Here is a 57,671-nt window from a genome sequence, read left to right as displayed (position 1 = left end):
TTTCACTCGATGCGGATGAGATTCCTTCAAATTTTGAAGTTAAGGAGATTACTACTCAAGAATTGAATCCAGATGAGTTTTAAAAAAGTTGTCCAATACCCATCGAAGGGCGGAGCATCTTGCTCCGTCCTCAACTTCAGAGTGTTAAAATACAGATGATATCGAAAAATATACCGAATTAAAGTGTTCGTAATACTCTTTCAGGAGGTATGCTCGTCAACTGACACTTCATCGGGAATCTCCAAACCGCAAATGACAATCTCGCCATCTGCCATGACCGCATGCAAATCTCCCATCGACCAGAGAGCTCCCGGGACATTCACAGGCAGATAAAGCACGGAACCAGCTATAATGCGCTTGCAGTCCATATTGCCCGGAAGCAATCATCATCACATGCTCACCTTCGCTCAACATCGGGAGCGGCAAGCGCTGACCTTTGAGTACAGCACGATGCTGCAAAAATGGCGACTGTTCATATGCATAGCTTCTTGGTAGAGAAGGTAGGGCTTCCGTCAGAAGAAGCTGGAATGCTTCTTTCCCTCGTTGGTGATTTGCGGATTTGTCAGGTTGTAAATCCTTTGATGACTGTTCGCATGGAGTTGCCCAAGTGGGTTGTGGCGCAATACGGTTACAAGGTGCAATAAATATCGTCGAGGTCAAGCCATTTCTCTTCAAAAAAAGCAGTGAGAATAGCACATTGTTGCTCATAAACTAAAAAACTGCCTGTTGGTTTCGAGAATTGAGAAAAAAACTCAAAGAAACAGAATCGGTTATTCCCGTTACTCCGATTCTGTTTTTTATGTTGTAATACTTTTGCCCTGTAAAGTGGTTTAGGTCCATGCGATACTAAACACAACCAAAATTTACAAGTGTTACTCGTCAAGCGATCAATGAAGATTGGAGGGATAGATATGAATGTAAAAGAAATCGCTCATTTTATAGAAGCATTAATTCAACGGACTGAAAAGCGCCTTCGGTTTAGTTCCGAGAAGCCTGGGCTAGATGAACTATATTATTTTTTTCGTATACAACCAGCGAATAAAGATCACAGGTCCATTGATGAAATATATGATGTTCTCCAAAGCAGACTGGAAAGAAGAACTATCCAAGTTGACACTCGTATGTTTCGAGAAAAAATTGAGGAATTACAAAGGTATTACTTGTACCAACACATGAAGTTCGAAAAAGATGTAATTCATATTTGGAATCATATGGGGGACTTTTTAGATTTCGTTCGTCCAAGTAAGGATATTGAAGACAGTAGGGGAAAAGAGGTATCCTCTTGTGAACTTGTTAAGATAATCATTCTGTCGGTTTATTTAACATACGTAAGACGTCGGCGCCATAGCAATATGAATCACTTTGAATATAGCAAAAAGAATTCTCCTGAGATTAAGCGATATGTAGATACTGTGTTGTATGTGGAAAAATATGTATCTAGTGGATGTATCAAAGAGGGTATTTTACTGAACCGAGAAGAGGTAGTAGCTATATTATTCTTACGCTTAGAGGACAGAATCAGAAGGTATGGTCCTTTGAAGTTCATGAACCATATGTTATCTGAGTATAAAAAAACTTTTGATTCATCTACGGAGATGTTTAATTGTTCGGAAAAACTAACACGAAAGTTCCTCTACCATCTTGCACTAAAGATAGTAACCTCTACCGATGTGTCAGAAGGAAAAGGATTCCCAGAAACACTAGAAGCCATTGAAAACATTTCAAGTGTTTTATTGGATCTGTATGACTATCGGATAGATAATCAGTTTAAATTAATGTTTCTTAATGATCCGGTTCCATATTTTCAAAAGGCAGTATTTCACGATGCACTATACAAGGATATGCAGTATCCTCCAGAAAGCACCATAGAAATGTTGGATGTTATATTGGATTCATATCGGGAGAAGGTAAAGGAAATTATAGGGATTGATAAAGAGGCGGTCATTACAATTTCAAAAGAGATATTAACGATCGCGATTACAGCGTTGAAAAAGAATGATCCATTGCCCCGGTTAACCGTAGAAGAGTTGTGCAGGAGACTCCGTAAAAAGGTTTCAAGGGAGGAGGTAATCACTTATTTATCCAGTCTATCCTGTAACAAAAACCTAAACTCAAATTTTTCTCATCCACTGAAGGTTATGGGTATTGATGCAGATTCTGAATGGCTTGTACCAGTCCCTCAAACAGACCTTGAGTATTTTATGCCCCTGCCATCAATAGATTGTTTTGGTCTTTATGATAAGATCAAGGGATTATTGGGTCATCCGAGTAATTGGGGTACTGTATTCGAACAATTTATCCAAGGATGGATGGCAACTCATTTAGGCGAGCGAGTATATTCGGGAAATTATGTGTACAACGGAATACAAGCAGAATCAGATGGTATATGTATCATAGGAAATCATGTCATCATATTGGAGAGTAAAATCAAGCCGCTAACTCGTGTTGCTCGATCAGGTCATATTGGGAAATTATTGCTTGATTTAGGTGGATCGATAATCGAAAGCCAAACGCAAGCATTCAGAACTGAGTCCGCTTTGCGGGCTGGACCAATAAATTTATATGAATCAGACTGCGATTACAAGACAATGATAAATGGAAAAAGGACTCCCCTTGCTAGAATTGAGGCTCCAAAGGATGCTGTTTATACGCGCATTACATGTACACCATTCCATTTTGGCGTCTTTAATGAAAGCATGGTGTGCCATAACATTTTTGAGGCTGTTATCAAGTATTCATTTGGAACAGATGATGAACTGCTTAAAGAAGGGTTTGTAAATTTTGAAAAGAAACGCAAGTCATTATTGGAAATCTTCGGGGCGCTTTTGACGACAGCCTATAATCGGAATTTCGCAATGATTTACGGATCTTCATTCCTGTCATTTGGCTTAATTTATATGTTAACTAGTCCGAAAACATCTAAAAAGAGCTCATTAGAACGTCTTCTGTCATTCGGAAGCATTCAATCCGGTGATTACGATTCATTTTCAACCCTAAAGTTCGCTCTTTAATCCAAAAAAGACATATGGATCAATGAAATTTGAAGAGACAGTGATTTTCTATAAAAAAGCGGTTAACCAAAGGCTTTACTTTAAAGTCAGAGGTGGCCGCTTTTTTGGTTAATTTAATGAATACATAATAAAACGAAGTTCTCAGAAGACAATTCAAAAAGAGATAAGAAAATAACAAATGTTTTAATAAAACAATCATCCAACTAGAAGAAGTAAATTTACACATTCAACTAGGAAAAAAAGGAGGCTTCACTTTATCTTATCCTGACACCAATTATTCCTCTCTCTCGCTAATCATGTGATATATTGGAAGTGTTTACTGATGTCGGGGGAGGGTTTGCGATGGAAGTGGCAAACTGGATTCATGGCATGATCGATATTCAATTGGAGCGGGCAGAGCTTGTCAGTAACGGATATACTTGGCCAACTATTTATCAAATGCTGGATGATAAATATAGAAAGCATCAAAAGAAGCGATTGTTGTTCTGTCAATGCTGCGGTGAACCGGTCGAGATGGTATTAAACAAAGATAAAGTGTGTTTCTTCAGGCACTACAAAGGAGTCACATGTCCAGGAAGTGACAACTATCCCCGCTATCGAAAATCCAGAGAAGTGGAGAATGATTCCTTATTTCGTGTCGGAAAACAAATTATTCGCACCTACTTGGAAGGAATCTACTTACCCCTACATGCAACCATTAGAGATGGATATACCTACCGTGAAAAGCTCAAGTGCATACCCGATCTCGTGGTTCAACTAGCGGACGGAAGAGAGCTGGCCATCGATTTCATTACTGGATTAAAGGGAAGCGATGAATACCATCGTGACCTGCTAGATAGGGTACAGTCATACGCTCAACACGGGTTTATTTCATACTTTTTCATCGATGAGAGCTGGATGAGTTTAAAAGATAAGAATTATATGTCGCTGTATAAATCAGAAATGGATCTTGTAACCAAAACTAAACAGGACGTACAATTGCAAGATTTTATGAATACGTTGTACAGAGAAGAAGAGGGAAGATTTCTAAGAGACTTTATCCGCTTTGATCTTCACCCATTTGAAGTTCAAAGTATCTTGTATGTGGATGTGAATGACAAGATTGGTCATATTGCGAGGCACCTAAATATCCAAAATAGTGGTTGGGCCTATCTCCCGTTTGGAAAGATTTCTATTCCGTTTAGTGACTTTTTCAAAGTGGACGAAGGTAGCCAGCTCTTATCTTTCTCAGAGAAAAATGAAGGTGAATACTATGATGGGTACCATGCTGACTTGATCATGTTCGTGGCTGAGAGCGAGAATGAGCGGATCCGGAAAGAAGCGGAGAGAAGGAAAAAAGACAAGGAGCTGGAACGTCTAGCTGCATTTCATAAGAAGAGATCGCAGGATCGGCACAGGAGGCCGTTTAAGCCATCTTTAGAAATAGTGGATATAAGATCACCTGAGCAAATTAAAAGGGACGATCAGAGGCGAATTCAGCGCGTGGTAGCTGGTTTAAATCCCGACAGTTGGTCAGCAACTCCCAAAACTCCTCAACCAACAGTAGAGAAGGAACCACCTGTCGAGGATAAGAAAAGAAGTAAACTTTTATCACAGTTTGCAAATAAACGTTTTCAAGGTGAAGCCTATATTCAAACAACCTCCGAGATCTGGAAACGGCAGCTGTTTGAACTTGTAGAGAAAGAACCAACTATTAGCGCGGAGCAAGCTCTTGGAAGCCTGTTTAGAGCTGGTCTACTCATTTCGCAATCGAGTGGACTGGTTAAGTATACGATCACGGAAGCAATTGAGTGGATTAAGAAAAATAGAAAACTGTAACAAAAGGAATCTATCGTTGGGATACGGATAGTTTAATGATCTACTCTTCCAATTTCTGATAATAAATGGTACACTAACGTTAAGTTATTAGTTTGTAAGTTTGTTCTATTTATTGAGCAATTTTAGCTCTTTTTATCCGGAATTTTTCGGAGTTCGTAATGATGAGCCTGGTGGCTTGGATTAGACAATCAGTCTATCCCTGTCACTGGGCTTTTTTGCGTTCGGGAGCAAACCTACGGAGTAAAAAAGCAATTCATTTGAGGGAGGAGATATCCATGAACAAGGTCATTTTGATCGGCAACTTGACAAAAGATCCTGATCTTCGCTACACGCCAAACGGGGTAGCTGTTTGTACATTTACAGTTGCCGTTAATAGGCCAAGAAGAAATCAGCAAGGCGAACAGGAAACGGATTTCATTAACATTGTAGCATGGCAAAAGCTTGCGGACAATTGTGCTAGCTATTTGAGGAAAGGAAGACAAGCTGCCATTGAAGGACGCATGCAAACCCGCTCCTATGATAACAAAGAGGGGAAAAGGGTTTATGTCACGGAGGTAGTAGCAGAAAATGTTGAGTTTCTACGTGGCCCTCAGAAAAGGGATGATAAATCAGGGTATGATCAGGATCAGCAGCAGCATTCTAGTCAAGGATCGAATCCCTTTGATCCTTTTGGAGACCAAGGAAAACCAATCAATATTTCAGATGACGATTTGCCATTCTAAAAAGCGAAAACCTAAACATTTGACTCTGACAGAGTAAATCTTTCTCAGCCCAGATAGGGGGCTTACTTAACTTCCCCCTATCGAAAGGGAAGTGAGGGGAGAATTATAATGCCAGGTATGAATCAAATGGAAGTTTCTATGTGTATTAAAACTGAAAAAGGTAGGATTGAAATTAAGAAATCAAACGAAGCAGATTACCCTGGTTTCTGGATCGAAGTTAATGGTGAAGGTTTGGTTCACGTTGAGTATGATTCTTCTAACGAATGTCATGTAATACGTACATATTCTTTTGGAAAAGAAGAACCTGTATATACTCAAAAAGTATTTGCTACAGATCAAGAAATAGAATTGCTTTGGGAAGAGCTTGAGAATATAACCTTCCATGAAAATGAGGGTGAATTATTCTTAGTGTCCGCTTGGCGTATGTTTGAAAGTGGAACATCCAGAGAAGAGATTTGGAAGTGGTTTGATAATCAGCACACAAAAGGTGTTGCTTGGTTACTACATGAGTATAGATGGAGCGATGGTCGAGACGAATAGCACCACCAATAATATAAGCTTATCTACCCTGCGACGGGGTGAAAATTCTCCATTCCCCGTCGTGAGAGGGAATGGTAAGGAGAATGCGTGATGAAAATTGCCGTTTTTGTACCAGTATCTGAAGATGTTGTCTATGAAGCTGAAGTATTTGTAGGTAACAATAGTGAAGCTGAAGCCATGCAAGCTTTCTTCAAACATACTGGAGTTGACTATCGAGAATTCCAATCATCTATGGACCCTGACGAACTTCTAAGAGAAGGCGATACGATCGGATCATACATCAAAATAGTAGAATTTCCTTTACAGGTAGTTATTGAAGTTTATGGTGGCATTGCGGGGGTAACAAGTTCGCCAGACGGTATAGAGGTACAAATTATTGATCACGATGAATCAGTACTTTCGTGGTAAACAGATCACAAGTAGACTGTAAATCCAGTGTAGTAAAGTCAGTAACATAATACCTTTTTACAGCTCAGACAGGGGGCTTATTACGAACATCCCCCTGTCAAAAGGGATGTAGAGAGGAAACCGATAAATGAATCACGTTAAGAAAACCGAGATGCTCCAGGATCACGTTCGAGAAATATTTGTCAAATATGTAGGTCACGATGACTGGGATAGAGAGTTATATCAAGATATTGAGAGCAAATGTATGTATGCCCTTGTAGATGACTGCTGCTTCTATACGATCACCAGTGCGGGCGAACCGATACAACCGCTTCAAAAGGACATCAAGGTTTCTATAATCGATCACTCTGACATACAGAAAAAAACTGTAACACTTACTAAGGAGTGTCATGTTATGAAACGCTTTGCCATAGTACTGGTTGAATATGATGCAAGTCAGCTTGAAGAACAAGATTTGACCCTACAAGGTGAATTGGGATGGTTAAAAGATTCTGGGATCCATGTAATTCGCATATGTGATGATATCAACCAAGCCGCTGATATCAATAAACATGTAGACAAACTTTTTAACCAAATGAAAAGAGCTACTAGCTAGGGCGTATTTTTTGCCCTAGCTTCTTATTTTATTGGGAGGAATGTTCACATGTTGCAATGTCAATTTTGTAGGGAAGAGTATCTTGAGGATGAAGCGGAGATCGATTGCTACAATCAAGGCTTTTTTTGTGATTGTTGTGATGGTTACACCTACATCAATATGGAAGCAAAACAGCATAGATTTACTTTATTACTTGAAGATAATAATGGAGCAAATCCAGCTCCTGCCGCAAATAGTGGATCATTCAATAGAAGAATGAGTCTACTACGCTACCCAGGAGGCAAGAGCAAAATTATTCCATATATCTACTCAAAACTTACTGAAAACGCAACGAAACGTTTAGTAAGTCCTTTTGCGGGAGGGGCCAGCGCAGAATTAGCAATGTTAGAAGCGGGAGTAATCCAGGAGCTCGTTTTGAATGATTTTGATTTTGGGATATATGCTCTATTCTGGACCGTCATAAATGCTCCAGATGAGTTAACTTACAGAATACAAGTAATTCGACCAACGCACAAAGATTACTTCACTGCACAAAGGATTGTGAAGTCTGATTATCAAAATTGCACGATTATCGATGCAGCGTGGTCAACGTTACTCCTTAACCGTTTAGCTTATTCCGGAATTTATAGCGCAAATCCATTAGGTGGACGTACGGGAACCAAGGAGTCTTTGTTGTCTCGGTGGAACCCGGATGACCTGTGCAAACGGGTTAAGCGAATTTATCGGCTTGGTGAACAAATCACTGTATCAAACATTGATGCGTGTCAGTTGATCGAGGAAGAATACTGGAGTCCAGACACCACCCTTTTTCTTGATCCGCCTTACGTAAAGAAAGGAAAGCAGTTGTACCGGTGCTACTACACCAGAGAAGATCACTTCGATCTAAAGTTTCTATTGGAAAGTCTCTATCACGGAGTACCAGGTGCGGATATCATCCTCATCTATGATAATGATCCATTGATTGAGCAGATCTATTCGCTTCCAAGGATCGAAACAGTGAGCCGAATTTACTCAATCTAGCAACCAATATTGAACGGTTTATCTAGTGCTTATGTTCCTGTTCATTTTTTGAGTGGTAAGCACTCTGATTCTCCTTATTGGACAATAATTCAAAGGAGAGAATAATGATGTTGCTTGTATCCATACGTGAATTAGTAAGAGGCAAGGATGTTTATTTGTGGGAAACATGCGAGTTTTGTAATAGTCGATATATTGAGGGCTACTTTGCTGATCCGGGTAAGGAGAGTCATGGTTTTATGGGCGTTGCCCACTGTGGAAAATGTCAAATAGCGGTACAGAATAGTTGTGAGGTAGTTGATGTAGCATTAGGTAAGATGTGGTAAAATACGGTTATACGTATTTTTTTCTCTTTTCATGTTAACGGTGATCTCACCAGATTCTCCGAAATTGTTCGGATTAACACGTTATCGACCCTGTTGGTCGCATTCATGGTTTATTTCATGATGCCTCCAAACGGGTCGATTTTTTGTTTTTCTGGACGCGTTGAGGGAGGGAAGGATTTTGATGTAATCATGTGCAACTATTACAAGACGGAGGTTTTATCATGGGAAAGAATCCAGAAGAGAAACAAGAGATTAACCAAACGGAGTTGCTACATAACTTGTTACTCAACATCGCGGAACGATTTGATCCAGCATTGGATACAATCCGAACGGCTCACAACGAGCAGCATCTACGCTCTTTTTTTCTAGAACTACTCATTTCACCATTTAAAAATGTGGTACAGCTGTTTAAAGTTGCAAAAGTTAAAGGCGTGGCAACCACAGCAGGGGTTTTCTTCAGTGGGTATTTACTATCTACCTTTGAGCCGGTGAAAGAGTTTGTTATGGCGAATCCGCTTTCTGTCGGTTTCAGTGTCTTTCTTTTATGGTACGCAACGAGTGCATTCTTCCACTTTCTCAACATGGCCAAGCTTGATCGGAAGGATATTTTCCACATTGTTGCATTCAGAACCTTACGTAAAGCTGAGTATCAGCTATTTGAACCCTTTGTTAAGCAAAAAACACAAATTGATCTAGCTTCTGTCGTACAGTGGTTTTACAAGGAAATTCGAAATGAGCAAATGAATGCAGAATTAGCTGAGGTACGACAAGATCGCGATATGTTCCTTCAAAGCTACAGTGATACCTATGAGGATCTTCAACGTACGATGGAGGAGTTACATGACTTAACCATTAAGCATCAAGACAGAATGAAATACTTGTACAAGATGATTAGTGGTCAATCGAGGAATGTTACTCGTGTATCTAATAACATCTTTGATATCACGTCTCTTAACTTCATCGCGCCATATACACTATATCGTTTAGTGGAGAACACCCTTGTTTACGTGGGTGAGTCAGGAACGAGTGGCAATTCACCAGTGAGTATTGATGTTTCCAATCCAGAATATCAAGACTATGCTGCTGTTAAAGCCATTCAGTCGCCAAAAAAGTTTGCCCAAACAGATGCTGGCCCATTACAAAACAGAAAAGTAGCATCTTTCTTTGTTAAACTCACTAGCGAGAAAGCGTATGTAGTTAATTTTCATCTTGATGAGCACAATCTCTTCTTTGAAGAAGATGAAACCCGTAGTATAATAAGTCTACGATCGATCCACGAAATTGTTGAGTCACATTGTAGATTGATGGACAAGCTGGATATTCTTATTCTGGAACAACGAAAGGAGGAAAAGGGATGAGTACAAATACTGCCCTTAAGCCAAAAGATGTTACGCTCCCTCACTACACAGAGTTAATAGAGGAAGAAACAAACAAAAGTTTGGATTTCCTTCGTTCCGTTGAGAAGCGTGCTGCTGAAATTCATGCACGAGTTCAAATGACAGCTGCTAAGTATCAAGTTGCTAGTACAGGAAGAAAAGATAAATAAATGAAAAAGAGGCAAGGATACTTATTATTCCTTGTCTCTTTTTTTTATCCGCTTTTTGATTTCTTCAGCTCGCTCTTGTACTTCCTGCATGAATTGTTTTCGCCGTTTTGTCTCAGCATCTATTATCTCTGAGTAATGGGGTAACTGAGGATCCAGTGGTAGATAGATGATTTTTCTCTTATTCTTCATGATCACTCCTCCTTATCATTAGTATTGACAAGAAAAGAGAAATGAAGACCAAGTAATAGAACAACTAAATTGATAAAATGAAATAAGAAGAAGACAAAAAGAAAGAGACGCTGGACCTTTATAATCCGCGTCTCTTTTTTAGCCGTTCGGCTTGCTTTGCTTGGTATTTTTTCTGATACTATTTTTTCTATGAACCTAGTGAAGGTATTGTACTAGTTACTACTGAACTGATTTTGTCCGTTTTGAGGATGGGTTCACTGTTAAGGGGAAATTGACGTTCATTATTTATTTATAAAAGTAACGATAATCAAATGGAACTTCGCGAAGCAAATAGTCTGAGTTCTTGGGGATTAATTCAATGTTGTCTAAGGCAAATTTCGGAACGAGTTTACCTTGTACTAGATGATAAATGACTGTGCGTGTAATAAAACTGTTCTCATACTCACCTACAATGAACATTCTTGGGAAATCTGTACTTCTAAGACTGACCAGTATGTCAGTAGTTGTTGTTACTTTTTCCTTTTGATTAACCTTAATAACCTCGTTAACTTTCATTCCCTTTTCAAGAGAATAACTCGTTTCTACCACGTTGTTTTTAGGGACTAGTTCAGTTATAGACTGTAGGTATGTAACACTAATGCTGCTAAACAGAATTGAAAATACTGGTGCTGTTACTATTATGACAAAGAGCAAGTACTTATTTGAGACGGATATTTTATTTATACGTTTTGAACATTCTAAGAAAATGTCCAAAACGATGAACAATAGTTCCAATATGCCTAAAATCACCCATAATACTGTAAACGACATGGGTACTAGGTAAAAGATAAGTAGAAGCACAATGAATGGGATGGTATAAAAACATATATAGCCAAAAAATCGAGTCTTTTTAAGTGCATTCTCAGTTGGTAAAAAAATAAAGACGAGAAACGTAATCGCAATAGCGACTATGAAAAAAATTACTCCAATACTTATCATTTTATTTAATGAAACATCTATTAGGTCAGTTGGAATTCCATAGAGTCTATATTTAGTCAGTAGAGAAAAATAGGTGGAAATATAGGCTGCTCCACTGAACACAGCAAGAAGAATCGAGGTATCTAAGAAAGTGGGAATCAAAGATTGGGATTCAATTTGTTTTTGATTAGAACTTTGTCGCCGTTTTGATCTCTTACTCATACTGTTTCCTTTCACCGTGAGATACGATTTTAGCTAAGTATAGTGAAGAATTCAAGGCATTACAAATAGTACCAAGCGTTAGGTGATGATGAAACTAATATCTTACATGACTTGAAAATTTACGGATTCAAATGGTGGAGGGAATGAAGAATACGATATTAAAAAGGGAACAGACAAGAAGTATGTAGTAGCCTGGGTTCTTACCAGGCAGTGAGTATTAATCGAAGAAGAGTGTTGAGGATCATCCAACACAATCAAAACTTAGCGATTCGATTTTTGGTGAGCGAAGCTTTCCATCTCTTGTAAAGCATTGGAATTTGATCGTACAACTGATGAGTGGATCTATGAAATACCAATCTTTATTTTCCCGTCGCTTAAGGTGACGTGCTTGCATGTAAAAATCTTTAGTAATCGCTGCGGTTGGTGGAAATTCCAGAACACCAACATACTTTCCGTTAATCGACAGGCCCCAACCAAATTTACTTTTCCTAATGGAGGAGATTTGACAAGTTACATATTGATAGGCCTTTGTTTTTACCCAGACATCGCTTGGCCTAGAATCCAAGTAGTAATGTGATTTGGGACCAGAATTGGTGTTATAAGAACAAATCCCTTCCAATCCTAACTCTTTAGCCCTCGCAAATAGAGCAGCGCCATCCTCATATAGTGGTGCCACTGACATTACATCTGTGGGTGAGACATATTTCTCCAGGGCTTGCCTGCGAATGTTGAAATCTTCATGGATTAAAGACTGGTCATTTATCCAAAGGGTATCCCAACAAACAAAATGAGTAGGCAAAGACTGTGATAATGAGGCAATAGCCCGCTCCTTTTTGGTATGAAATCTCACCATGACATCATCCCATATCGGTTTAGGAGGAGATGTGGTTGGATCTAGAATAATTGCCTCAGAATCAAAAATACCGTTCTTTATAGGAAGATCAATCTTCTTCAGCTCAGGGTAAAAACTTGAAGTTATTTCATTTCCATGGCGGGTGAAAGCACGGCAGGTTCCGTTATCATAATGGAGTAGTACTCTCATTCCATCGTACTTGAGGGCGTGCTTCCAGCCATCCTTAGTGATTACAGTTGGTGAAGGTTGTAATAGCATCGGTTTTATTGGTGTATTCAACATAGAAAAGCCTCCTAAATCCAACTTATCATGAGGAGACTTTATCGGGTATATGGAATGAATGGAAGTTGAAATTCCCTTCTTCATTACATCTAGCATCATAAAAGATAACATCCATTATAAGCGTTCTCAGATTCGCTATGAGCGACTTTTTACATTTTGGGTGATTATAACCCTTAAAGTGCTGAAAACCGCTTCTGGGCCCTTATAAGAGGACCTATGATCGAGGAAAACACCTGAAATAACTCTTCAGGTAATTATTCAATAGCCGTTGCCTATTTTCTATTCTGAATTTTACTTCTGAATGAGCTTATATATATGGACCCGAAAAAACCTACTACGGCAAAAAGCAGAAATTGAATTGTGTATGTATAGATTGGAATAGTTCTAGAGACAAGAAGAGCCATTGCGCAATAACCTGCTGTAATGATGGAGGCACCGATTATGGTGACTATTAAATGTATTCTCCAAAAACGTTTCAATATCTCACGATAACTCAAGTCTTGAACCTCCTTCATTCAAACGGGTTTTAGCAGATTTCATCTTCGTATAAGAACGGTAATTCTTAATAAGTTTATCCTAGACATGTGAAGGGAACAAGTGGGAGTTCTAGCAATGGAGAGAAACAGAATATCTTTTTCAAAACACATAACCTATGTTATATTTATAGTGATACAACGATTGTTAATTTTTCACAAAATCATTTCTAACCGAAAGCATTCGGGATAACATTGAATCGACCCGTTGGTCGCATGTATGGTTTCTTTCATCATGCCTTCCAGGAGTCGATTCTTTTTATTTGCCTTAATAACTCGAAATGCGATGAGGGATCGAACTGGAAGGGGGAGTATCATTGAGTGGCAGATAACTGAAAATGTATTTCAAAAGTACAGGAAAGGATGGGAAACCATAGCTTTTCTGTTTTTTTATTTTCTAAACAAAAAGCGTGATGAAAATACATGTCTATAATTACTAAGAGATTGGAGTTGTTTTGCATGACGAAAGAACTAGATATTATCATTTCAAAAGAGGTTGAGTATGACCATGCTGAGCTGGGTACTGGATTTAGAATAGATGGATCTCCAAACTCTAATTGTTGGCAAGCGTATGAAAAAGTTGCAACCTTCAACATTTCACACGAAGAACAGATTCCTGAGAAACTTCTCGAAACTTTACTTTTCAATGGTATCGATACTGATCTGAATGATACTGCTTTTACGCTTGCCAGTGATTGTAGCCAGCTAAGATACTCACGTACGGAAGATGCATTTGGTAATGAGTGTGGTGTCGATCATCATTATTCCGGGAAACAAATTTATCAAGCAAAATATTACTTTGACTTTCGAATAAAAAACGTAAAAGACATTGAACAGAAAGAACTTGAGTTACTATTTCCGAAAGTAGACGTTTGGTGAAGTGGAGTAAGACGTGAGTACCAGTTTAGGTGTTTACCATGGAAAGAGAGGTTTGGACAATGAGTGAAGATGTGAAATCATTTCTAGATAATTTTCATTACCATTACAGAGACCACATGGAGAATTGTAATACGATGCAGTTAAAGGAGTTTTTGAATGACTTTGGGAGCCCGCTTATTGTACTCGAAAACATCCGGAATCTACAGTGCGAAGATACAGTTGATGAAATATTAATGTGTGTTGGCTATGCTTTTGCTGAATCAATTCAAAATGTCATGCAACAAGTATTAGAGATAGACTATAAGATGGAGGAAATTGGGTATTATTTAGATGGTCACTTGCGTTGTATCATTGACGAGTGTGAGAGGGAGGAACTCGAACTTACATGTGTTGGGGCAATAAAACATCAATTCATGAAAGACAACGGCATGCTCTCTTTTGCAGTAAACATCACTTTACGCAATTTACTACAAACAAATTGGATTGAGGAGCAGCTGCATAGAATTCGTCAGTATGTACATGCCAGGATGCAAGTGTGGACGCTGGTAGGGTGAAAAATTAAGTGGAAATGCAATAGCCGATATCACTATGGATCACAAGTGATATCGGCTATTTTTTCGGTTCAATGCATAATTACGTTTTCCTGAAAACCAATTATCGTTCTTTCATAAAGCCGCTCTTTCAAAACTTTATTACATCCAAAAAACGTTCCAAATTCGTATTTTTAATACTTTTCCTTCTAAATCGAATTCCGTAATTCAATTCCGTTTGATACACATAGTGGATTTTTTTATCAAAGTCTTGGTATGTGTCATGGGGAGTATTACAACTATTTATTTGCCTACGTATATCTTGGATATTCCCTTGGACGAATATCCAAGTCGAACGAGCTTCTGTAAGAGCCATTCGTACAATCGGTAAGTTATCTGTAAGGGTAGGCTTAATGAGGATCACGTGTTTATCTGTAAAAATGTATTCTTGGGATTTATCAAAGTGTTGTGTTTGATCATCGCGAACCGGTCCCAGCACGTATATTAATACTCTAATTCAAGAGGGTTTTCAGATAGAGAAGGTAGTTGAAGATGTTGTCATCGAAGAAGAAATTAAATCGGGAGATCCCGCAGTGTGGTACACGCATAATAAGGCATCATTATTTCCCCCTGCTTTTATTATAAAGTGCACAAAAATATAATGCGCTCCGTTCAACTCCCATGAAAATAAAAACGCAAAAAGGTAATAAGAAAGTGGACCCAGCTTAATGGATTTTAAAAAAAGCTGTGCCTATTCCAACTATTAAATTAGTCTGCATAAAAATCGAGTTTGCTTTAAACATAAAAAATGGGCTTGGCTGGTGCAGCAACCAAAAAGGATTAATCTCCCATACGTGCTACTCAAAAATGAGTGCGACAATCTGTGATGCACCGTGGTCGCCGTAGTCAGACTAACGGGTGGGCTCTAGGCACCATGTTGAAACGACCTTCTTCGCCAACTTATCAATCATTATGGACGCATTGAACCATTTTCATCATCTGTGGTGCAGCAGCGCTGCATGGGTGGCTAACGGGTACGAGAGCTCAGATAGTTGAATATACCACACCACGAGGCTGCCGCAGTGATGATCGGCAGCCTCGCTCCGCTAATGGGCAGGATAGTGGAATATAACTGCGAATGATGTTCCTACCTGAAAAACGCAATCCTAATATTACAAATACGAGACTCAATGCTTTTCGAAGAAAAACCAATCAAAATGATGTCAGATGATATGTTTGGTTTAATATATTGTTTGATTAGTGATTGGACAATTGATATACTGGCGTAATACCCTTTTTAGGGTCACTATTATAGGGGTGTTATAAATGCCATTACAAATGTATGAAGATTTTATTAATCAAGCCAAAGAAAATCTTCGTCAGGATCACCGATTACTTGGACTTCTTGCAGGTGGTTCTATGATTACAGGTTCTATGGATGAGTACAGTGACTTGGATTTAATTGTGGTATACGATGCTGGATACCGGGAAGAGATAATGAATCAACGTGTTCAAATTGCAGAGAAGCTAGGGAACTTGTTATCTGGCTTTACAGGCGAACATGTGGGAGAACCGCGTGTATTGATTTGCCTATATGGACCACTGCCACTACATGTTGATTTAAAGTTTGTTACCGTTCAGGAACTTGAACAAAGGGTTGAGAATCCTATAATCCTTTGGGAGAGAGGAGAGGAAATCAGCGCTTTAATTGAAAGGACCTCACCAATCTTTCCTGACCTCAGTCCCCAATGGATCGAGGATCGGTTTTGGGTATGGGTGCATTATGGTGCTACAAAACTTGGAAGGGGAGAATTGTTCGAGTTAATCGATCACATTACCTATATGCGAAACGCAGTACTTGGACCATTGTTTCTTATCAAGAACGGTGAACTTCCAACAGGAGTAAGAAGACTAGAACAATATGTGAGCGAAGACATTGAAGAACTAAAGGAAACTATTCCAAACCACGGTACAGAGAGCTGTTACCGCGCTTTACAAATGACCATTCGACTCTATCAACAACTTCGTCAGCATTTAGGGAATTTCGAATATAAAACCGAGGCGGAACAAGTTTCAGTTGCTTACCTCGAAACTGTTTACTCCTCTTTAGATAAATAGATACAAATCATATTGTTAAAAAACAACTGTAATCGCTATTGAAAAATAGGGTAAAAATATAGTTATTCAAGTAACGGGTACGATATCTCAATAAACCAGGCCAGTCTAACACTATATTTTTGTGTTTTGACTGGCCATTTTGTATGAAAGGATTGAATAGTCTAATACCTATTTTTCTAAGGTAAAGAGCTTTTCTTATACAGGAATAGCATCAAATCAACAACATCAGTCTAATGTAACGTAGTGCTTTGACTATATTGGTGTACAAAAAACGGCTAAAAAATATATCGACTAATTTCCATTTTTTCAGGCGTTTTTGCAAAGTTCTATAATCAAAGCACTTAGAACTTTACTTTGGATTAACCTATCAATTATTCAGTATCTATTGTTTCTTCTGCTAATTTATCAGCTTCTAATTCAAATAATCCGATATCTGTTTTAATTTTCATTTTTTTCTCATAAGCTTCGTTCCATTCTACACCGCACTTTTTAGCATGTAGTCTTGGGTCGTAAGGAACACCCTGTTTTAAACATGAGTAGATTACTGTTGCTAATTTACCACAAACATGTCCAATCGCTTTTCGTTTATTCATACCCCGTCCTACTAAACGGTCATAATGTGCTTTAAATACAGTAGGACCAGTATTGGGAGCAAGCAAAAGTAAGGACATTAAAAAGAGTATGCGTCGAGTATCACGAATACCTTCATAGGTCATCCTGGTCTTTGAAACGGATGTACCTGAAGTTTTACTTTCAGCAGACACACCAAGATATTTTTTAAATTCGAGATACGTAGAAAAACGTTCTACGTCGCCAATAGCTCCAATTAGAGTGCAAGCCATTACATCACTCATCACAGGAAATGTTTTAAGAATCTGATTGTAAGGATGGGGCGAAATATTTCTTCCTTTGTCACCTTGCAACAACGTTGCAATTTGCTGATCTATTTTTTCAATAGCTTCCTCAATTCTGATGGCCTCCTCGATCAGCCACGTTTGCCTATCTTCAAGGTGAGGAATAGTAATAGCCAATGTTTCTTTTAGAGCATTTGAGAGCGCTTCTGATGCTTTTGTAGCAATATTCTTGCCACCCACCTCAATTATCGCTTGCCTTAATTCCGCTTGCGTTGCTAAAGCCATTTTTTGAGCAGTTGGATACTTTAAAACCAATTTGAACACTGTTTTAGTTCCTAATTTTTTAAATCCACTCTTTAGATCGGGATGTGTAACTGCAAACAGCTGCTGGACTTGATTTTTACGTCTCGTTAATTGCGTTGACAGGAGCCATCTATCACGAGTTAAAGTCCTAAAAAGAACTTGTGTAGGCGTGGCTGGTTTTACAATACGGACACTTTTCATGTCTGGATGCAATGATTTATGCCATCCCATATAAGACATAATCCGAGCATCTATGTCATCGGATTTCTCTGTAATACCAAGCTGTCTTTCACGAAAATCTTTAACGGCTTTGTTTTCTACCTGATAAAGTTCGTAGCCTTCATTTAGAAGTACACGCATCAACAAATAACTATAATGACCACCAGTTGGTTCTAGTAAAATAAAGAAGTCTTTTGGTGAAAGGCCGAATTTTATCTGAATATCTTTGAGTGCATTCAAAAAATTATGTATTCCTTTACTGTCAGCGTTGAACTTCATAGTCTTCGTACGTTTCCAAGCTTTATCTGTCCTGAATTGCTCAATTGAGATGCATGAAGCTACATGAAAATCAGCTCCAATATCTACCCCTACATAAAAAGGGTACCATGCTCTTTGTTGAGTTGATGTCTCATGTTTTGTATCAGTTATGGATAAAAAAGGGTTCCCTAGATCCATCTTAGCACCTCTAATAGTTCGGCTATTGCAGCATGTAGCACCAAATTATCCAAGTTTCTGTGAAGACTCCAGAGGGTCCAATGTAACATGTCAGGATTGTAGCATTTGGTGCAGTACCCACATTAAAAACAGGAGTCTAAACCAGCTCCATACTATATTAAGGGTTTACTGCTCTTTATAGTGCTTATAATAACACTCCTAATCATTTCTTTATAGTGCTTTAGGATATTTTCGCAAGAAAATTAGAAAAAGACAGGCAAATACCTGTCTTTGTTAATATTATATAAAGAAGTGCAGTGCCAACCATATTAGTGGAGTGCCCCAACTCTTTATAAAAAGTCCAAGAGATAGCATCTGTTGGCTTCATGCCGATCTGTGGTGGCTAACCCTAAAGGTCACTGCACAATCTTATTATTCCATAGAATCTATTTCTTGTCCTCTTTTTAATTAGAGTATCTTACTTAACCTTCCGGTTATATACTTGCGGTTCCAATTAGAATGAAGGAGTATCAGCTATCTAAAAATACTTTATAGGAGTCCATCAAAATGGCTTTCACATTAGACTCAGTAGTATAGCTGATACTTATTGTAAATTTATCATTAGCAAAACTGGAGTACAAGTCTGAATAAATCAATTAGAATACTAGACACCAGCCATTGAACTAATGGGCAGTTATCTTCAAATGCCTATGTTAAAATATGGTTATAAGTGGTCAAGCCATCGAACAATATTTGGGGAGGGCCGGTATGGATAAGAATTCTGTTTATAAAACAAACAGTTTCTATTGGGATACAAAAGGAAATGACTTCTTAGGAGCAATTGTGCTTCCTTTCTATGGAGCATTTGTCTCAGAAGAAAAATGCCAGCTTTTTGGCGACGTTTCGGGGAAAAAGATGCTGGAGATCGGCTGTGGAAACGGTCAATCCTTGCAATATCATGGAGAACGCAAAGCATCTGAACTATGGGGTATGGATATATCAGAAAAACAAATCGAAAAGGCAGCGCAACATTTGAAGTCATGCGGTCTTTCAGCAAAATTGATCTGTTCTCCCATGGAAGAAGAATGTGGCGTACCAGTGGATTATTTTGACTTTGTTTATTCGATTTATGCCATAGGCTGGACCAGCGACCTTGAGGGTACTTTTTGCCGGATCGCATCTTACCTTAAAAAAGACGGTGTATTTATTTTCAGTTGGTCTCACCCTATACACAAATGTGTTGTTGCAGAAAATAATAGGCTTGCTTTTAAAAAATGTTATTTCGATGAATCTTGGTACTCGGTATCTCTTGATGATGGCACTCTAACATTATCGGACCGCAAACTATCAACCTATGTGAATGCGTTGGCAAAAGCGGGATTTGTAATTGAGCAAATGATTGAGCAATCTGATGATGAAATCATGCAATTGCGGTACGATAACAGCGATTTTGCAAAAAAAGCAAAGATGCTGCCTGTAACTTTTGTAGTCAAAGCAAGAAAACTATAGGGTATCGTTAGTTGAATAAAAAGAGGTATTCAGGAATGTATTTTTTGCTCCTGAATACCTCCTTTATTTTCCAATTAGATTTCTAAGTACATATGCGATTAACATGTAGTTCTTTAAGATTGTTATAAAGAACTACAGAAATACTTTATTTTCTCTGAACAGAACGTACATCATGAGATTGTTAAATTGTCTTTCGACCTCTTTATGTTCATTTTCTGTTGTGCTTAAACGGCTATTGATTTCCTTAACTCTTTGCTTTGTCTCTTCAACCCAATCAATTGATGTGTTTATCTGTATATAATTACATGTTTTACCAGTGTGATAAATGGTACTAAAGAGCCACTGACACCGAAAGCCGTTTACACCACTTATCATTGTAAATCCGGGTTTGGCTGGACGTACTCCATGCCCATCAAGCTAAGAACCTGCATTTTGGAATCAAGTGATGGACTCTCTTACTTTCATGAATAGTCGATTTGCATACATGCCGATATACACATCGGGAATTTCTAACGTTTCCCCTGGTTGTAGACGTTCCATAATGTCTTCCACTGATTGGGTGCGGTATTCCGATTTCTTCTTTCGTGAAAAGTAATTTCCTTCGCTTGATGGGCATGAGGTCTGCTCACGATATAAAAAAATAAGATATGAACCGAACCTTTTTCCGCTACAGAGGCAATATAGTGTGTAAGTTGCTTATTCAGAGAACAAATAGAACAATCCGATTCACATTATTTACAACAAAAAAGGAGCGAAGTAATTATGAAAAAACGATTAATTGGTGGAATCGTTGCTACTGCGATTTTGATTCCAGCAGCAGCATTTGCGGCTTCTGCCGTGATTGACATGCCTACAAGAACACCGATGACTACTGAACAAGTCAAGGTGGATGAGGTTGGCAAATCAACGCTTGAGAAGCTGTATCTCGCATATCCTGAAACAAAATCGTTTGAGATTATCGATGCAAGCAACGTTCAAGGTGATGTATCCAAAGGGAAAAATGTAATCAACGTGAAGCAAACAAGTATCGTACTACAGGAAAAAGGAGGAACCGGCAAAAAGATTACCCTCCATACAAACGGTAGTACGGATGAGATTGAACACGTGATTCAAGAGAATTGGGAGCCTAAGGAGAAGTCACTCATTACTTTAAGTGATCAGGAAATCAAGGCGAAGGTATCTGATCTTATTAATAAAATGTATGGCAACGTCGAACAATACAAGGTTGCTATCGAGCAAATGGAAAATCCAAATCAAAAAACATGGATGTTGAATTACACCAATGAGATGTTCGATAAACCGGTTTTCCAGGTTTTTGTTCAGGACAATACCATTAGTCTTACTAAGATCGTAGGTATTCCTACAGCTGATACACCTTCTGATACACCTTCAAACATTAAAGTAGAAGGCCTATTCTCTAGAAATGGTAAGCCTGATTATTTTGCTGATAACTTTTTAAACGATGAAAAACTGTTTGCTTTACTAAAAATCAGCCCGACAGAATTAAAACAAGAATTAGCAAAAGGTAAAACTGTTGTGGAGATTGCAGCATCTAAAAATGTCACGAAACAACAAGTGCTTGATGTGATTGCAGAAACACAGGCTAGAGGACAACTTCAAGGTGATGGAGTACCGATCACCGAGCAATCACTGAAAGAAATGATGAAAGCAGCTGAACCAAAAGTATTGCAAATGATTGAACACAGAACAGAAACGGAATGGTAGAAAAACAGAGTCAACTGGGTTACACAAGTAAAAGAGAAGAGGCGGGGGAACCGCCTCTTTTTTTATGGACTAATTTTTCAGACAGGTGGTTCTTAGCTTGATGGGCATGTGGCTTACACCAGCGTAGCTGACACATTACTTTAAATACGTTTGCGTGTGGTGTCAGCTACGCTGGCAATGCCCCTCCTTAGCTGCCTGTAGCTCGCTTGCTTTCCGATTGATGCAAGCTGTTAAAAAACGGCGGCGATCCTTTAATTAAGTGATGGTTGTAGAAACAAAACGATTATAATCATCCTATCAAGGTTACCTTCTACGAAAAACATTGGGACGTTCTTCATAAAAACAGACGCGATTTCTCGCCTCTGTGGCTATTCTTCGTAAGGTGGAATCCAGAATTCCTTCCCCTCATGCTCGATGAGCTTATCCAGCCATTCTGTAAATGTCAGGTCAATGTCAATCGGGTTGTCAGGGTCCATTGATTCAATCCATGTGAGGTAGCCGTTTCCGCTGTCTATTCTGTCTTGATCTACGCATACGCATCCATTTGAGTAATCACTCCAAGCAATAGGATAGTAGCTTCAACTGCATGAGCTGCTTCCTCCAAGGTGACTGCTTCAAAAGAACCTAAAGCATTACGCTTATCATCAACTGAGGCAGCATGTTTCTCAAGCCAATCGTTATTTGGTTAATCAAGCATTAAACTCATCAACTTCACCTCATATTCAAGATAATTGAATAGATGTATATATTAGTTCTTCAATTCAGCGAGATATAGCATTCTACTTTCAGGTATGTCAATTATTGTTAAACAGACAAAGTTCCTTTCTCTGTCTATATTCAGTTTTACCAGTAAATACTAGGATTATAGAACAGTTGGAAGGGGGTAAAAAAATGACTACGGAAAATAAAGTTCCTGATCTATTTATGGGTGATGTAGTTGTTTACGTCTATAGATCAGGTAAAAGAACATATCTAAAGAAGGGGATATTCCTTGGGTGGATCGCTCCAGGTGTAAACGCGTATCAGAGTTTTGTTAAGCTTCAGAACTTAGATATAAATAATAGGACGATTCGAAAATGGGAGGGGATAGAAGAAAGTCCATCTCTTAGAGCGCTCATTAAAGATTTTAAAATCAAAAACGGAACAACTGTAGAGATATATCGCACTCCAGAAGAAAAAGATATATCACTATTTACAAAGATTAACTTGAATTCGGTAGTTCAAATATGTTCTCATGCCATTACTAAATCCGGATTACTTGTTGATTTAGAGATCTCGTATGCAGATTCAAGGAGTGACGCTGAATATGACCCAATTCGAAATGTAATTACAGTGTTTCCAGATAATTTTCTCAATACTTTACGGGATAAAGCATTCAAATCTAATTTACTAGTAGAAGAGTCAACTCAAGTGATAATTTATCATGAGATAGGCCATGTATTAACGCTACCAATGTTTCCACTTGATGAGTATCATCAATTAATTGACGATATCAATTGCACTTCAGAATCTATAAAAGGGGTTTCACTATTAGATATTCTCTTTTCTAAAATAATGATTACAGATGCTGATAAGCGAGAATCTCACAAATTTTTACTATCAAGGGTACAAGAGACGATCGTAAAAATAGAAAGATACAATAAACTTTTGTTACAAATGGAAATTAAAGCGTGGGAAGAGGGAAGAAAACTAATCCCTCAATCATTACGAAAACATTTTGATAAGGATTTTGAAATGCTGCTTAATTCATATAGGAAACAAGGCGAAATTCTGCTAAATCGATATCAGGGTGTTTGCGATAGTTTAAGTATGTAAAATCTAATGTCCTAAGATTCAACGGACTGTATGTATTTGTTCATCGATGACGCCAGACAAACGTGCAAGGACAGTGTTTTGCCGTCCAGGGTTATACAACTGAATGGTAGGATTCAAGGAAAGTAAGGCATTTGCGAAAACCAACTAAAGCAGACGATTGTGAAGCTTTATGCTCAATGGATGCAGCCTAATTTAGCTTTTGAATTGCTAAATCAGATTGCATTTTTTTGTGCTATTGTTTTAGTAACATTTCACTTGTTAGGAGGAATAATTGTTGAAACCGCTCTATGAAACATTGGCTAATACAGTAGGGTTAAGAGCATTTATGATTAATTACGAACTTTTAAAAGAGGCGTATGAAAAAGATTGGACATACCAAGACATTAAGAACCAATTGAATGGTGAGTTTAAGATTTCAACAGCTCAAACAAAGGTGTCAGCTGGAAAGAGAATTTTTAGATTAGGTTTAGAAATGGAAGTGCTTGATCTTGTCCGTAATTCAAATCGTCACGAAGTTTTTCAAGTCAAAGAAAAGGCAAATCAACTATACAACTGCATCTCAAAATCTACTTAGGAAATGTTGTTTCCTACAGGAGTTGTTGTTAGAAAGGTAAAAAGAATGTAATTGATGTCTTAGAGTGTCCGGAATTACAAACATTGATCTAATACTTTATAAAATCATCAAGTTTGCGGGGCGGAAATTTTAAATAATGATTTTAGACTACCAAAACTATTCGATACTGAAATTCCTTAATATCTCGGTTTTGACTTTGCCATGTAAGCTCTTATGCGGATTAGTTCTGCATCTCTTGGTGTAAGTTCTTGCTCGATAATGTGCTTTTCCACTTTATATATATCGAAAAATGACAGCTTAATTGTTCCGACGCGAGGGTCTTCTGTTTTCATTCCGTTTTCAAATAAATAGATAAACAGAGCTTTTAGGAAGACTTTCATAGAATGCTTGCCTCCGGTTCAGATTATTATTGACTATTCGAATTAGCGAGAGATCGGGGCGGTTCTAAACGAATCGCTATGAACAATTGCGTTAAGGAACAACCATGACAAAGTTAATTTGGTGCATGAAACTTAAGGATATTAATAAACAATTTCTCATTTTCAAATTCATATTTATACGTTCTTTTGGCCATTTTAGTTTCTGTATTAAGTAGGGCATGACAATGCTCTCTGCAATTTGAAATCCTTTCACGTTCACCACCTCCTTATCATTCATTATAATGCTACAATCATAATTTATCCCGAGGCTTGCTACTGACATAGGATAAAAAGGGACATTGTAGCAGCACAAAACCCGCCTTGTATATGACTGGGCGGGTTCTTTACCTTAGTATCACTTTCTTGATCCTGAATAGATTATCTCAACTTTCGCTTAAATCATATCTATTTCAAAAGGAAGATAGAAGTGCAGCAATCAAGCAAACTACTCCAGCAATCAAAGACATTACTGATGAAGCAAGTTTTAACCGTGAAGCTGAGAAATTACCGATGGTCGTTTGAGTCCTAGACATCATCAAACCAAAGGAACCAGCAAAAAAGAAGATAACTGAAGCTAAACTAAATAAAATCTGCATAGGATCCATTAGAACACTTTCTTATTATTATATATTTTATGTTTATGCAGAGTCATTGGGCGTACTTGTGTCAACTAATCGGAGGGTCTTCAGTTTTCATTTCGTTTCCAAGTAAATAGAAAAACAGAGCTTTTAGGAAGACTTTCTTAGAAAGCTTGCCTCCGGTTCAGATTATTATATGAAAAATGTTGTCCATTGACTAGCAGGTTGCAGGTAATCCTTTAGGCAGCTATTTTTTTCCGGATGTAAACGAGTTTAGATAGATAAAGGAAGACAAAACAGCAGTAATGCCAAAGCTTTACCAACCAATAACTATAGCATTTTCTTTCCAGTAACGAACCATAGGTCCAATTTCCAACTGATTCGCTTCATCTTGATTTATCTTTTCTAGTGGAATATCAATCCATGTTGATCCGACATGTGAGTTAAAATAAATTGCGAATGCCCCAACTCCGAACATGGCCGGAATAGAAATATGGTAGAGGATACGCTATATTTTTGACATTGTGAATTACCTGCCTATTGGCTCTTATAATAGTCGACAATACAACTATTCATTCGCTTTCCTAAAAGCTTCCTTTATCATCTCTTGGCTGATGTGGTTGTAAATCTGAGTGGTTGCTGGATTTTTATGACGAGCTGCTTGTTGGGTTACAGCTATATCTCTGCTTATAGAGTGGAAGCGGGTTATGAATGAGTGTCGTAATTTATGAATGGACATTGAATTTTTCTCGAACGCAATGGAATATTTCTTAACGATTTTTTGTAGTGAACTCTTGTTTAATCTTCCTGGTTTACCTGTACGCGTTGAGAAGGAAACAAATAAAGCATTCTCCTCTTCGACCACTTTATAATTACTGACTCGTACAGAGAGGTAACGCTCTAAATCTGTTTTTGCAGTATCCCCAAAATACAGAATGTCCTCAAGTCCGCCTTTACCAATAACCCGTACGGTATTATTTTTCATTGAGATGTGTTCAAGATCCAACGCTTCAACCTCAAAAGCCCTCAAACCTGTTGCTAATACCAAAGAGATAAAGGCCGTGTCACGGTCACGGTTTTTTAAGTGCATCGTTATGTCTCGTTTGTCTTTACAGAAGCTTAGGTACCCTTCATATATGAACTCTAAGAATTCTTTTTGTTCATCGTATTCATCAGTCTTAACGAGTATCTTATTTGCGATTTTATCAGCTTTTGATTTTGCTGTTTCTTCAATTTTGTGCAAATCGACTTTGGCCATCACATTTCGGTGGAGTAGGGGACTACCATCCTGATTTTCAGCTAAATCACTTAGATAACGAAATAAGCTCTTTAAGCTTGATAGCCTTCGATTAGCTGAAGATTTTTTATAATTATCATCCAGATAACTTAGATAGAAATTAACATCATCGAGAGATAAATCATTGAGAATAGACAGAGGAATGTCCTTTAATTCCCCAGAAAAATGCCCTTCTTGTACTAGCCATTTGAAAAATATTTTATAATCACCTAAATAATTCAATAGAGTTTGACCAGATGATTTTCTCCATATATGAAGCATGTAGCGTCCAACGTAGTCAGGGAACAGAACGAGTTGTTTTCTAACCTTTTCTTTAGTCTCTTTATTCTTTTCATCGAGAAACGAACCCACAGTTATACCTCCAAGTAAGAACATGATGAGCTGAAACTGTATAGTGATTCGACAAAATTCGCCCTAATTCCGCATAAATGTATTAATGCGGAATTAGTTAACCATAAAAATATTATGGTTACTCTTTTTATAATTCATCAAAATCTAGTGGTATACGTTCAGTTGATTTGTAAATTCCTTGAATAACTTTGTCATCTGGGTAGAGGAGACTTAGAAGGTGAAAAATAGCTCTCTCAACATCAGCAACATACCTCTCAGCCTGTTCGATTGTTACAGCAACCTCTTGTGGTCGATGGACTAATTCGTTTCTAATCCTACTCGCATCATCAAAAAACTTGGAAGAGAGAGGGGACTCTTCACCTGCGTACTCAGAAAGCAAGTTTTTATATAACTTTTTGAGCGGTGGCGATGGGAACTCTAATAACATTGTTTTTAGGGTTGGGTTGTTTCTAACGAAAAACTCCTTGATTGCTAACTCAGCAGCGATTGTTGCATCAATCCATTTAAAACGAGGATCATCATCATTTTTTGCACGATGCAAATGTTTTAAAGCAATGAATGGTTGAAAGTCATGTTGGATGTAATCCCGAACTTCAATTTCAGTTTGATTTAGACTATTGAACGTATTTCTTCGAAAAACACCAACTTCGTTGCTAACTGGATTCCAATGAATGTTATCAGTTGAATATGAAAAATTTGATGAGGAGCTGTTAGGTCTAAGATTATCATCAAATTGCGAAAGATTTAGACCATATTTGATTTTCGATAAAACTTTTTTGCCAGCTGCCTCTAGTTCTTTCTTTTTTTGACTAATTACAATATCTTTATTTAAACTAAAATCTGCTTTGGACATATTGAATTCGTGAGTGATGGTCATGGTTGATTTGTCAGTTTGTAGTACTATATTTGCAGTTCCTTCTTCAAGCTGAATATTAAACTCAGGAAGGTAAACACTGTCAGCTTCTTGCAACATCGGTATATTTAGATACACGTTGCGATGACTTATAAAAAAATTTCCAACCATGTTAATTGTAATCATAGTTTCACTCCTTATTTGGAACATCAGTTCTTATTTTATTTTAACAAATATTTCTATTACTTTCAATGACCTAATTACGCATAATTATCATTATGTGGAATTAGGTTGTTGAATAAAAAGAGGACCATAAGGTCCCTTTTATACTGGTACAAGTATCGGTATTTTATATATTCTAGTGTGCATGCCCCACATTAATCTCAAATAACTTCATATCACTCAAATTCTTACTGAAAAACATTAATGGTTTTAGATACATATAAGTTCTGTACCTGGAGAGGTAACGAACTTAAAAGACGTATGTTGAAATAGATAACTTTTAGTTTTTCTTTTGATTATCAGGTTCAAACCCTTTTGTATCAACTGGGACGTTAACTTTAAGTTCTAATGGATGCAAATAGCTTACAACGTTTCCAGTTGCATCGTACAATTCATATTTAACAAGAATTCCTGAATCTTTATCAACCCAAAAACGGAATGTCTTCGCACCTTGACTGTTACTACTTTTTATATTTCCTTTTAGAACGATCGTATTGTGATTCAACAACATTTCATTTTGCTTTTCAATTTCCCATTGGTTATAATCCCTCGTATAGTTTGATGCAATTTCATACGGAAATAATGAGCTTTGAGCTATTCCAATTGGCGGTCGTTCACGATATGTTGTCACATTCGCTCCATGTGGGTCTTTGCTAAATGCATCTTCAGGCATGATTGTCGATCCGGAATGAATTGTATATGACCGGGGACTTTTATCAGGAATCCATAGTTTTCCGTCTTTGTAATATGTAATTGAGACTCTTGAAGGCTTTGAATTTGAATCGTAGTCTGTGACGCTACTATACCCTCCCTCCATCTCTGTTAGACTCAGTTGATACTCTACTAGCGACTTTTTCCCATTTTTTAAAAGCTCAAATTTACCAATTGCTGTCTCAAAATAATCAACAGTATTCAGTAACTTCGTTAGAATTTCTTTCTTGGTCATCTCATTTGTGATTTCCTCTTGTTTAGGTGGGGAAAATACAGACTCATGTTGACCTGGTTTTATATCCTTATTACTCTGTTGAGCATTTGATTGTTGAAGCGTATTTTCGCTCTGTTTATTTGAAGGCAGCTCCACATCTCCGGTAATTGTATTTGAACAACCTCCTATTAATAGTGCGACAAACAATTTTAAATACACTGGCTTTCTCATAGTACCTCCCAATACATTTAATGTATTACTTTCCATGGAACACCATTTACTCCGCATATCATTAGACGGACATTGTATGAATAATGTTTCTTAATAAATTTTGGATAATAGCTCTACATTAACTTCTCTTGAGTTATCTCAATTAAATTAAAATAAGGAGGGGGAAATACTCCCCCTCCTTAATATACTGGAGTTGAAATTTTAACACTGTTTTTGTTAAAGAACCTTTCAGTCAGTTGATCTTATCCTTTTTGATTTTGAAAACCACGAGTATCTTGAGTATCTAGTTTCTTCTCTATACCTTTGTTAAATTCTATTTTTTCTACTTCGATAGTACTTGTTTCATTTCCATCATCATCGATAGTAACTAATTTCAGTAACACTCCTGTTTCTGTATCCACCCACATCTTAAATGTAGTAGCCTTAAATTTAGTAGCGAGGCCGGGAAGTAAAGTTCCTTCAATTACAGTAGCTTCACGATCTAAAAAGGATTCGTTATCAACAATTTTATAATTGTTTTCATTGTCGTCTAACCAATAAGCGATCTGTTGCGGATAGGTTACAATTTGTGCATCGGATGGAGTTGCAGGATCTGGTCGAAATTTTTTAATCGGTTTTCCATCTTTCATTTCGTTACTATTTGCGTTAGTAAGCATTTTTACCTTTTCAGGTTTTATTGGTGCCTTCTCGGTTTCTTTAAAGGTTTTCTCTTTAGTGTAAAGAGAGAGAAGCCTCGTTTCATCAGAAATTGTTTCTTTTATGAGACCTCCCTTATCCTTTACCTTGACATGACTATACGGTTTATTACCTTCTTGTACTTCAAATTCGACAATGATGTCCCTGTTTGGAGTTACGTGCTTAAAGCTGCCTCTAACATCTTCGTAAAATTGTATTGAATTGAGCATTTTCTCTTTAATTAAAGTGTTTTTATCTGACCTCTCTTCCTTCGCGTTTACAAGCATATTTGGTACAAATAAACTAGAAACAGTCATTAAAGAAACCGTTGTTGCTAAAATAAACTTTTTCATATTTCGTTACCCCCTAGAGATTATTGATATATAACAACTCCATCTGCACCCATTCCACCGTAAAAAGAGCCACGCTCCAGTAAAACATAAGACCAGTCATCTTTGTATTCGGTAATATTACCCAAGTCGTTCCAACCTTCTAGTGCGTATTCTTGATCAAATACCATGATGTTTCCTTGATAACTGTAGTAGACATTATCAACAAATTTTGCACTATTAAGAAATACCATTGGTGTATAATAACCCGAGTCATTGTTCTTAAAGAGCCATGTATAGTCATTTTCATAGGTGGTGCTATTTTTCGTATTTAACATTGCATAACCCTTTCCACCACCATAGGTCCAAAAGTTTGAAGCTGGGCCTAATTTAGTCCACCGTGTAGGATCAGCAGCGCTTGCTTTGCATTTTGTATCATTTTGTTGATCGTCGCAACCAAGAGCTGCCCCTGCCTCAACTTTCGTTGCCATTACTGAACCTGCGGACAATACTAATGCAGCTGCTAGCAGAAATTTACCTAAATTAACTTTTTTCATAATAGAATAACCTACCCCTCTTTGAATTCTCCTACGGTCTACCGCATATCAAATGTGCTACACTATTTGCATTTATCCCCCTATAAATGTCATATTGTGGCAGTAAACCCAAAAACAGATTATCAAAACTTGTCTAAAAAATTTGTCGATTTATGGTAAAAAAACAAAAATGGTAAAATATAACCAGTTAATAAATTCCGTTTCATCTCATTACTATGGACGTTGGTATTGATTATATTTTTTATAGATACTATTAGACTATATATGTTGAGAAATTTCGAATTTTTCATTTTGTTTGAGATGTTTTAAGTTGGATTTCAAAAAACAATGAAACATGTGAGAAGGCAGACGACTTACTTAATTCTATTTGAGATAACTTCCCACAGTTTAAAGAAACCGGTCTCGCAGCAGAACGTATATAGAAGTGGAAGATTCCTAAAATTTACGACAAATAGAGGCTTTAGTATCCGGTTTTAAGAATGCTCTTGATGAGAACACCTTGGGTTCGCTCGAAGATATCTATGGAGAAATGAAATTGATCGACGCGCTTGATGAAATCAAAGCAAGCGGGGAAGAAGCGGAATATAGTTACTGCCAGCCAGTAAAGTGTTCAATTTTAAAAAAATGAATATCCCCACTGTAAAAGTAGGGATAAAAGATCGTGGTATCACTTAGGACCAAGGTTTATGCGATAATATAAATATATGAGGTTCTGTCAATAACTTCGTTTAAACTCAATCAACCTGCATATGGGAGACTGCATAAGCAGCCTAACTTTTTCTATAATACCCTCCGCCATTTTCGCTAGTTAAAGTTATAAGTGGGTCCCCATTGTTCATTGAAAATAATGTTCTAGACTCGAAAAATAAAGTATTAGACCGTGATAATAAAGTTGTAGACTGAGAAAATATAGTTTTAGACTAACGATCTGTCGTTAAGCTGACGTGCAATATAGTTCAAGCGATTAATGATTACCTCAAAAAAGAGGCTATCCTTAAAAGGACAGCCTCATAAACAAAGCCCTCAAAACTTTGGTGTGTCGGCCTTAATAGGTAAGGAGGAAAAACAATAAAAAAAGGAGGCATCTTGCCCCCTTCAAGAAATTTTTCCGACTGACGAAATCTTCTTTAATTTATTATGCTCACTTCCTCTTTACCAGTCTGATACGTATAAATTTCTACCTCTGCATAATCTTGTTCCATTCCACTTGCCACAACCTTAAAGGTATGATTGACTTCATTTTTCCCAGGCGTGAAAATATGCCTACTCCAAGTGAAATGAGCATTTGGCATTGATTCCACGATCTTGTCAGTCGTCTCATCAATGATCGCATAGTTAATTTTGGGCATTTTGTCCGTCAATTCCTTTATATCTATCGCTAAAGTTTCGCCGCTTTTTATGACAAAGGCAGCACCGAGCTGTACCCCCTGATTTTTTAAAGATTCCTCCCAGCTCGTTATGCTTATTTCACCATTATCATTCGTTTTGGGCAGCTTAGCTTTTCCGTTAAAAATGTCTGTTATTTTTAGTTTTTTGTCATACGAAGTATACATTTTATGACCAACGATGGCGCCGCTTGTCTTTTGGGATAGGTAATATGTAAACTGTTTCGGAGTAGTAACCTCCTCTATTACATAAACTCCCCGCTTCATAAGCTCTTTGATAAATGCCTGATGATTATACTTATATTTTGGGTCCTGGTAGTCCAAGTCAAAAGTAATTTGATTGACTATCATCTGTTTAATCACTTTATCGTCTATGTAATCCTTCGCGTGTTCACTGAAAGCAACCGTTATCGTATGTCCTTCAATAGACATCGTTTTGTTGATCATGTTCGCACCTGACTCTTTTTCCTGCCAATACTGAACAATTTGATAGTAAGGCTCAGTGCGGTTGAAGTAATCGATCTTTCGTCCATCAGCATTAATATACAACTTAGTGACTATATGAGTCAACTTTGTTCCAAGCGTGACTTCCACATTTTCTTCAAGCGTTTTGAACGCATCGTAAGAGGTCACAATGCCACCGCTATATTCAGTAAGAGACTTGGATTTCTCAGCAAAAACAACGGAGGATGAGAAGACTGACACTGTTGCAATGAGAACAACAAGGAGGATGCCTATGACCGTTTTTCCGCTTCCCGTATTTCGTTTCATGATTAGAGAAAACCTCCTGTATAACTGTTTATTGGATTGAGCCAGATTGCTGTTCAGAACAGGCGAACTTGAAGCAAAATGTAAAATCATCTCGCTGTATCGCTTCTTCTCAGCAGTTTTCAAGCTTTTCGTTATTTGTTCATCTACGGCGTATTCGCAGGCCTCGCTAATATTAGCTAAAGCAAGATAAGATACCGGATTGAACCAATGCAGGCAGTTGACCAACACTGCCATAAGCTTAATCCAAGCGTCTCTTTGCTTGTAGTGGATCCATTCATGCTGCAGCGCAAGTTTGTAATCCTCTGCATTTATGTTCCCGTTTGGCATTACGATTGTCGGCTTGAAAAAACCAATTAGCATAGGAGAATGCACATAATCGCTGACTACCACTTTCAGATCTCCTACACGATCGATCGGGGAGGATTTAATCGCTTGCTTTTTAAAGCGAAAGTAAGCGAAAAAATAACGGTACAACATTGCTAAACAACCGACCATCCAGATTCCAAGTATCCACTGATCTACAGATAAAATAGAAAAACCTTGGTTATCAGACGTAGTGCTGGCACTTGCCGTCTGGTCAAGCATTGACGTTCCGATCGCTGCAGTCATCTCTATAACAGCGCTCGTTGAATCTGGTTGCAGCTGTTTTTCATAAAAGGAAAACAGCGGTTGATTAATTGACACGTCAAAGTGCAGCGGCAAAATAAAAAGCGATAATGCCATCAAACTGGCGTAATAATACCAACGGCCACCATATTTTGATGCCAATTTCGTTCTTAGCAGAATGAATAGTAAGCTTGCAACACTACCAGTAAGAGAGGTCATTAATAACCATTTAATCATAGCTGTCCGCCTCGCTATTTATAAATGCCCGGAGCTCTTCGATATCCTTCTTTGTCAAATTCTCAGCCTGGAACAATGAGCTAATCAAACTTTTGGCAGAGCCATTATGGATGGAGAGTAGAAAGCTCTTTGTTTGCATTTTTCTGTAATCCTCTTCGCTTATAGCTGCCCAATATTCATGAGCATGCGAACGTCCGCGTTTCACGGATTGCAACGCCCCTTTGTCTAGTAACCTACCGGCAAGCGTGAGAATAGTCGTCTTATTTTTGTCAGGAAAATATTCCATGATTTCATTTGTAGTCATCCTCCTTCCACTTTCCCATATGACTTGCATAATCTCCATTTCAGCTTTTGTGATTTGCATATCGGTAAGTCGCTCCTTTCGATTCTACGTTGTGTTTTTTATTCTACAATACATTGAAACGAAGTGCAAGCCGAAGTCGATCAAACATTAATTGGCCAATCCCGTAAAGATAGGAACTGTTGATTTTGTATTTGAAATAAACAATGATTATCATTTTTATGATTTGGTCAACGTCATTCACAAAGGTGGGTGTCTCATAAGAAACGCTATTGGATGAGCTAAAATCCGCCATGGCGGAATCAATCAGAAAACAATTCTTTCTAAAACAGATTGAAGAATTTAAGAGGTACTTGAAATAAAACCAATAGTGGATGTTCATGACTTGAGGGGCTTGGCATCAGTAGATAATTAGAATTACGTTTAACGGAATTATTTACAAGGCTCTTTAAAACGCCGGTTACACCATTAGCGTGGTGAAAACCGGCGTTTTTTCTATTCAATACTCCTTAGCGTTGTGCGTCTTGCTGGCGGTACCCCTAAATGTACTCAGACTGTGATTGAGCTATCGGGTGCGATAGTTACACAAATTGAAGCCAGTCTAACACTTTATTTTCGTGTTTTGACTGGCTTTTTGTATCTAAGGATTGAATAGTCTAATACTTATTTTTCTAAGGTAAGAGTCTTTCTTATGCAGAAACTGCGTCAAATCAACAACATTAGTCTATTACTTTATTTGCTTCGAACATATGTTTGTGTCCTAACTTTTGTGACACAAACATACTACCCAAAGAATAACACCCCCTATAAATTAGTCGTTTTAGGTAAGGTGTTTAGTAGTATGTTTGTGTCTCCAGACAACGAGCCGGGTTCTGTTTTTCTAACTTCATGCGATGATGGATCATTCATAACGTAAGTGGATTCAATGATCCCATTTATTCGAGATCATATAATTTGTATAATGTCAGCATTTTTATATTATGAGGGTAATTATGAAACTGTTTGATGTTAGTTTGATACATATATTGATATGGCTTCATTCGAATTAATAAATTCGATATAATTCTAACATCGGGACTATCTAATTCTAAATTATTCAATTGAATTTCCATAGCGCTTACTAACACATCTAACTCAAATATGTGTACAGGTAATGTAAATTCTTTATGTCTAAGGATATCTTTATCTATAGCTATATCATTAACATTTTCTATCAAATTAGTTAGCGTAAGAATACTCGTTTCTTCCCACCCTTCGCCTCCTGTTTCTGCTCGTAAGTTCGATAAGTCCATCAATTCGTCCACTTGTGTGGTTAATACCCACTCTAAAGTATTTAATTCTTCAGTAAAAACTACGAGACTAATCGTTACGTTAGGAATTTTCACTTCAAAAGTCTGCATATCGACCACGTTACCATTCCCACTACTCATGTTACGCACCCCTTGTTTCCCCTTCGTACTAATCTAAGTAAAAAACAAAACGGGATAGGCTCTTGTTGTTATCAAGAGCCTATCCCGCGGGATATCCGAAGGTTTTATTTTATTATTATTACAACTATAAGCTAAAAGACTTCGAGTGCCAAGCTATTTTCATAGGAATTTATCCTTAGAGTTGAATTTGATTCAATGTATTAATTCTGAGACCACGTTTCTCTGTCATTAGAGTTTCACATGATTGATTCCCTGTACAATTACTATAAAATGCCCCATCCGGATTTTAACTGTGATACATATCATATTAATCTTTATTATTCAGTTTAGATCCGTGGATACCTTCTTTCTGACGTTTAGTCTAAAACTAATACCTGGTGACTAATAAGACCGGAATCCTTGTACCATAAGGGGTTTCGGTCAAAAAATTTATCACTTAACAGCTGACGGTAATCCATCCTCAGCACTGTCGAGCGATTACTCGCCTGAAGAGCCAAGCTAAAACGGCAGCCAGTTTATCGGCTGCCGTCTATTTGTGCTCGTTGAGCCATTGTTCCATCATGTATTAATGATCTCTTAAATTGTTTGATGGTTCGATTGTTAGTTTTCACCATTTTCGGCGTAAAGCAGGTGTAATTGTACTCGGCTATATATGTTTTTACGTGTATTCGCAAATTCCAGCTTTTCTACGCTATCGAACCCCTTCCTTACCGCTGATGATAGGCTGTTTATCAAACTTTTTTCAAGGTCCTCTTGAAATGCGAAAAGATCAAGTTCCTCCACCATTCGCGAGACAATCATCATAATAAAAGAGAGTCCCCTCGGAATAAAGGTGGATACCAGTGCCCGAGCGCGAGGGCACATTTTTACCGTTTCAGTCTTACCTTCAGGGTCTCCAGCTAACTTTCGTTCCATCTCGTTTAACGGTTCGCCGCTGATCCATCCTTGAATCCCAGGAAGAAGGGCCGACAAGGTGGATCCTTCTAATAAGGATGTGGAAGGTTTTCCTACAGCTACGAGAGCAGACCCCTGTACATCTTGAAGTAAATGAACTCGAGATTCTGTATCCTCGATCAACCAATGTATGGTCCAGTCCACCCAATTGTTAATCGAAGTTGGTAAATGCCCTTTATCTGCAAGCAACCTTAGTCTCAGTCTTTCCAAAACGCCCAACGGAATGCCACTTTGAGACGCAAGTTTGATGTCAACCAGATCTGGCTTTCTCTCTAATGCTGCTTTTGCTTCATCCCATAGTTTTTCAACTTTTTGCCCATAACTTTCCTCAACCTCCCTAATTTTTGCTAAAAATGCACCGAGGGAGCGTGAAATAAAATCTTCCGGTAATGCCACATCCGCTTCTGCTTTTAAAGCGGCAAGACGGTTTACTGTATATCTTACTTCACGATCAGTCAGTATCCCCACAGAAATACGATCAAGAACAACTTCTAATGGATCGCTTATTGTCACACATCGGTCATCTTCGGGCAGAACCGACAATAACTTTTGCTTTAGATCATTAGCGAGAGGAGCACCTGGTGTGAACGTGATGATGGGCTCTGGGATTAGTATAACAACGCCATTCGCTAGATGCCCAGCTCGTCCAGCTCTGGCTGCGGCGTTCAGAAGCTCATGAGCCTCTAAGTCTTCCCGTTCTTGGTCCTCTCCCATACGTTTGTCACCTGCCAGCACAGCTAAATGGGCCGGAAGATTTAATCCCTGGGCAAGGGTTGGTGTCGCAACAATAACTTTCGCGCCGTTGCTTCTTCGAAAAAGCCTCTCGGACAGCATCCGTTCCAATCGAAGCATCGATGCATTATGTGGTACAGCTATAAAACTGGAGTCTCCAAAGATCGAGTGTTTCGAATGGCCTAGCTCAAGGTTCAGACTTTCCCATAGTTCGCTTTCGGGTTTATTTAATTCAAGCGTACCCCCGATACTATTTGCAATTTTCCGTGACGTACTCACGGCGTCATCCTTTGTGTTAACGAAGATAATCGTCTTAAGATCAGCCGTATCGGCGTGACTTGCAATTTTGGCTGCAACTTCATTTGCATTGGGACTTATTCTGATCCCACCATATTTTTGCAGCTTGCCAGCAAGCTGTACAGATTCATCCATAATTTTCGTAAATGCACATGAATTAGTAGGTAGCCAATTATGCTGCAACCCCCAAACAACATGAGGAACGGCTGTAAGTTCTCGCTTTGCTGGCACCCGTAAACCAGCCGCATTTTTGCCGAGCTGACTGTTAAGATCCCGCTGTTTCTTTAATGCTCGCATTTTGGCCGCCTTGATCTCTTCGTCGTGATAGACAACTACGCCCCGCGCCTGACGGCTGGGCTTCCAAAGGAGGTCAATAGCGTGACATGGACGACCAGTCAGATCGGCAATCCAATCCGCGAACTGTTGCCCATTTTTTAACATAGCCGATAAAAACAACAGATCAGCTTTGGGGGCAGTAGCATAAAACGCCAACAGACACAGCATCGCATCTAATGAACGCCTAATTTTACCCGACTGAGGGCTCAGAATATGGCATTCATCAAACACTAACAATCCGACATTTTCAAAAGATGACGGGGCAAACGATAGCATTGCGAGGCATCGCTCCGGGGTCATGACCTCAATATCCTGAAGTTGAGAGCCCTCGGAAAAGAGAGAATCGAAGTCGCTTGATACATCCAAACCAAATTGGTCCTTCGGAAATATTGCTTGTAAATCGTCAGTAAGTTGCTCAACAAGAGCATGCGTTGGCACTAGAAATACAACCTTTTTCCCTCGTGAAAGGGCGCCAGCGATCTTCAATACGCTGACGGTTGTTTTACCTGCACCTGTTGGAAGAACCAAAACAGCAGATTGGCCAGTTTGATAAAATTGCTTCTCAATGGCTTCTCGATGGTTTTGCCACAGGAAGGGCACATCATTCGCCCGGAAACGCAACCACCTACACCAAAACTCTCTATCTGCTCCATCAGGTGGAGCGAGTTTTGTTAGGGCAGCATGTTTAATTTCATTTGCAGAAGAAAGTAGTAATGAAGCCAAGTGAGCTGGTCCGGCATATGACGTGCTCAATTTGACATCTCTATAATGAGCTCTTTTGTAAGAACGTTCGATAACATTGGAAAAGGCATCTTGGGCGGTCGAGTATTTTCCAGATACCGTGTCAGGAAAGGGCACGGACATCATCTCCGCAGCAAGGAGCTCAATTCCTTCCGCAAGTACAGCTGCTAAGGAACGCAGAGCGCGATCTTGCATTGTTCCGCCTTCAAAAATACCAGATCGCCACGTTTGCGCACGTTCGAGGATATTATTAAGTCTTCCGGAAGTGAGATCTTTTATATGTTCGCCAAGGATCTTTACCTCATATGGTCCTCTCGACTTTGGAAAAAAGCTAACTGCTTCAAATGCATCAGCATATTGTTCCGCTGCAAGAAACAAAACCGCGGCTGCTATAGAGGAATCTACACTGTCTCGGTCGATTGGAGAATGCTGATCCTCACCTGATACATGCGTCCGCCCTCTCGAAATAATGAGCCTGGCCGTTCCAGCAACAAAAGCAGCCGCTCGTCGAAGTGTGGGAACCTCTTCGATGGATGCAATCGTCTCATAAACATCTGCTATACGTTCTAGCGGCCATTTTTCATCTGAGCCTCTCTCCACAGTGCCGTCGGTACTCTTTAGTCGGGCAGACACGAGTTCTGCATAATGGCGGGTCAATAGTGGTGGCAGGTTATGAGCATCTAAGGTTGGAAGACTGGGGGCCGATCTAAGTAACATTGATGTTCGTGAGTCAAACATGATTAGCCTCCATTACCTCAAATTCCGTGAGAGCCTGGATCACATGATCCGCCAATTTTTGAAACCAGTCACGTAGACTACCTGTTACGATAAATGTTGCGCCAATTCGCTGTGCCTGTGAAATATCCGTCAACCCATCATACCCTTTAAACAACTTTTTGCGCTCGTCAGCTGTACAGATGTCTGAGTTGACAGTCAAAGCCGCACGGTAGGTTCTAGATGTTATATCATAAACTTTTCCAGCAGCTAAGGTTGCGGCTGTACCTTTCAAACCACTCTGTTTGATAAGATTTACTGCATTTGCCAGTAAATCACGCCCTCGCTTATTCTGATGATGTTCGATAAACGCTATCATAACCTTATCTCTAAAAGTATCTCTTGGGTTTTTGGTGCATTTATCCTCACAAATTGTGGTATGTAAGACAACATTCTCTATGGGATCCATTTGAATGATTAAACCATCAAGGCCCTGAGTAGTCGAGCTAATATGGGGATCTTTTAGATAGGTATTCTCGTCAGCTGTCTGACATGCAACGATCCAGGACATGCATTCAAACAAAAAACCGTCTCGATGATAATGGGATACCTCTATTTGGTTAGGGGTTGTCCCGCTGATTTGTAATTGGTTCCGGGCTTCTTGATAAAACTCTGATCTCGAACGCAGAGGCATAACTGAACCAAGTTCGTGAATAATTTCAGCTGCATGCTCGGCTTGCCCAAGAGCAATAACTGCAATAATCTTTGCTAACTCATGTATCTCATCGACCGTCCACAAATGGCCGGTGACATGATCATCAACATTTACTGTTTGTGAAGAAATAGCAGGCATATCCTAACCACCTAAATAAATAGAATTATTAATAAAATATTTCCATTAATATTTCAAGTAGACCCCACTAATAGCTGAGCCAGATTCATTCTAATTTTCAGTAAGCATCGTTTTTAGGATCAAATTTCCATTTTAAGATTAGTAACTCATTTCGAAAACCAATAGGTTGTGGGTCCACGTGATCTAGCACTTCTTGACAAACCAATTGAGGATATATTCTACAATCAGTAAAGATTTCCTTTTCATTATTATTGGAGAGCAATCTAACTATCACGCCCGTTAGTTTAACTTGGCCACCTTACCAGTCTAGATCATTATTATCCAGTCTAATAATACGACTGTCACAAACATACTACCCTAAAAATAAAAACCCCAATAATAAGGGGTTCAGGTGAATTGATAAGTAGTATGTTTAGGTCGTCAAACATTTATCTTTAAAAGTAAGTTTACGAGCTTTAAGCATAACTTACCTTCATGATATCGAGAAATGGAATCTTATTTGTTACTCCATCTTTTTCAACGTGTACCAAGCGAGTACGCGAATCCAGTACTGTGATCTGCCCATAAACTGTTTCAGTCTCGCCCCATACCGTCAAAGCCCGTATGTCTCCATCTTCTTTAGCCTCAACCAGTTGGTTTCCTAATTCCTCTAATTCGAATTCGTCCCGCGTTGGGCGTTTCGGTGCTTTCGCCTTCGCCATACCTTTTAGCCTCCTAACCTTTAACTACGGTTATGTTTTCCATCGGAATCCATTGCACATCCTCATCATTTAACAACTTGATGCGTCTAGCGTTCTGATCAATCCATTTCACGATACCCCACATACTACAGGTGCATCCCATTTCCCCTTTTACTAACTTTCACCAATTCACTGTTATTGGAAAATCTTCGCGCGCCGAATCACGGATCAGATAGAGGAATGACTCAAGCTCGTCTTGCTCAATGTTAGGCTTTGTAACGAGTTTATCATCTTCCTTTGTTTGCAAGTACAAAGCCCGCTGCTCTGGTAACACAAAGCGCATCGTCAATGAATTATCTATTTTACTTACCATCTACCTGGCTCCTTTCTCTCCCATGCTTCCAGAACCGCCATCGTATCCGGGGTGGATCGCTGCCATTCGATGTATTCCTCTTTTGCAAGTACCTCCAACACCGTCATAATGCCGCCGCGATTCCTCCCGGTTTTGATACACAATTCATCCACAGTTGGAGTGCGACGTCGACCAGCTGTGTAGTTGGAAATCACCCGGAGCACTTTGCGTTCGATATCACTCAACAACGGCCTCACCCTCGGTAATCATAATTGTTTGTGGTGATGATGCTTCCCAATTAAGCGTTCTTTCTCATCAGGTTTTGAAATGGCGATGAACCGAGATAGATGATCTTAATCCCACCAATTCACCCAATTCCCAAAAGAAAGAAATAATGTTATTAATGAAGTAGAAATATTTGTGATTTCAGTATAACAAAGCAGAACATAGGTTCGCAAATGTTTTCAACCCTTTATACGTAATTTCTCCATGTACCGGTAACCTAATGACGTAAAACTCAATGGCATGCTAAAATGCTGATCGACTGTGGTAAGGACAAACCGCAATGTGAGAGGAATAATATAAAGAAGGAACCCCTTTGTTTTCAGGAGCTCCTTTCAATTTTTTGACGATCCGATATCATTCGCCGTTTTTTGATCTTTTAGATTCTGCCAAAATAAGTCTGATCTCTTCACTATTTTCTTCTCTGTAAATGTAGTCGTGATAATGAGGCTGATGTAAGTCGATCCAGCCTTTTTCTACTGCTGTTCGATAGTAATGGACTGCACGTTCCTTCTCACCAAGTGTATAAAACAGGCATGCAGCATTCCAATACAGAGCAGCATCCCCACCCCAGTCCCAGCCTTGATCCAGAGCTTCGGCGTAGCAACTTGCTGCACGGGCAAAATCTTTTTCCACACCATATTTTTGATCTCCACGCATGTAGTGGTTTCCGTTTACAAGCAAATTGTTTAACGGGAGATTCCACCCGAATAGTACTGAAAAATCTGCTTCCGGTTTAAAACCCGCAGATAAAGCTGTTTTTTGTGATCCTATATTACTCGCCCAGCATTGCCAGCCAACACTAGTCATGCCTCGCTGCTTTGCAAGCGTAAGAGCACCTACCGCGGTTTTTCGTGCCCAGCCATTTCTCCGAAAGGTCTCATCGGTTTCAATGCCGAATTCACAAACCTGATCGACGACCCAATCTGTCAGACACCAGCTAATGATCGCTGGCCCTTCGCTTGTGTCTTGAACGGCTGCGCAACCGAAACCTTTTTCAGATCATCGGTCAATCTGTTCTGACAGAGCTAACGCCCACTTCTTTCAGCGCAATCATCTATAAGGTAATAGAAACTAAGTGTCAAACTAATTTTTGTGGTATTTATACTTAGATTTGTGTAGGAGGACTAGTATCCCTAACGACATTAGCTTTTTTTGTTTTTTTCTACAATAAACGTGAATAGCCTTCAGAAATAGCCCACCATCACCACCCCAAAGCGATAAGATAAAAAAATAACTATTTACAATTGCTAGAAGATAAAGAGCAACGAATCCCGAAGCTTTATACACTATTATACTAGCGACACAAAATAACAGGTTTGCTAGTGGGCCACAAATAATAACTAAGGATGAAGCAAGTGGCCTCTTAATAAAAGCTCTTGCAGAAACTTCGATTCTTCCTTCAGTGGGTATTAAGTTAAAATTGTATGATGTAGATTTGAACCTGAAAGAGACTAACTTTTTACCTTTTCCAACCACAAACTCCATAACCTCAAATCTTAACCATTTTGCAACTACATAATGAGCGCTTTCATGAAAAAATATACAAACCCAATAGAAAGGAAAGAAGCAAACGATACAAATGACGATATCAATAATACTAATCATTACTCTCCCACCTTATAGTTTCATAACACAGTTACAAGACCGTTTTTACTCCACGAAGGATTATTCACCGCTATCTATTTCCTCTTTTGCCAATCTGTTAAACTAAAGCGGATATTGGCCAGCTTCGGAAAGCGTCCCCAGGTTCCTAACATCCGTCAACCGATGGAACGCCTGTTCAGTTTTATTCCTATTTCGTCAATCTCGATAATTCTCGCTTTTGAGATTCGATCAGCCTGAGCCTCTTTTAAGGCATCCTTCCAAGATCCTAGCAATCGCTCAATTGTTGGGACGCTTGGAATACTTTTTCTCCCATTTCGCCAGGTTTGATAATTAAGTTTCGAAAGTGTTCCCACTACTTCACTTGATGCTTTTCGCAACACAGAGATACAAAACTCTCGTGTGAACTGCTCGGTAATAACACGACTTGATATTTTAGTAGCCCTAAGTGCCTCTTCCCAGGTCCCAAATTCTTTAGCAATCCTTGCTTTACTCGGCATATCTGGGTATCTCTTCTGAAACTCTGCATATTTTGATTTTGTTAAAGGTTGTTCGGCTTGTGAGGCGTAACGTTGTAGTGATTTTATTACATCTTCTCTAGAAAAACTGTTCTTTTTTAAAGGCACTTGAACTGTTCTGTTATTTTCAATTCCAGCAAGTTTTAGAACCTCTTGCCAAGAACCCTTTAAAATTGTCTGTATAGTAGATGAACTGGGGAGTATCTCATTTCCATTTCTTATCGCATCGTATAAATGAATAGTAAGACATTCTGAGGTTGATTTCTTAGCATCTCTTAATGCCTGAATGCAGTCTTCGCGAGTAAAATCCCTAAAGGATAGTAGACCCGCTCTCTTTTTTGCCTGATTCCAACTTCCTAATCTCTGAATGATAACACTCTTCGAAGGATACTTGTTTTTATTATCTATATTCCATTTGGTGTACATATCGATCGTAAATTTATCACCAATACTTAATGATGCCATTTTTAAAGCCCTTATGCAGTCAATTGCGGAAAAAGGCAGCATAGTCATGGTCAATTTCCCCTTTATCGGTTAATAGTTATTATGTTAAAAATGCAAAAACGGGATAGACCCTTGTACTTAACAAGAGCCTATCCCGCGGGATATCCGAAGGTTTTATTATATTACCTCAAATATAAGTTAATATAAGAGTAATGTCAAACTATTCTCATGGGTATAAATACTTAGGTTCGAGAGTGATTCGTAAGGGTGCGTATACGATTTCTGTGAACACATTTCTCTGTCATTAGGGTTTCTCAAGATTGATTCACAGTACAGTTATTACAGAATGCCCCGCCCATTGTTCCACTTTCAAATAGGTTGCCACATCCAGGGCAGGTATCATAATGGCCAGAGCAACGATCACATACTTGGTCACCATTTTTCAAAAAGTAAGGGGCGTTCTTATTCCCGCATGCGATGCATCTGTCACTTTCTTGTTCGTCACCATATTCATCTTCTTCAACCTCAGCCAAACTAAACCCACCAACTGTAATATTGGCGGAATCCGAAAGTATACCATTCACTCCCATACTCACATCAACTTTAAATTCACAACTAAAATTCCCTTCAACAAGAACGGTCATTTGGTAAGAGTCACGCGTATATGCTTGAGTAACATCAATAGTGACTTTACAGGCAAAAGTACCAGTAATCTCAAACTGCTCACCTTCATTAGAAACGTCTGCAATGTCCAATACAGGATCCAAGATCTCTAGGATTTCAACATCAGATAAAGCTTCAGCCATGAAATCTTGAAGATCACCATTCTGAATTAGATAGCTAGTTAGCCGACCACTCTTGTCTAAGTTTACGTCCCAACCCTTGTGTTCTATTAAATCTAAGCAAATACTTTCTGAATTCATTTCAATATTTGTAGTGAGTTCTATCACCATATCCGTATAGTAAGATAGATGGTTGACGAAATCATTCAGTGTCATGATGGTAAATAGTTGATCACTGTATTCCTTGAATTCATATACTAACTCATCGCGAGGAGCTATTGGAGCTTGGTTTTTATCAAGTTGCCACCAGTCCTCTTTAAGATCAGAGGTTATAAAAATCACTGGTTGTTTACAATTTCGTGCCTGTACTAATAGTTGCTTCCATAAAACAAGATCGCCATACTGACGTCGACTTGTTGTTTCTTTTTTATCATGATCCATATATCCAGGGGGGATATGGTATTTGTACCGCTGCTCCCCTTCGGTATAGATGTTAAGAAGAGTCGAAATACCAAAAGGAGAACCCATTCTTCCTTTCTGGATCAGTTCTTCAACAAATAAATTAACCTTATCCTCCGAAAGCATTTTCTTATTCTTATTGGACTCTTCAATAATTTCGGTTTGGAACTTCTCCGATTCATGTAGGATGCTATCAAGGGAGTCGTGGATCTTCGTACCTAATTCATTCACTCGTGGAAACTTAAAATTACTGAAACGCATGAATTGAGTTGAGATATCATTCTTTGCTTTCTTAATAATCCGTTCTACCTCAAGTGTCACTTCATTAAACTTTCCACGTTGTCCTTTAATAACCCCATTCTTATTCTCTCTAAATTCCTGTAACACTTGGTTAGGAATCCATAATTGATCAATTAACTCCTCTAAAAGAGAAAGAATATTCTCTGTCGTCTCAGGTGAATACTTGTAAATATTAAGAATTGAGCTAGTATCCAAGATAATTAATGGCTTTGATCTCCACATCTCCTGGAATTGCTCAAAAGTATATGTATGGCTCAAGTTATTCCTCCTATCTTTACTTCAGAGTTCGTATTACCTATTATGAATTGTTCCAATCATTAGGTGTATGTTCCAAGTATATACTAATAAGTTCATAAAAGTTAGTAAAACAACTTGATCTTGTTATGGAGCTCCATAAGAACCAAACCGAGTTTCTATCAACCAAGGAATCAAAGTTTCTACCGACTCGGTTTACTCATTTCTCTCACGTGAAAACCTCTATTACCCAGATTAGCGGTCTGTTCAATAATTATGACGCTAGGAGCGGACAAGCTTTAACAAATTGGGTGATGCCTTCACAGAAGGTTTTTGTATATGATGGAATTGAACAAGGCTCTTGACGTGAATGCCATGGGTTCGCTCGAAGATATCCATAAAGAAAGGAACTGTTCGACATGCTTGATCAAATCAACGCAAGCGGGAAAGAAGTAGAACAAGCCATCCTGAAAATCACGGCTTGTATAGCTTACCTCAAGGAATAAATTGCTAAAATGTAGCAGAATAGCTGGTCATTGAGTTCGTCGCAATTGGGGAAGCGACCATGATCGGGGAGCCAACGATGGAGAGTATTCATTTTCAACGATCTGGCAGGAGTCATATGATCCGATGGATATGCAACTAGAAGGCTTCCCTCTTCAGAGGGTGTTTTTGAATTAAGTAAACATATAAAAGGAGGGGTATAAACCCCTCTTACCTTAGTGACCATAATATGAGTGAATTCTTGATGTTACTGCAAACAAAGAAAGTCATTTTCGTTTCTTAGTTTGCCTTCATTGTCCACTTGATTGGAACAGTAATATTACCGGTTGGGAATTTGCCTTGTGCTATCCATTGTACGTCAAAAGATTTAAGTTCCTCGCCTGGTCCGACCCAGTTAGGATCTCCATCCGTATCTTGAGATTCTTGCAAAGCAACATATCTTTCAGTATCAATTAAGTTGAATGATTTGGCAGATTGATTCGCGTAGAGGGATACTGCAACTAAATCTCCTTCATCGGGACTTATTGGAACATATTTAATTCCGGAAGGCGTTCCCATGTTCGCATAAAGGCGACCTTTAGTGTTCCCGCTATTAGTAATTTGGATGTTAGGAAAAGCAACCATTTGCTTAGCTCCATCAGTCTTACTTATTACATCTGACTGAGTGGTAGACCCAGTTATAGTGATTCCCAAAGTTTCTTCAACGACTGTTATTGTAAAATTTGATGTGCTAGAGACATCAGCTGGGGCTGCAAATGCTGTTGTAGAGATAGATATTGCAGCAAGAACTGCCATTACAGGTGTTAGAAATTTTTTCACTTTATTGTACACTCCTTGTATAGAGCTTAGTTAAGGTAATAATTAATGTGTTTGTTAATTTTAATAGAAAGGCCTCCCATTAATTAAGGAAAGAAATGAACGTAACTTTTTACCTTGCTACTTTGTACTTTAATTATTGAGCTTTCATCGTCCACTTGATTGGTACTGTAATTTGGCCTACTGGAAACTGCCCCTTTGCTTTCCATTCAACGTTTATGTCCTTTAATTTTTCCTTCGGTCCAACAAAATTTGTATCGTTATCGGTATCAGCATCTCTCATTAATGTGTCAGCTTTCATTTCCATGCCCTTAAGGTAAATATCAGTTATTCCGCCAGCTGGAACGATTAGTGACACTCCTTCTAACTCACCGTTTGCTGTTCCCCAAGAAATTCCGGTTGGGTCCAACACAGTTGCATACAATACGCCTTTCGTATTGCCGCTATTCTGTATTCCAATGTCGTTGAATACGATTTTTTGTTTCCCTCCATCGCTTTTACTAATAACCTCTGGAAGATTTGTGACACCGGAAATTGTCAATCCAAGAGTTTCTTCTACGACAGTAAGCGTAAAGTTAGATGTAGAACTCACATCTGCCGGAGCTGCAAAAGCGGTTATAGGAACTAATGCTGTAATAACTGTCATGGTTGCGATGATGAACTTTTTCATTGTTATCTCATCTCCTGAGCTATTTATTATGGATTACATCGTAGTTTTTTAATTGGCTTTCATAGTCCACTTGATAGGTACTGTAATTTCTCCAATCGGTAGTTGTCCCATGACGGCCCATCTAACATCGAGGTCCTTCAATCGCTCTTTCGGACCTATATAAGTAGTGTCTCCATCCGTGTCGTTCCCTTCCATTATTTGTGTTAATTTTTGTTCTGTTCCTGATTTTGTCAATTGGTGATGAGATCCATTTTCCCCAAAAAGTAATACAGTAAGCAGCTGGGAATCATCCCACCCCCACTGTATGCCGGTTGGTTCTTGTACTTCCCAGTACAACACACCTTTTGTGTTGCCGCTATTCTGGATTCCAATGTCGTTGAATTCGATATTACCTTTCTCGCTTCTAATAACCTCTGGATGATTTGTGACACCAGAAATCGTCAATCCAAGAGTCTCTTCTACAACAGTAAGCGTAAAGTTAGATGTAGAACTCACATCCGCGGGAGCTGCAAAGGCGGATATAGGAAATAATGCCCCAATAACTGTTATTGTTGTGATGATAGACTTTTTCAAAGTGTTCTCCCTCTCCTTAGTTTTTCTTTCGTAAAGAATGAGGAACTAATTCTAATTAGTTAGCTTTAATTGTAAATCTGATTGGGAATGAGTATTCACCAGGGGCGTATCCACCTTTTTTAAAGATAAGAAAGTTAGTTTTAAGCACTTCAGCGGGCTCGATAGAATTAGGACTTCCAATGTTATTTCCGTATTCCATAAGCCACCTTAATTTAGTTTCCTCGTCAACCGCTCTTAATACATCGAAAGGAGATGTTTTATCACCACTCCAGCTAAACTGGTACCAAGTAATTGAACTCCAATCAATCCCCGTAGGTGTTAATGCCGTTGAGTAAAGCACGCCCGGTGTGTTGCCACTATTTTTAATATCGAAGTAGTAACTTCCTGGTGCGTTGCGGTTTTCAATAGCATCGATATGCGTTTCACCTGAAATAGTCAATCCTAATGTTTCTTCGACTACGGTAATGGTGAAATTAGATGTTGTGTTCACATTTGCTGGTGCTGCCAAAGCCGAGATAGGGAAAATGGCAGTTAGTGCTAGTATTGATGAAAGAAATATTTTTTTCATGAATGGTATACCTCCTTTCCTTAGATTACATTTATTCCCACTTTCTTTTTATCTGCCCTTTCATATTTCTCTGAAAGCACCACCTCCTGTCAATACGTGTCTTGCACGTAGTTATTGTGTTTTTAAGATCCATTTGATCTGCATTGATAATCGGCCAACAGGAAGACGTTTATTCACGGAGAACACCACATTAAAACTAGAGAGTGTCTCACCTGGATTGATACCATCAGCATCACCATCAGTGTCAGCGTTGCTCATAAGACCAGAGAGAATTTTTTCCGACTGATCAAGTCGTTCGATCTCATTACTTCCGTCAACAAGCGTTACGGATTGCAAGTTTCCCTCCGAATTCCCAAAAGATAATCCTGAAAGTTCCCCGACCTCTGCATAGAGATATCCCTTCACTTCTCCCTGATTGGAGACCCTCATACCCGAAAATACGATTTCAGGAGAGCTGCTCCTAGAGATGCGACCAAGATCGGTTGATCCAGAAACATTTAACCCTAAAGATTCTTCTATCACTTCAACAGTAAAATTAGAAGTGACTGAGGATTCCACTTCAGCCTGTGCATACAATGGCAGTGACATCAGAAACATAAGCGCAATGACTGTCTTTTTCAAAAACGTCCACTCCCTCACTAAGTGATTTATGTAGTACTATTCATTTCATTTTGCATCTTGGGTTTACGTCTTTTTAGAATGATTCCAACGATCAGCAAGATCATGATGAATCCAGCGAACAGAATGTATTCATAACCTCTGATAGCATCTTGAACTTTTCGTTGTATGTAATTCGTAACATCGGTAAAAGTTAGTTCAGCTAGGTTGTAGTTGAATTCTAATTCCACAGCTGGATTATGCTGAATCCCTTTTCCTTCATCCTCTGTGGCTGAGACAATAATCTTTCCTGCTGTCTTTCCAGGCGTTGAAAAGAGTTCAGGTGCAATACTTGCCTTTAAAAAGACCTTTTGTTTAGGGTTAAGGATGAGAGTGCTCTTTTCGACTGTCATCCCACCTTCTGTTGTAATGGTAAATCTCTCTCGAAGAGAACCCGTGTTTTCGATAAAAAGCGAACTGATGGGAACGTCAGAACCTTGTCTGATATCTTCTTTTATTACTGCCTTAGCTGGGCCAGCTTGCAATCCTACCGAGTCTTCGGCAAATGCTGGAATTGCACCAAATAACATTGATGTTAGTAAAAGTGTTGATATTAAAGCCTTCTTCACAATAAACCTCTCCTTATGTCAATCAAAAATAAAAACTCCCAAAAAAAAAGCGGGATAAACCCTTGTGTTACCAAGAGTTTATCCCGCGGTGTTTCCGTCGGTGTTATAATATTATTATTTATTGTATATTGGCGAACAATCTGACGTCAATATAAAACATCTAGATAATAGGTAGGAATGGTCGCTTGGATTCAAGAGATGCATTGATCCTCTCATTGAATTGTCCTTCATATATCGGCTTCAATTCACTGAAAATGTGCCTACCTGATAAATATAGATGAAGGCCCCAACTAGAGGCACCCACATGGTTAAGAAAAGTACTTTGTTTTTATATGCTTGATGTCTGAAAGTAACGAACAAGAGAAACAATGTGACGCCCATTAAAAAAGCAAGAACGCCCCACCATAGAATCGGAATGATTATCATGTCTTCCTTCACCTTACCTTTTGCCACTTTATGTTCTTCACATAAGAGTACATTAATTTTATGAGCTAGGGAATATACCAATACAAAATCCACCTCGTAGCTTTGTGGGCTTAAGGTGGATTTTGTATTGGTTTGCACGAAGAGAGGCGCATCAAAGTTTTAACTGTTGATTGGATTAGGATGATTCGAGCATCTAATTACTGGATCAATGTCCGCTCCTCAGTAAATTAGTGGAGGAATACTCCTTACTAATTATCACGGTTAATCATTTCTGGGATCCTACGTGATGCGATGTTCGTTTAACTCGATCGCTGATCTACTCGTTGGCTCTTCTTATAGATATATTTATATCTATACCCTGGGGCAAACTTATCCATTAAGTTACGAACACCGAAATCAAGTGCCAGGGTTGCAAGTGCATCATAAGAAATATCCAATCCGGATGTGAAAGGATGCATGTACCGTTCTGCAACTTCCTTTGTAATGTATAGCGATGCCCGTAAGGTGACCCCCAATTTTATTTCTGTATACAACTGATTAGCTGTATGACTGATCTGAGGACTACCAAAGAGAGTCACGAAGTAAGAATCATCATGTCCCACCGGTAATCGAATTGTTCTCACCATATAAGGTTTCACATATTCTATAAACTTCCGATCTTGAATGGTTACCATTAGTATTTTTTCCATAAGCGAAGAACGCGATTGATAATTCAGAAACTTATATAAATTTTTAATTTCAGCCAAAAGCGTACCAGGAAGCCATGGTCGCAGCTGCTTCTTCTTATCCACTCTTACCTTCCTCTTCCCCACTCTCTTTTGCATAACTGCCCCCTCTCCCCACGATTATCGCATGGACATTGTCCGATGTCCGAAGTCCCAAACGAATCAAATGGAGTGTATTGAGATCATCTGAGACACCTGTTTAACAGGCTTATTTTGCAAAGTATCCATACCGCCCTTTATGAAAAAGCGAAAGAGCACATCTTCATTGAAGACATACTGATGTTGCATATGTTTCAGGTGCTCTTGTTCTACGTACTCACTCACTAATGCATACAGATCCGATATCGCTTTCTTTTCCGATGTATGAAGATAGGCAAAGGTCTGTTTTGATTTTTGATTTGCTTCTAACACATGATATTGAAGTTCATGATGGAAAGCTTTCGCAAAAGGTAAGAATCCTTGATCCATCGCCCGCTCTATTCCCGTAATCAAAAAGACTCTTGAAATGGATGGGATGTCCGTGCAGACATAGGTATCTTCTCCATTGTCTTCTCTGTCTCGGAAGTAATTAACCGCGTGTACTAATCGATCAAGTTGGCCATACAGTTTGCTTTCCAACGTGAATGTTGTACGTTGGTATCCCTGGATGGCTCTATTTAACCAATTTAACTTCATCTTGTGACATTCTCCCTTCCGACTAATTTCTAGGAAAACTGGCAATAATGAGACAAAACGCTTCAGAAAGGACAGAACAATGAATAAGAAAATTATTGTCTTTCCAAATCAACGCGTTGAAAACTCAGAAGAGTTTCTAAGCATTCTCTCCAAAAAGTTACACGATCAGGAGAAGTATTTGCCAGTGAAGCTGAAGAGAAAGACAAAATCAAGGAAACAAAATTAATACGTTTTCTTTAGGCCAAAGGATGGAATCTTATTTTTCCCACTGGATAAGTTGGGGGATATCGTTTCGCCTTCGACTAAAACCCGGACCATGAAGGAATTATCCGAGAGCTGCGTGTAAAACAGGGTACTTCCCTTCCCTATATTTACCTTTCTTCGAAGCTCTATAGGCAGTACCGTTTGTCCTTTAGAAGAAACGACTGAAAATAGGGGTTTGTTAAACATATGATTACCTCCATCGAAAGTAAGAACTGTCTTACATGTCTTACATTAGTAACCTATGCTTGTCTTCTCTTTTTATGACACGAAAACCCCGCTTTCACTCTACTTGAGTAAGAAGCGGGGTTTTTCAAAGTGAAACAATTTATTTCAATAATTAAGGTAAATACAATTGAACATCTTAACCTCTCGTTACCTGTAAAAAAAATCGAACTATAAGCGTCATAATAGTGATACCAACCAAACCACTGAATAAATAATACAATACTTCATTTACAGTGTAGTTATCTAGAAAACCTCTAACTAAATCACCAGAAACAACCCAGTAAAAAGGATATACAATAATAAGTAAAAGAATCAATAATACCTGGTACTTCTTTTTAATTTTCATTTTCATCTGCTCCTACTGATTTCGGATAAGCAGCAGCCCGTAGAATAGAAGCAACTCCATCGTTATGAACTCGCGTAAAAGGTACAGTGATGCTTTTACAAATCTGCGCTGCGTTTTCATCTGTATGTGTACGAATTGCACTACACACAATGACTACAACATTGGCTTTATTCACGTATGTTTTTATTTTCTCTGGTGTTGAACCCCCAAAGAGCCCAATAAAGATTCCACCACATTCTTCAATTTTATACCGGTAGTCTGCATGTCTATCGTCACCACCAATTACGAGCACGCTTTTTCCATTAATTTCTGGATAAACTTCTGAAAGTGGCTGATCGTCTGTTGGTTGAGAGTCGATTGTTTTCTTGTAGAAGGATGAATTTTGAGGCGTAATATGTCTTTCTTCATGCGTGTTGTACTTCCAAATAACTTGCTTATTATGAGGCTCACCTGATAAGTAAGCGATATCTATGAGATCTTCCACTGCAATAGGAATTTTATTTTTATATGCATAACCAGCCAAACGTACATTCTCGTCTACTAGAGTAATTTCTCCGAACGGCAGCTTCTTCTGATCGCTTCCTTGAGCTTGATAACGGACAAATAACCTTCCATTCTCTTCTTCAACCATGCAATATTTAAACTCGACACGATCTTCACGTTGTAAACCTGGACCTTTTTTGATCACTTCTACGAAAAAACCACTTTCGTCATCTTTGATACGGACAAAATCACGGTGCTCCAAGTTAAGTTTTCTAAAAAGTTTTTCAGAAACATATTTGCCTTCTGCATATCCACCACGGATCGCTCGTATCAAGAACCCTTCCACAATATCTGGACTACTGTTTGAGGAGATAATTTCAGGTATAGGAACCACAGATTCAATCGGTTCCGTTTCTGTTATCGTACTCTTTTCCGACTTCTCTGGAGTTATATCGTCTGAAATTTGCAGGATAGGTTCAGATGACAGGTTAGGTAATTCCTCAAGTATTCGCATAACGGATTTCATCTTAGGAAGGCGCTCAAGTAGGTTCTGTATAGTTAAATCACTCAAGTGATGCTGCATTTCCAATTTGAGATCATCAATAAAGCGGTTTTGTATATCACTATTCAAACTTCGATCAACCTCCTATTCGTAAAAATAACTGATTTATGGTGAGCACCGTAAATTAATTATGCTTCCAGAAGAAACACAGCTGTTTTCCTTGTTTCGATTCTTCCACATTCGAAAACGATCCCAAAACCTTCTTGATGGTGATATAAGGATTGGATAAAGTAATATTGTGTTCTTCAGTTAACGTCCTTGTAATTTCTCGTAACGTCACGGGTTCATCACTAGCTTTTAGAAGATTCTTTACGATCCTGGTCACTTCTTCATAATTTATTGATGTCCGCTCTTTCCTAACTTTAGTAGATGAGGTTTGTTCAATGTGATTCGTAAAACGATCGTCCATATCTTGCTCACCTGGTACATCCTTCGATGTTGTATGCGGTTCCCTATTATCTAAATTACGGATATTAGTAATTAATTCTGCTACTTCCATCGCTAATGCTTTTTCACGATTTGCATATTCGATACGTAATTCCGCTCTTAGCTTTAGTAATGATTCCAATTGCAAACGTAGGGCTTCGCGTTCATTAAAAACCGAATTTCTCATCTTAATTCCCTTCCCGTGCATTTTTTAATACACTTCTAAAGTTGTGTAGTCACTTGGTAGTTGAATTGGTAAAAGTCTTCTTAAAAACATTTCTTTGTCATATTTTGAACTATTTTTATTATACCATTCTGTCAAGTACTTATATCTTTCTTCTTTTTCCTTCACATCTTTTACTACCCGATCAAACTTGCTTTTGTCACTTGAGTTCCAATTTTCAGGATCACCGGTGTTCCTTGCTTTTAGTGCCTTAACCTTATCAACGAGAGTAACGATTTCTTCAGCGGTATCACGCGCTTCGATGATTACTCGTCTAAAATCCTCAACGATTCTTGACTCAAACAACCATTTAACTGCTTGAGTTTGATATTCACTTCTTTTATCTTCTTCCTTCTTATCAATCTTCTCAGTATTTATCATGAGCGTATTGGCATCGATTTCATAGGGCACCGATGAAGTGAAGTATTCGCCGTTGTATTGCTGATACTGGCCATCGGGACTAAACCAATACACATAATTACTTGTGGTTTGTAATGATTTCAATTCTGGTGGTAAGTCCATTACGTTAGCATAACTACTTTCTGTATTGGACGTAGACGATCTATCATATATCATAGCTCCACCCACAACCGGAAACCGTGCGGTCGTCTTGCCGTTAGATTGAAGGTAAATCCAACTTATGTTTTTAGGCTCGTTTGTTATGTACATTCGCTCAGTTACTAATAATCTATCTAAACTTTTGTACAGCATCGGTTTCTCACCTTCGCTACTACTTGAATAAAAAAGCTGATTTGAACTTTGATTTTCCGGAATAACTTGTGAATTCGGATCTAAAACACCGCATCCAGTTATACCCAAAATGGAAATACCAGAGGCCAATAAGATTTTACATGTGTTTCCATTCACTTGTTTCTTCACCCCGATATTGTTATTCGATATAGGAATTGACGCTGCTTTATCCGCAGGATTAACGAACATTAATCTACACGGATAATCCGCTTCTTCTCATCATTCTTGTATGATTGATCAATGACTTGAATCTCATTACTTTGTTCGGTTATAACCCTCTTGCCAGCACCGTTATAATCAGGAGGCATTGTTCTCGGTTGTGCGTTTTGATCAGTCGTAGTTGTGGAAGATGGCGTTACCCGATCCACTTCCTGTTGAATTCTCGTTTGCAGTGTAGGAGTGGTTCGGTTATTGCTTTGTGTTCTTTCATCGCTATAATTTGATGCAGAAGATTCTTCCCTTCTGTACCCTCTTAGAAGGGAAGTAAAGATATATGGTATTACGATAATTGGTAACGATATGAACAATATAGTTTTCAGATGAGATGCGATTACATTTAATTGCATCTCTAAGGTATCAGGTTGTAAGCTGGATGTATCTTTAACTAGTGATTTGACACTGTCCCCGTCTGTTTCGTCATCTGCCTTCTGAACTTCATTTCCTAAAACATCTGCGATGACCCTTGGTAATGTTTCCTCTGCATGGATAATTGAAACAGTCGGAACAGCTATTATAGAAATGAAGATGAAAGAGGCAATCAAATACTTTCGCACTTTTCACAACTCCTTGCGTTAAGAGCATGCTAAACAGACTCTCAGATCACCCAAAAATACGTTGATCTTCACAAACCACTCTTTTGACTGGATAAATCGATGTTACTGAATAAAAGAATCAATTATTTGCTGCACTCGTTCGGCTTCATGGATATTGTCTTTAAATGAACGCAATAACAACCATATCGCTAAAGAGACCGCAAAGATGGAAATTGTATTCATTGATTTCTGTAATGTTCGCTACACGGTCTCTATCGTTTAAATTGTTTTAGAATACTCTCCGTTGGAAAACCAGTAATGCTTACATTACCGACCAAATCAAAGGTGATTTCGATATCTCGATCTTGGAAATCGCATAAATTATATCTATCGGTGAACAAATGAACCCTTTGGTTATCTGAACCATGAAGTGAGTATACCGACATTTTCTCTTGGTCAAACCGACCATCTATTAATGCATCAACATAGGACAGGATTTCTACACCATGTCGTAGTCTCATTATCTCTCGATGATAGAAACCACTGAAAATGATCAAGGATTTTCCTTGTAATCGAAGCTTTCTAACAAGTTCAAGTAAAGCTTCCTGTTGCAAAAAGGGTTCGCCTCCACTTATGGTCACGCCTCCCACTTCAATCGGTATCCATGACAGAATGGTATCAACGGAAACAACCTGTCCTGCATCAAGCGAATGGGTTTCTGGATTAAAGCAACCAGGACAAGCAAAGCGGCAACCTTGCAAATGAAGGACCGAGCGTTCACCCGGTCCATTTACCTTTGAATAGGGCGTAAACCCATGGATTCGTACTTCCATCATGGCCTCCTCCGAAGTCTTGATTCTTCAGCAATTCTTTGATTTTTGTAGTATTCCGGCTTTCTCTCTCTACTTTCTACATGACCCAACGCATCTTCTAATGAAGCAGTAGCTCTTTCACACGAATTTCCTTCATACCCGAATGCCTCGATCGTGGTTTGACCATTCGAGTCGATATGTATTTCTATATACTTTTCGTTCTTATTCATCATTTTCGCAACCTCCGTCTATTGCTAATGCCAGATCTCATAGTCAACCTTACTAAAACCAATTGCCTTAATAACGCAAGCGTTCATTTAGTTCAGTTTTTGGATATAAACGAAATCGAATACGACCATCGTCTAAAACGGTTTCTTCTACATTCATTCCTAATTTATCCGCCACTAGATGAGTAACGCATGCTCCATATGTTTGAATCAATCGACCACCTTTTTCTCCAACTTCGTTTTCGAGATTTTTTCCCATTGACCAATCAGCATTGAGATCGAAGGCACCATCCCCACTACGTGTTAATGCAATATCATACGCCCCTTTCAACCTAATGACATAAGGCGCTAAAATTCGTTGTCCTTGCCATCCACGAGCGTAATCATTATTAAGGAGCTGAAGATCCAAACGCTTACACGCTAACTTCAGCGCTTCAATATCCGTGATTTGAGTTGGAACTCTTGTAAAATGAGACATTCATATTCCCTCCATTTTTTATCGTTGTTTAATTACTCTGAATGACCCTTCGATTTGGACTCTCAGGTACAGTCACCAATTCTTTCTGAGTACTCGCATTCCGAGCTCTTTCGTTAGCCCATAAACGAAGATTTACGATTTGTTCTTTTCTACTTATCGAAAGTGGGATAGAATCCTTAATGGCATCCAGAACATCTTGGGTAGTCATTTCTCGCATATCATCTTCAAAAGCATTAGATAATGCACTCTCTACTATCTCTTCGATTTCTGCACCACTGTAGCCCTCGCTGTCTTTTACAATACTGTCGATGTCATAATTCTCAACTGCTCTCTTCCTCTTATTCAAATGAATGGAGATAATGGCTCTTCTTTCATCTTCATTTGGTAGATCCACAAAGTAGAGTAGGTACCCAGCGCCTTTCTTCATTGCTGAAGTAGGTTTCCAAGAACCCCTCCCCAAACCGTACGTACACCTCTCGATGTATACGGCTTTCCACACTAACTACAATG

General features: G+C 38.7%; 59 protein-coding genes and 3 pseudogenes (1 of these 62 running past the window's edge). 19 read left to right on the top strand and 43 right to left on the bottom strand.

The window, feature by feature from the left end; genetic code table 11:
- Positions 1–83 carry the end of a PIN domain-containing protein gene (locus C3B52_RS21915; RefSeq protein WP_103108519.1) on the top strand. The gene continues 1,015 nt to the left of window position 1, outside the view, so 83 of the gene's 1,098 nt are visible here — the last part of the coding sequence; its start codon lies beyond the left edge, outside the window; it ends in the stop codon at positions 81–83.
- A 135-nt stretch (positions 84–218) separates the two neighbouring features.
- Here C3B52_RS21915 and C3B52_RS21910 read toward each other — a convergent pair.
- Positions 219–374: pseudogene (locus C3B52_RS21910) on the bottom strand (acetamidase/formamidase family protein); the annotation flags it as partial.
- An 87-nt stretch (positions 375–461) separates the two neighbouring features.
- Here C3B52_RS21910 and C3B52_RS21905 point away from each other — a divergent pair.
- The 10 genes from C3B52_RS21905 (at position 462) to C3B52_RS21855 (ending at position 9,983) form a co-directional block, all read left to right on the top strand.
- Positions 462–644: a hypothetical protein gene (locus tag C3B52_RS21905; protein WP_103108518.1), complete on the top strand. Its 183-nt coding sequence runs from the start codon at positions 462–464 to the stop codon at positions 642–644.
- A gap of 267 nt (positions 645–911) precedes the next feature.
- Positions 912–3,011, top strand: coding sequence for a hypothetical protein (locus tag C3B52_RS21900; protein ID WP_103108517.1), 2,100 nt, complete (start codon positions 912–914; stop codon positions 3,009–3,011).
- A 342-nt stretch (positions 3,012–3,353) separates the two neighbouring features.
- A complete protein-coding gene (locus tag C3B52_RS21895) occupies positions 3,354–4,829 on the top strand; it encodes a hypothetical protein (RefSeq protein ID WP_103108516.1) in 1,476 nt (491 codons plus the stop codon).
- A gap of 275 nt (positions 4,830–5,104) precedes the next feature.
- Positions 5,105–5,551 (top strand): single-stranded DNA-binding protein, encoded by a 447-nt coding sequence (locus C3B52_RS21890; protein WP_103108515.1) that lies wholly within the window; start codon positions 5,105–5,107, stop codon positions 5,549–5,551.
- A 117-nt stretch (positions 5,552–5,668) separates the two neighbouring features.
- Positions 5,669–6,091, top strand: a complete 423-nt coding sequence (locus tag C3B52_RS21885) for a hypothetical protein (protein WP_164684855.1) — start codon at positions 5,669–5,671, stop codon at positions 6,089–6,091.
- A 90-nt stretch (positions 6,092–6,181) separates the two neighbouring features.
- Entirely contained in the window at positions 6,182–6,499 is a 318-nt protein-coding gene (locus C3B52_RS21880) for a hypothetical protein (RefSeq protein ID WP_103108513.1), read from the top strand.
- A 127-nt stretch (positions 6,500–6,626) separates the two neighbouring features.
- On the top strand, positions 6,627–7,094 hold the full coding sequence (locus tag C3B52_RS37135) for a hypothetical protein (protein ID WP_201264925.1): 468 nt from the start codon (positions 6,627–6,629) through the stop codon (positions 7,092–7,094).
- A 48-nt stretch (positions 7,095–7,142) separates the two neighbouring features.
- Positions 7,143–8,114 (top strand): DNA adenine methylase, encoded by a 972-nt coding sequence (locus C3B52_RS21870; RefSeq protein ID WP_103108512.1) that lies wholly within the window; start codon positions 7,143–7,145, stop codon positions 8,112–8,114.
- Positions 8,115–8,658: 544 nt separating this feature from the next.
- Complete coding sequence (locus tag C3B52_RS21860; protein WP_103108510.1) at positions 8,659–9,795, top strand: hypothetical protein; 1,137 nt, start codon at positions 8,659–8,661, stop codon at positions 9,793–9,795.
- Positions 9,792–9,983 (top strand): hypothetical protein, encoded by a 192-nt coding sequence (locus C3B52_RS21855; RefSeq protein ID WP_103108509.1) that lies wholly within the window; start codon positions 9,792–9,794, stop codon positions 9,981–9,983. The genes C3B52_RS21860 and C3B52_RS21855 overlap by 4 nt, the downstream gene beginning before the upstream one ends.
- Before the next feature lie 24 nt (positions 9,984–10,007).
- Here the strand turns inward: C3B52_RS21855 and C3B52_RS36585 are convergent, their stop codons facing one another.
- The 3 genes from C3B52_RS36585 to C3B52_RS21845 form a co-directional block, all read right to left on the bottom strand.
- Positions 10,008–10,172 (bottom strand): hypothetical protein, encoded by a 165-nt coding sequence (locus C3B52_RS36585; RefSeq protein ID WP_164684854.1) that lies wholly within the window; start codon positions 10,170–10,172, stop codon positions 10,008–10,010.
- A gap of 285 nt (positions 10,173–10,457) precedes the next feature.
- Positions 10,458–11,351, bottom strand: coding sequence for a hypothetical protein (locus C3B52_RS21850; RefSeq protein ID WP_103108508.1), 894 nt, complete (start codon positions 11,349–11,351; stop codon positions 10,458–10,460).
- A 241-nt stretch (positions 11,352–11,592) separates the two neighbouring features.
- Positions 11,593–12,486, bottom strand: coding sequence for an ATP-dependent DNA ligase (locus tag C3B52_RS21845; protein WP_103108507.1), 894 nt, complete (start codon positions 12,484–12,486; stop codon positions 11,593–11,595).
- 992 nt (positions 12,487–13,478) lie between these two features.
- Between C3B52_RS21845 and C3B52_RS21835 the strand changes: the two genes are divergently transcribed.
- The 3 genes from C3B52_RS21835 (at position 13,479) to C3B52_RS21820 (ending at position 16,546) form a co-directional block, all read left to right on the top strand.
- Positions 13,479–13,898, top strand: coding sequence for a hypothetical protein (locus tag C3B52_RS21835; protein WP_103108505.1), 420 nt, complete (start codon positions 13,479–13,481; stop codon positions 13,896–13,898).
- Positions 13,899–13,957: 59 nt separating this feature from the next.
- Entirely contained in the window at positions 13,958–14,452 is a 495-nt protein-coding gene (locus C3B52_RS21830) for a hypothetical protein (protein WP_103108504.1), read from the top strand.
- Positions 14,453–15,754: 1,302 nt separating this feature from the next.
- Positions 15,755–16,546 (top strand): nucleotidyltransferase domain-containing protein, encoded by a 792-nt coding sequence (locus C3B52_RS21820; RefSeq protein ID WP_103108502.1) that lies wholly within the window; start codon positions 15,755–15,757, stop codon positions 16,544–16,546.
- A gap of 371 nt (positions 16,547–16,917) precedes the next feature.
- Here C3B52_RS21820 and C3B52_RS21815 read toward each other — a convergent pair whose 3' ends face one another.
- On the bottom strand, positions 16,918–18,378 hold the full coding sequence (locus C3B52_RS21815; RefSeq protein WP_103108501.1) for an IS110 family transposase: 1,461 nt from the start codon (positions 18,376–18,378) through the stop codon (positions 16,918–16,920).
- 747 nt (positions 18,379–19,125) lie between these two features.
- On the opposite strand from C3B52_RS21815, the gene C3B52_RS21810 reads away from it, so the two are divergent.
- Positions 19,126–19,866: a class I SAM-dependent methyltransferase gene (locus C3B52_RS21810; protein ID WP_103108500.1), complete on the top strand. Its 741-nt coding sequence runs from the start codon at positions 19,126–19,128 to the stop codon at positions 19,864–19,866.
- A gap of 762 nt (positions 19,867–20,628) precedes the next feature.
- A complete protein-coding gene (locus C3B52_RS21800; RefSeq protein ID WP_103108498.1) occupies positions 20,629–21,591 on the top strand; it encodes a hypothetical protein in 963 nt (320 codons plus the stop codon).
- A gap of 368 nt (positions 21,592–21,959) precedes the next feature.
- Here the strand turns inward: C3B52_RS21800 and C3B52_RS21795 are convergent.
- Positions 21,960–22,166: pseudogene (locus C3B52_RS21795) on the bottom strand (SMI1/KNR4 family protein); the annotation flags it as partial.
- A gap of 316 nt (positions 22,167–22,482) precedes the next feature.
- Here C3B52_RS21795 and C3B52_RS21790 point away from each other — a divergent pair.
- Together C3B52_RS21790 and C3B52_RS21785 are read left to right on the top strand one after the other, a co-directional pair.
- Positions 22,483–23,406, top strand: a complete 924-nt coding sequence (locus tag C3B52_RS21790) for a hypothetical protein (protein WP_103108497.1) — start codon at positions 22,483–22,485, stop codon at positions 23,404–23,406.
- 274 nt (positions 23,407–23,680) lie between these two features.
- Positions 23,681–23,980, top strand: a complete 300-nt coding sequence (locus tag C3B52_RS21785; protein WP_103108496.1) for a hypothetical protein — start codon at positions 23,681–23,683, stop codon at positions 23,978–23,980.
- Positions 23,981–24,156: 176 nt separating this feature from the next.
- Here C3B52_RS21785 and C3B52_RS21780 read toward each other — a convergent pair whose 3' ends face one another.
- Positions 24,157–24,360, bottom strand: a complete 204-nt coding sequence (locus C3B52_RS21780; RefSeq protein WP_103108495.1) for a hypothetical protein — start codon at positions 24,358–24,360, stop codon at positions 24,157–24,159.
- Positions 24,361–24,726: 366 nt separating this feature from the next.
- Between C3B52_RS21780 and C3B52_RS36580 the strand changes: the two genes are divergently transcribed.
- Entirely contained in the window at positions 24,727–24,921 is a 195-nt protein-coding gene (locus tag C3B52_RS36580; RefSeq protein WP_164684853.1) for a hypothetical protein, read from the top strand.
- A gap of 372 nt (positions 24,922–25,293) precedes the next feature.
- Here C3B52_RS36580 and C3B52_RS36575 read toward each other — a convergent pair whose 3' ends face one another.
- The 36 genes and pseudogenes from C3B52_RS36575 to C3B52_RS21600 form a co-directional block, all read right to left on the bottom strand.
- Complete coding sequence (locus C3B52_RS36575; protein ID WP_164684852.1) at positions 25,294–25,455, bottom strand: hypothetical protein; 162 nt, start codon at positions 25,453–25,455, stop codon at positions 25,294–25,296.
- A gap of 90 nt (positions 25,456–25,545) precedes the next feature.
- Positions 25,546–26,625, bottom strand: coding sequence for a tyrosine recombinase XerS (xerS, locus tag C3B52_RS21775; RefSeq protein ID WP_164684851.1), 1,080 nt, complete (start codon positions 26,623–26,625; stop codon positions 25,546–25,548).
- Between the two features lie 127 nt (positions 26,626–26,752).
- Positions 26,753–27,664, bottom strand: coding sequence for a hypothetical protein (locus tag C3B52_RS21770; RefSeq protein ID WP_103108493.1), 912 nt, complete (start codon positions 27,662–27,664; stop codon positions 26,753–26,755).
- Between the two features lie 316 nt (positions 27,665–27,980).
- Positions 27,981–28,856 (bottom strand): outer membrane lipoprotein-sorting protein, encoded by an 876-nt coding sequence (locus tag C3B52_RS21765; protein ID WP_103108492.1) that lies wholly within the window; start codon positions 28,854–28,856, stop codon positions 27,981–27,983.
- A 242-nt stretch (positions 28,857–29,098) separates the two neighbouring features.
- Positions 29,099–29,884 carry a hypothetical protein gene (locus C3B52_RS21760; protein WP_103108491.1) on the bottom strand — a complete coding sequence of 262 codons (786 nt, stop codon included), beginning with the start codon at positions 29,882–29,884 and terminating at the stop codon, positions 29,099–29,101.
- Between the two features lie 20 nt (positions 29,885–29,904).
- Positions 29,905–30,417: a hypothetical protein gene (locus C3B52_RS21755; protein WP_103108490.1), complete on the bottom strand. Its 513-nt coding sequence runs from the start codon at positions 30,415–30,417 to the stop codon at positions 29,905–29,907.
- A gap of 1,127 nt (positions 30,418–31,544) precedes the next feature.
- The gene (locus C3B52_RS21750) at positions 31,545–33,416 is read right to left on the bottom strand and encodes a M56 family metallopeptidase (protein WP_103108489.1); all 1,872 of its coding nucleotides are present in this window, start codon (positions 33,414–33,416) and stop codon (positions 31,545–31,547) included.
- Positions 33,409–33,780 (bottom strand): BlaI/MecI/CopY family transcriptional regulator, encoded by a 372-nt coding sequence (locus C3B52_RS21745; protein WP_103108488.1) that lies wholly within the window; start codon positions 33,778–33,780, stop codon positions 33,409–33,411. The genes C3B52_RS21750 and C3B52_RS21745 overlap by 8 nt, the downstream gene beginning before the upstream one ends.
- Positions 33,781–34,652: 872 nt before the next feature.
- Positions 34,653–35,147: a hypothetical protein gene (locus C3B52_RS21740; protein WP_103108487.1), complete on the bottom strand. Its 495-nt coding sequence runs from the start codon at positions 35,145–35,147 to the stop codon at positions 34,653–34,655.
- Positions 35,148–35,747: 600 nt separating this feature from the next.
- Entirely contained in the window at positions 35,748–38,945 is a 3,198-nt protein-coding gene (locus C3B52_RS21735; protein ID WP_103108486.1) for a DEAD/DEAH box helicase, read from the bottom strand.
- Positions 38,938–39,774 carry a hypothetical protein gene (locus C3B52_RS21730; RefSeq protein ID WP_103108485.1) on the bottom strand — a complete coding sequence of 279 codons (837 nt, stop codon included), beginning with the start codon at positions 39,772–39,774 and terminating at the stop codon, positions 38,938–38,940. The genes C3B52_RS21735 and C3B52_RS21730 overlap by 8 nt, the downstream gene beginning before the upstream one ends.
- Positions 39,775–40,229: 455 nt before the next feature.
- Positions 40,230–40,475, bottom strand: a complete 246-nt coding sequence (locus tag C3B52_RS21725; RefSeq protein ID WP_103108484.1) for a YolD-like family protein — start codon at positions 40,473–40,475, stop codon at positions 40,230–40,232.
- 160 nt (positions 40,476–40,635) lie between these two features.
- On the bottom strand, positions 40,636–40,827 hold the full coding sequence (locus C3B52_RS37405) for a YolD-like family protein (protein WP_235615816.1): 192 nt from the start codon (positions 40,825–40,827) through the stop codon (positions 40,636–40,638).
- Positions 40,821–41,051 (bottom strand): hypothetical protein, encoded by a 231-nt coding sequence (locus C3B52_RS21715; RefSeq protein WP_235615815.1) that lies wholly within the window; start codon positions 41,049–41,051, stop codon positions 40,821–40,823. The genes C3B52_RS37405 and C3B52_RS21715 overlap by 7 nt, the downstream gene beginning before the upstream one ends.
- Positions 41,052–41,445: 394 nt before the next feature.
- Positions 41,446–42,075, bottom strand: a pseudogene (locus C3B52_RS21710) (GNAT family N-acetyltransferase); the annotation flags it as partial.
- Positions 42,076–42,174: 99 nt separating this feature from the next.
- Positions 42,175–42,696, bottom strand: coding sequence for a site-2 protease family protein (locus tag C3B52_RS21705; RefSeq protein ID WP_103108482.1), 522 nt, complete (start codon positions 42,694–42,696; stop codon positions 42,175–42,177).
- A 155-nt stretch (positions 42,697–42,851) separates the two neighbouring features.
- Positions 42,852–43,724: a homing endonuclease associated repeat-containing protein gene (locus tag C3B52_RS21700; RefSeq protein WP_103108481.1), complete on the bottom strand. Its 873-nt coding sequence runs from the start codon at positions 43,722–43,724 to the stop codon at positions 42,852–42,854.
- A 245-nt stretch (positions 43,725–43,969) separates the two neighbouring features.
- Positions 43,970–45,454 (bottom strand): PIN domain-containing protein, encoded by a 1,485-nt coding sequence (locus tag C3B52_RS21695; RefSeq protein WP_103108480.1) that lies wholly within the window; start codon positions 45,452–45,454, stop codon positions 43,970–43,972.
- Positions 45,455–46,213: 759 nt separating this feature from the next.
- Entirely contained in the window at positions 46,214–46,753 is a 540-nt protein-coding gene (locus tag C3B52_RS21690) for a hypothetical protein (protein ID WP_103108479.1), read from the bottom strand.
- A gap of 133 nt (positions 46,754–46,886) precedes the next feature.
- Entirely contained in the window at positions 46,887–47,420 is a 534-nt protein-coding gene (locus C3B52_RS21685; protein WP_103108478.1) for a hypothetical protein, read from the bottom strand.
- A 48-nt stretch (positions 47,421–47,468) separates the two neighbouring features.
- Positions 47,469–47,993: a hypothetical protein gene (locus C3B52_RS21680; protein WP_103108477.1), complete on the bottom strand. Its 525-nt coding sequence runs from the start codon at positions 47,991–47,993 to the stop codon at positions 47,469–47,471.
- A 55-nt stretch (positions 47,994–48,048) separates the two neighbouring features.
- Positions 48,049–48,561, bottom strand: a complete 513-nt coding sequence (locus tag C3B52_RS21675; protein WP_103108476.1) for a hypothetical protein — start codon at positions 48,559–48,561, stop codon at positions 48,049–48,051.
- 111 nt (positions 48,562–48,672) lie between these two features.
- Positions 48,673–49,182 (bottom strand): hypothetical protein, encoded by a 510-nt coding sequence (locus tag C3B52_RS21670; RefSeq protein ID WP_103108475.1) that lies wholly within the window; start codon positions 49,180–49,182, stop codon positions 48,673–48,675.
- Positions 49,183–49,208: 26 nt separating this feature from the next.
- Positions 49,209–49,787: a hypothetical protein gene (locus C3B52_RS21665; protein ID WP_103108474.1), complete on the bottom strand. Its 579-nt coding sequence runs from the start codon at positions 49,785–49,787 to the stop codon at positions 49,209–49,211.
- Between the two features lie 240 nt (positions 49,788–50,027).
- Positions 50,028–50,351, bottom strand: coding sequence for a hypothetical protein (locus C3B52_RS21660; protein WP_164684850.1), 324 nt, complete (start codon positions 50,349–50,351; stop codon positions 50,028–50,030).
- A 161-nt stretch (positions 50,352–50,512) separates the two neighbouring features.
- Positions 50,513–51,037: a hypothetical protein gene (locus C3B52_RS21655; RefSeq protein WP_103108472.1), complete on the bottom strand. Its 525-nt coding sequence runs from the start codon at positions 51,035–51,037 to the stop codon at positions 50,513–50,515.
- Positions 51,038–51,100: 63 nt separating this feature from the next.
- Positions 51,101–51,613 carry a hypothetical protein gene (locus C3B52_RS21650; RefSeq protein WP_103108471.1) on the bottom strand — a complete coding sequence of 171 codons (513 nt, stop codon included), beginning with the start codon at positions 51,611–51,613 and terminating at the stop codon, positions 51,101–51,103.
- Positions 51,614–51,835: 222 nt separating this feature from the next.
- Positions 51,836–52,063 (bottom strand): AbrB/MazE/SpoVT family DNA-binding domain-containing protein, encoded by a 228-nt coding sequence (locus tag C3B52_RS38225; RefSeq protein WP_103108470.1) that lies wholly within the window; start codon positions 52,061–52,063, stop codon positions 51,836–51,838.
- Positions 52,064–52,437: 374 nt separating this feature from the next.
- Positions 52,438–53,562 (bottom strand): DUF2325 domain-containing protein, encoded by a 1,125-nt coding sequence (locus C3B52_RS21635; protein WP_103108468.1) that lies wholly within the window; start codon positions 53,560–53,562, stop codon positions 52,438–52,440.
- A gap of 55 nt (positions 53,563–53,617) precedes the next feature.
- Positions 53,618–54,106, bottom strand: coding sequence for a hypothetical protein (locus tag C3B52_RS21630; protein ID WP_164684849.1), 489 nt, complete (start codon positions 54,104–54,106; stop codon positions 53,618–53,620).
- Between the two features lie 24 nt (positions 54,107–54,130).
- On the bottom strand, positions 54,131–55,081 hold the full coding sequence (locus C3B52_RS21625; protein ID WP_103108466.1) for a hypothetical protein: 951 nt from the start codon (positions 55,079–55,081) through the stop codon (positions 54,131–54,133).
- Positions 55,081–55,665 (bottom strand): hypothetical protein, encoded by a 585-nt coding sequence (locus tag C3B52_RS21620; protein WP_103108465.1) that lies wholly within the window; start codon positions 55,663–55,665, stop codon positions 55,081–55,083. The genes C3B52_RS21625 and C3B52_RS21620 overlap by 1 nt, the downstream gene beginning before the upstream one ends.
- A gap of 251 nt (positions 55,666–55,916) precedes the next feature.
- A complete protein-coding gene (locus tag C3B52_RS21615) occupies positions 55,917–56,477 on the bottom strand; it encodes a 4Fe-4S single cluster domain-containing protein (protein WP_164684848.1) in 561 nt (186 codons plus the stop codon).
- A complete protein-coding gene (locus C3B52_RS21610) occupies positions 56,477–56,686 on the bottom strand; it encodes a DUF2997 domain-containing protein (protein ID WP_103108616.1) in 210 nt (69 codons plus the stop codon). Before C3B52_RS21610 ends, C3B52_RS21615 begins: the two co-directional genes overlap by 1 nt.
- A gap of 67 nt (positions 56,687–56,753) precedes the next feature.
- On the bottom strand, positions 56,754–57,161 hold the full coding sequence (locus C3B52_RS21605; RefSeq protein WP_103108463.1) for a DUF1257 domain-containing protein: 408 nt from the start codon (positions 57,159–57,161) through the stop codon (positions 56,754–56,756).
- 28 nt (positions 57,162–57,189) lie between these two features.
- A complete protein-coding gene (locus tag C3B52_RS21600) occupies positions 57,190–57,588 on the bottom strand; it encodes a hypothetical protein (RefSeq protein WP_103108462.1) in 399 nt (132 codons plus the stop codon).
- Between the last annotated feature and the right edge of the window lie 83 nt (positions 57,589–57,671).

This window comes from Brevibacillus reuszeri (assembly GCF_002897295.1).
GTDB classification, from domain to species: Bacteria; Bacillota; Bacilli; order Brevibacillales; family Brevibacillaceae; genus Brevibacillus; species Brevibacillus reuszeri_A.
The sequence above is the reverse complement of the archived record's forward strand: the minus strand, read 5'-3'. Positions and strand labels throughout refer to the sequence as shown.

What these genes read in the sequence shown, in the direction of transcription:
- C3B52_RS21905 (WP_103108518.1), top strand. Translation starts at nt 462, where the DNA reads ATGGCGACTGTTCATATGCATAGCTTCTTGGTAGAGAAGGTAGGGCTT.
- C3B52_RS21900 (WP_103108517.1), top strand. Translation starts at nt 912, where the DNA reads ATGAATGTAAAAGAAATCGCTCATTTTATAGAAGCATTAATTCAACGG.
- C3B52_RS21895 (WP_103108516.1), top strand. Translation starts at nt 3,354, where the DNA reads ATGGAAGTGGCAAACTGGATTCATGGCATGATCGATATTCAATTGGAG.
- C3B52_RS21890 (WP_103108515.1), top strand. Translation starts at nt 5,105, where the DNA reads ATGAACAAGGTCATTTTGATCGGCAACTTGACAAAAGATCCTGATCTT.
- C3B52_RS21885 (WP_164684855.1), top strand. Translation starts at nt 5,669, where the DNA reads ATGAATCAAATGGAAGTTTCTATGTGTATTAAAACTGAAAAAGGTAGG.
- C3B52_RS21880 (WP_103108513.1), top strand. Translation starts at nt 6,182, where the DNA reads ATGAAAATTGCCGTTTTTGTACCAGTATCTGAAGATGTTGTCTATGAA.
- C3B52_RS37135 (WP_201264925.1), top strand. Translation starts at nt 6,627, where the DNA reads ATGAATCACGTTAAGAAAACCGAGATGCTCCAGGATCACGTTCGAGAA.
- C3B52_RS21870 (WP_103108512.1), top strand. Translation starts at nt 7,143, where the DNA reads ATGTTGCAATGTCAATTTTGTAGGGAAGAGTATCTTGAGGATGAAGCG.
- C3B52_RS21860 (WP_103108510.1), top strand. Translation starts at nt 8,659, where the DNA reads ATGGGAAAGAATCCAGAAGAGAAACAAGAGATTAACCAAACGGAGTTG.
- C3B52_RS21855 (WP_103108509.1), top strand. Translation starts at nt 9,792, where the DNA reads ATGAGTACAAATACTGCCCTTAAGCCAAAAGATGTTACGCTCCCTCAC.
- C3B52_RS36585 (WP_164684854.1), bottom strand. Translation starts at nt 10,172, where the DNA reads ATGAAGAATAAGAGAAAAATCATCTATCTACCACTGGATCCTCAGTTA.
- C3B52_RS21850 (WP_103108508.1), bottom strand. Translation starts at nt 11,351, where the DNA reads ATGAGTAAGAGATCAAAACGGCGACAAAGTTCTAATCAAAAACAAATT.
- C3B52_RS21845 (WP_103108507.1), bottom strand. Translation starts at nt 12,486, where the DNA reads ATGTTGAATACACCAATAAAACCGATGCTATTACAACCTTCACCAACT.
- C3B52_RS21835 (WP_103108505.1), top strand. Translation starts at nt 13,479, where the DNA reads ATGACGAAAGAACTAGATATTATCATTTCAAAAGAGGTTGAGTATGAC.
- C3B52_RS21830 (WP_103108504.1), top strand. Translation starts at nt 13,958, where the DNA reads ATGAGTGAAGATGTGAAATCATTTCTAGATAATTTTCATTACCATTAC.
- C3B52_RS21820 (WP_103108502.1), top strand. Translation starts at nt 15,755, where the DNA reads ATGCCATTACAAATGTATGAAGATTTTATTAATCAAGCCAAAGAAAAT.
- C3B52_RS21815 (WP_103108501.1), bottom strand. Translation starts at nt 18,378, where the DNA reads ATGGATCTAGGGAACCCTTTTTTATCCATAACTGATACAAAACATGAG.
- C3B52_RS21810 (WP_103108500.1), top strand. Translation starts at nt 19,126, where the DNA reads ATGGATAAGAATTCTGTTTATAAAACAAACAGTTTCTATTGGGATACA.
- C3B52_RS21800 (WP_103108498.1), top strand. Translation starts at nt 20,629, where the DNA reads ATGAAAAAACGATTAATTGGTGGAATCGTTGCTACTGCGATTTTGATT.
- C3B52_RS21790 (WP_103108497.1), top strand. Translation starts at nt 22,483, where the DNA reads ATGACTACGGAAAATAAAGTTCCTGATCTATTTATGGGTGATGTAGTT.
- C3B52_RS21780 (WP_103108495.1), bottom strand. Translation starts at nt 24,360, where the DNA reads ATGAAAGTCTTCCTAAAAGCTCTGTTTATCTATTTATTTGAAAACGGA.
- C3B52_RS36580 (WP_164684853.1), top strand. Translation starts at nt 24,727, where the DNA reads ATGACTGGGCGGGTTCTTTACCTTAGTATCACTTTCTTGATCCTGAAT.
- C3B52_RS36575 (WP_164684852.1), bottom strand. Translation starts at nt 25,455, where the DNA reads ATGTTCGGAGTTGGGGCATTCGCAATTTATTTTAACTCACATGTCGGA.
- C3B52_RS21770 (WP_103108493.1), bottom strand. Translation starts at nt 27,664, where the DNA reads ATGATTACAATTAACATGGTTGGAAATTTTTTTATAAGTCATCGCAAC.
- C3B52_RS21765 (WP_103108492.1), bottom strand. Translation starts at nt 28,856, where the DNA reads ATGAGAAAGCCAGTGTATTTAAAATTGTTTGTCGCACTATTAATAGGA.
- C3B52_RS21760 (WP_103108491.1), bottom strand. Translation starts at nt 29,884, where the DNA reads ATGAAAAAGTTTATTTTAGCAACAACGGTTTCTTTAATGACTGTTTCT.
- C3B52_RS21755 (WP_103108490.1), bottom strand. Translation starts at nt 30,417, where the DNA reads ATGAAAAAAGTTAATTTAGGTAAATTTCTGCTAGCAGCTGCATTAGTA.
- C3B52_RS21750 (WP_103108489.1), bottom strand. Translation starts at nt 33,416, where the DNA reads ATGATTAAATGGTTATTAATGACCTCTCTTACTGGTAGTGTTGCAAGC.
- C3B52_RS21745 (WP_103108488.1), bottom strand. Translation starts at nt 33,780, where the DNA reads ATGCAAATCACAAAAGCTGAAATGGAGATTATGCAAGTCATATGGGAA.
- C3B52_RS21740 (WP_103108487.1), bottom strand. Translation starts at nt 35,147, where the DNA reads ATGAGTAGTGGGAATGGTAACGTGGTCGATATGCAGACTTTTGAAGTG.
- C3B52_RS21735 (WP_103108486.1), bottom strand. Translation starts at nt 38,945, where the DNA reads ATGTTTGACTCACGAACATCAATGTTACTTAGATCGGCCCCCAGTCTT.
- C3B52_RS21730 (WP_103108485.1), bottom strand. Translation starts at nt 39,774, where the DNA reads ATGCCTGCTATTTCTTCACAAACAGTAAATGTTGATGATCATGTCACC.
- C3B52_RS21725 (WP_103108484.1), bottom strand. Translation starts at nt 40,475, where the DNA reads ATGGCGAAGGCGAAAGCACCGAAACGCCCAACGCGGGACGAATTCGAA.
- C3B52_RS37405 (WP_235615816.1), bottom strand. Translation starts at nt 40,827, where the DNA reads ATGGTAAGTAAAATAGATAATTCATTGACGATGCGCTTTGTGTTACCA.
- C3B52_RS21705 (WP_103108482.1), bottom strand. Translation starts at nt 42,696, where the DNA reads ATGATTAGTATTATTGATATCGTCATTTGTATCGTTTGCTTCTTTCCT.
- C3B52_RS21700 (WP_103108481.1), bottom strand. Translation starts at nt 43,724, where the DNA reads ATGACTATGCTGCCTTTTTCCGCAATTGACTGCATAAGGGCTTTAAAA.
- C3B52_RS21685 (WP_103108478.1), bottom strand. Translation starts at nt 47,420, where the DNA reads ATGAAAAAGTTCATCATCGCAACCATGACAGTTATTACAGCATTAGTT.
- C3B52_RS21675 (WP_103108476.1), bottom strand. Translation starts at nt 48,561, where the DNA reads ATGAAAAAAATATTTCTTTCATCAATACTAGCACTAACTGCCATTTTC.
- C3B52_RS21655 (WP_103108472.1), bottom strand. Translation starts at nt 51,037, where the DNA reads ATGCAAAAGAGAGTGGGGAAGAGGAAGGTAAGAGTGGATAAGAAGAAG.
- C3B52_RS21650 (WP_103108471.1), bottom strand. Translation starts at nt 51,613, where the DNA reads ATGAAGTTAAATTGGTTAAATAGAGCCATCCAGGGATACCAACGTACA.
- C3B52_RS38225 (WP_103108470.1), bottom strand. Translation starts at nt 52,063, where the DNA reads ATGTTTAACAAACCCCTATTTTCAGTCGTTTCTTCTAAAGGACAAACG.
- C3B52_RS21630 (WP_164684849.1), bottom strand. Translation starts at nt 54,106, where the DNA reads ATGAGAAATTCGGTTTTTAATGAACGCGAAGCCCTACGTTTGCAATTG.
- C3B52_RS21625 (WP_103108466.1), bottom strand. Translation starts at nt 55,081, where the DNA reads ATGTTCGTTAATCCTGCGGATAAAGCAGCGTCAATTCCTATATCGAAT.
- C3B52_RS21615 (WP_164684848.1), bottom strand. Translation starts at nt 56,477, where the DNA reads ATGGAAGTACGAATCCATGGGTTTACGCCCTATTCAAAGGTAAATGGA.
- C3B52_RS21610 (WP_103108616.1), bottom strand. Translation starts at nt 56,686, where the DNA reads ATGAATAAGAACGAAAAGTATATAGAAATACATATCGACTCGAATGGT.
- C3B52_RS21605 (WP_103108463.1), bottom strand. Translation starts at nt 57,161, where the DNA reads ATGTCTCATTTTACAAGAGTTCCAACTCAAATCACGGATATTGAAGCG.
- C3B52_RS21600 (WP_103108462.1), bottom strand. Translation starts at nt 57,588, where the DNA reads ATGAAGAAAGGCGCTGGGTACCTACTCTACTTTGTGGATCTACCAAAT.